The 57,322-nt window shown below is 65.0% G+C and carries 53 protein-coding genes (1 of these 53 cut by a window edge); 31 read left to right on the top strand and 22 right to left on the bottom strand.

What is annotated here, in order from left to right:
- Positions 1-41 precede the first annotated feature (41 nt).
- Genes C7402_RS35760 through C7402_RS35785 form a run of 6 tightly spaced genes read right to left on the bottom strand, consistent with a single transcriptional unit; the run spans position 42 to position 5,694 of the window.
- Positions 42-1,499 (bottom strand): alginate export family protein, encoded by a 1,458-nt coding sequence (locus C7402_RS35760; protein WP_208949061.1) that lies wholly within the window; start codon positions 1,497-1,499, stop codon positions 42-44.
- Between the two features lie 35 nt (positions 1,500-1,534).
- Complete coding sequence (locus tag C7402_RS35765) at positions 1,535-2,230, bottom strand: YoaK family protein (RefSeq protein WP_116613937.1); 696 nt, start codon at positions 2,228-2,230, stop codon at positions 1,535-1,537.
- On the bottom strand, positions 2,227-3,141 hold the full coding sequence (locus tag C7402_RS35770) for a VOC family protein (RefSeq protein ID WP_116613938.1): 915 nt from the start codon (positions 3,139-3,141) through the stop codon (positions 2,227-2,229). Before C7402_RS35770 ends, C7402_RS35765 begins: the two co-directional genes overlap by 4 nt.
- 37 nt (positions 3,142-3,178) lie before the next feature.
- Entirely contained in the window at positions 3,179-3,616 is a 438-nt protein-coding gene (locus C7402_RS35775) for a DoxX family protein (RefSeq protein ID WP_116613939.1), read from the bottom strand.
- A gap of 1 nt (position 3,617) precedes the next feature.
- A complete protein-coding gene (locus C7402_RS35780) occupies positions 3,618-5,507 on the bottom strand; it encodes an amidohydrolase (RefSeq protein ID WP_116613940.1) in 1,890 nt (629 codons plus the stop codon).
- Between the two features lie 19 nt (positions 5,508-5,526).
- Positions 5,527-5,694, bottom strand: coding sequence for a DUF1427 family protein (locus tag C7402_RS35785; RefSeq protein WP_112178348.1), 168 nt, complete (start codon positions 5,692-5,694; stop codon positions 5,527-5,529).
- Between the two features lie 148 nt (positions 5,695-5,842).
- Between C7402_RS35785 and C7402_RS35790 the strand changes: the two genes are divergently transcribed.
- A complete protein-coding gene (locus C7402_RS35790; protein WP_112175568.1) occupies positions 5,843-6,766 on the top strand; it encodes a LysR family transcriptional regulator in 924 nt (307 codons plus the stop codon).
- Positions 6,767-6,829: 63 nt separating this feature from the next.
- On the opposite strand, the gene C7402_RS35795 is transcribed toward C7402_RS35790, so the two are convergent.
- The gene (locus C7402_RS35795) at positions 6,830-7,516 is read right to left on the bottom strand and encodes a hydrolase (RefSeq protein ID WP_116613941.1); all 687 of its coding nucleotides are present in this window, start codon (positions 7,514-7,516) and stop codon (positions 6,830-6,832) included.
- A gap of 349 nt (positions 7,517-7,865) precedes the next feature.
- Between C7402_RS35795 and C7402_RS35800 the strand changes: the two genes are divergently transcribed.
- The gene (locus C7402_RS35800) at positions 7,866-8,141 is read left to right on the top strand and encodes a XapX domain-containing protein (protein WP_112175565.1); all 276 of its coding nucleotides are present in this window, start codon (positions 7,866-7,868) and stop codon (positions 8,139-8,141) included.
- Between the two features lie 60 nt (positions 8,142-8,201).
- Here the strand turns inward: C7402_RS35800 and C7402_RS35805 are convergent, their stop codons facing one another.
- Positions 8,202-9,113 (bottom strand): LysR family transcriptional regulator, encoded by a 912-nt coding sequence (locus tag C7402_RS35805; protein WP_112175563.1) that lies wholly within the window; start codon positions 9,111-9,113, stop codon positions 8,202-8,204.
- 186 nt (positions 9,114-9,299) lie between these two features.
- Between C7402_RS35805 and C7402_RS35810 the strand changes: the two genes are divergently transcribed.
- The 8 genes from C7402_RS35810 (at position 9,300) to C7402_RS35845 (ending at position 16,181) form a co-directional block, all read left to right on the top strand.
- Complete coding sequence (locus tag C7402_RS35810; RefSeq protein ID WP_133254616.1) at positions 9,300-9,965, top strand: DUF4286 family protein; 666 nt, start codon at positions 9,300-9,302, stop codon at positions 9,963-9,965.
- The gene (locus C7402_RS35815; protein ID WP_116613943.1) at positions 9,965-11,296 is read left to right on the top strand and encodes an MFS transporter; all 1,332 of its coding nucleotides are present in this window, start codon (positions 9,965-9,967) and stop codon (positions 11,294-11,296) included. The genes C7402_RS35810 and C7402_RS35815 overlap by 1 nt, the downstream gene beginning before the upstream one ends.
- A 91-nt stretch (positions 11,297-11,387) precedes the next feature.
- Positions 11,388-12,104, top strand: coding sequence for a 5-oxoprolinase subunit PxpB (pxpB, locus tag C7402_RS35820; protein WP_116613944.1), 717 nt, complete (start codon positions 11,388-11,390; stop codon positions 12,102-12,104).
- Positions 12,101-13,081 carry a 5-oxoprolinase subunit C family protein gene (locus tag C7402_RS35825; protein WP_116613945.1) on the top strand — a complete coding sequence of 327 codons (981 nt, stop codon included), beginning with the start codon at positions 12,101-12,103 and terminating at the stop codon, positions 13,079-13,081. Before pxpB ends, C7402_RS35825 begins: the two co-directional genes overlap by 4 nt.
- A gap of 42 nt (positions 13,082-13,123) precedes the next feature.
- Complete coding sequence (locus tag C7402_RS35830) at positions 13,124-13,900, top strand: LamB/YcsF family protein (RefSeq protein ID WP_112175553.1); 777 nt, start codon at positions 13,124-13,126, stop codon at positions 13,898-13,900.
- 10 nt (positions 13,901-13,910) lie between these two features.
- Positions 13,911-14,363, top strand: a complete 453-nt coding sequence (locus tag C7402_RS35835) for an acetyl-CoA carboxylase biotin carboxyl carrier protein (RefSeq protein ID WP_116613946.1) — start codon at positions 13,911-13,913, stop codon at positions 14,361-14,363.
- A 7-nt stretch (positions 14,364-14,370) separates the two neighbouring features.
- Positions 14,371-15,738 carry an acetyl-CoA carboxylase biotin carboxylase subunit gene (gene accC / locus C7402_RS35840; RefSeq protein ID WP_116613947.1) on the top strand — a complete coding sequence of 456 codons (1,368 nt, stop codon included), beginning with the start codon at positions 14,371-14,373 and terminating at the stop codon, positions 15,736-15,738.
- On the top strand, positions 15,735-16,181 hold the full coding sequence (locus C7402_RS35845; protein WP_116613948.1) for an acetyl-CoA carboxylase biotin carboxyl carrier protein: 447 nt from the start codon (positions 15,735-15,737) through the stop codon (positions 16,179-16,181). The genes accC and C7402_RS35845 overlap by 4 nt, the downstream gene beginning before the upstream one ends.
- An 83-nt stretch (positions 16,182-16,264) precedes the next feature.
- On the opposite strand, the gene C7402_RS35850 is transcribed toward C7402_RS35845, so the two are convergent.
- The 4 genes from C7402_RS35850 to C7402_RS35865 form a co-directional block, all read right to left on the bottom strand.
- Positions 16,265-17,569, bottom strand: a complete 1,305-nt coding sequence (locus tag C7402_RS35850) for an MFS family transporter (protein ID WP_116613949.1) — start codon at positions 17,567-17,569, stop codon at positions 16,265-16,267.
- A 100-nt stretch (positions 17,570-17,669) separates the two neighbouring features.
- Positions 17,670-19,148: an aldehyde dehydrogenase gene (locus C7402_RS35855; RefSeq protein ID WP_116614011.1), complete on the bottom strand. Its 1,479-nt coding sequence runs from the start codon at positions 19,146-19,148 to the stop codon at positions 17,670-17,672.
- Between the two features lie 20 nt (positions 19,149-19,168).
- Positions 19,169-19,765: a thiamine pyrophosphate-dependent enzyme gene (locus C7402_RS35860; protein WP_116613950.1), complete on the bottom strand. Its 597-nt coding sequence runs from the start codon at positions 19,763-19,765 to the stop codon at positions 19,169-19,171.
- Positions 19,766-20,302, bottom strand: coding sequence for a phosphonopyruvate decarboxylase (locus C7402_RS35865; RefSeq protein WP_112175541.1), 537 nt, complete (start codon positions 20,300-20,302; stop codon positions 19,766-19,768).
- A 119-nt stretch (positions 20,303-20,421) separates the two neighbouring features.
- On the opposite strand from C7402_RS35865, the gene C7402_RS35870 reads away from it, so the two are divergent.
- Positions 20,422-21,354, top strand: a complete 933-nt coding sequence (locus tag C7402_RS35870) for a LysR family transcriptional regulator (RefSeq protein ID WP_116613951.1) — start codon at positions 20,422-20,424, stop codon at positions 21,352-21,354.
- 28 nt (positions 21,355-21,382) lie between these two features.
- Here the strand turns inward: C7402_RS35870 and C7402_RS35875 are convergent, their stop codons facing one another.
- Positions 21,383-22,285: a LysR family transcriptional regulator gene (locus C7402_RS35875; RefSeq protein WP_116613952.1), complete on the bottom strand. Its 903-nt coding sequence runs from the start codon at positions 22,283-22,285 to the stop codon at positions 21,383-21,385.
- A 194-nt stretch (positions 22,286-22,479) separates the two neighbouring features.
- On the opposite strand from C7402_RS35875, the gene C7402_RS35880 reads away from it, so the two are divergent.
- The 7 genes from C7402_RS35880 (at position 22,480) to yfdE (ending at position 30,887) form a co-directional block, all read left to right on the top strand.
- Positions 22,480-23,805 carry a cation:dicarboxylate symporter family transporter gene (locus C7402_RS35880; RefSeq protein ID WP_116613953.1) on the top strand — a complete coding sequence of 442 codons (1,326 nt, stop codon included), beginning with the start codon at positions 22,480-22,482 and terminating at the stop codon, positions 23,803-23,805.
- 66 nt (positions 23,806-23,871) lie between these two features.
- Positions 23,872-25,161, top strand: a complete 1,290-nt coding sequence (locus tag C7402_RS35885) for an aminotransferase class V-fold PLP-dependent enzyme (protein WP_116613954.1) — start codon at positions 23,872-23,874, stop codon at positions 25,159-25,161.
- A 183-nt stretch (positions 25,162-25,344) separates the two neighbouring features.
- Positions 25,345-25,881: a DUF1269 domain-containing protein gene (locus C7402_RS35890; RefSeq protein WP_116613955.1), complete on the top strand. Its 537-nt coding sequence runs from the start codon at positions 25,345-25,347 to the stop codon at positions 25,879-25,881.
- Positions 25,882-25,920: 39 nt separating this feature from the next.
- Positions 25,921-26,349 carry a carboxypeptidase-like regulatory domain-containing protein gene (locus C7402_RS35895; protein WP_116613956.1) on the top strand — a complete coding sequence of 143 codons (429 nt, stop codon included), beginning with the start codon at positions 25,921-25,923 and terminating at the stop codon, positions 26,347-26,349.
- Between the two features lie 247 nt (positions 26,350-26,596).
- On the top strand, positions 26,597-27,847 hold the full coding sequence (gene frc, locus C7402_RS35900; protein ID WP_116613957.1) for a formyl-CoA transferase: 1,251 nt from the start codon (positions 26,597-26,599) through the stop codon (positions 27,845-27,847).
- Between the two features lie 47 nt (positions 27,848-27,894).
- Positions 27,895-29,607: an oxalyl-CoA decarboxylase gene (gene oxc / locus C7402_RS35905; protein ID WP_116613958.1), complete on the top strand. Its 1,713-nt coding sequence runs from the start codon at positions 27,895-27,897 to the stop codon at positions 29,605-29,607.
- 53 nt (positions 29,608-29,660) lie between these two features.
- Positions 29,661-30,887, top strand: a complete 1,227-nt coding sequence (yfdE, locus tag C7402_RS35910) for a CoA:oxalate CoA-transferase (RefSeq protein WP_116613959.1) — start codon at positions 29,661-29,663, stop codon at positions 30,885-30,887.
- A gap of 60 nt (positions 30,888-30,947) precedes the next feature.
- Here the strand turns inward: yfdE and C7402_RS35915 are convergent, their stop codons facing one another.
- Positions 30,948-31,856 (bottom strand): LysR family transcriptional regulator, encoded by a 909-nt coding sequence (locus tag C7402_RS35915; RefSeq protein WP_112175521.1) that lies wholly within the window; start codon positions 31,854-31,856, stop codon positions 30,948-30,950.
- A gap of 137 nt (positions 31,857-31,993) precedes the next feature.
- Between C7402_RS35915 and C7402_RS35920 the strand changes: the two genes are divergently transcribed.
- From C7402_RS35920 to C7402_RS35945, 6 genes are all read left to right on the top strand, one after another.
- Complete coding sequence (locus C7402_RS35920; RefSeq protein ID WP_116613960.1) at positions 31,994-33,163, top strand: CaiB/BaiF CoA transferase family protein; 1,170 nt, start codon at positions 31,994-31,996, stop codon at positions 33,161-33,163.
- Positions 33,160-33,999, top strand: coding sequence for an HTD2 family dehydratase (locus C7402_RS35925; protein ID WP_112175517.1), 840 nt, complete (start codon positions 33,160-33,162; stop codon positions 33,997-33,999). Before C7402_RS35920 ends, C7402_RS35925 begins: the two co-directional genes overlap by 4 nt.
- 38 nt (positions 34,000-34,037) lie before the next feature.
- Entirely contained in the window at positions 34,038-35,375 is a 1,338-nt protein-coding gene (locus tag C7402_RS35930) for an MFS transporter (RefSeq protein WP_116613961.1), read from the top strand.
- Positions 35,376-35,736: 361 nt separating this feature from the next.
- Complete coding sequence (locus C7402_RS35935) at positions 35,737-37,071, top strand: MFS transporter (protein ID WP_116613962.1); 1,335 nt, start codon at positions 35,737-35,739, stop codon at positions 37,069-37,071.
- A 35-nt stretch (positions 37,072-37,106) separates the two neighbouring features.
- On the top strand, positions 37,107-37,652 hold the full coding sequence (locus C7402_RS35940) for an MOSC domain-containing protein (RefSeq protein WP_224044882.1): 546 nt from the start codon (positions 37,107-37,109) through the stop codon (positions 37,650-37,652).
- Positions 37,649-38,617: a PDR/VanB family oxidoreductase gene (locus tag C7402_RS35945; protein ID WP_116613963.1), complete on the top strand. Its 969-nt coding sequence runs from the start codon at positions 37,649-37,651 to the stop codon at positions 38,615-38,617. The genes C7402_RS35940 and C7402_RS35945 overlap by 4 nt, the downstream gene beginning before the upstream one ends.
- Positions 38,618-38,632: 15 nt before the next feature.
- On the opposite strand, the gene C7402_RS35950 is transcribed toward C7402_RS35945, so the two are convergent.
- The 7 genes from C7402_RS35950 to C7402_RS35980 all read right to left on the bottom strand — a co-directional run bounded on the left by C7402_RS35950 (position 38,633) and on the right by C7402_RS35980 (position 47,470).
- Positions 38,633-39,307 (bottom strand): helix-turn-helix domain-containing protein, encoded by a 675-nt coding sequence (locus C7402_RS35950; protein ID WP_165842075.1) that lies wholly within the window; start codon positions 39,305-39,307, stop codon positions 38,633-38,635.
- 79 nt (positions 39,308-39,386) lie between these two features.
- Positions 39,387-40,169, bottom strand: a complete 783-nt coding sequence (locus tag C7402_RS35955) for an aldolase (RefSeq protein WP_112175505.1) — start codon at positions 40,167-40,169, stop codon at positions 39,387-39,389.
- 126 nt (positions 40,170-40,295) lie between these two features.
- Positions 40,296-41,747, bottom strand: a complete 1,452-nt coding sequence (gene hydA / locus C7402_RS35960) for a dihydropyrimidinase (RefSeq protein WP_112175482.1) — start codon at positions 41,745-41,747, stop codon at positions 40,296-40,298.
- Between the two features lie 40 nt (positions 41,748-41,787).
- Positions 41,788-43,290, bottom strand: coding sequence for an NCS1 family nucleobase:cation symporter-1 (locus tag C7402_RS35965; RefSeq protein ID WP_112175480.1), 1,503 nt, complete (start codon positions 43,288-43,290; stop codon positions 41,788-41,790).
- Between the two features lie 70 nt (positions 43,291-43,360).
- On the bottom strand, positions 43,361-44,638 hold the full coding sequence (preA, locus tag C7402_RS35970) for an NAD-dependent dihydropyrimidine dehydrogenase subunit PreA (RefSeq protein ID WP_112175478.1): 1,278 nt from the start codon (positions 44,636-44,638) through the stop codon (positions 43,361-43,363).
- 57 nt (positions 44,639-44,695) lie between these two features.
- A complete protein-coding gene (locus C7402_RS35975) occupies positions 44,696-46,081 on the bottom strand; it encodes an NAD(P)-dependent oxidoreductase (RefSeq protein ID WP_116613965.1) in 1,386 nt (461 codons plus the stop codon).
- A gap of 123 nt (positions 46,082-46,204) precedes the next feature.
- The gene (locus C7402_RS35980; RefSeq protein ID WP_116613966.1) at positions 46,205-47,470 is read right to left on the bottom strand and encodes a Zn-dependent hydrolase; all 1,266 of its coding nucleotides are present in this window, start codon (positions 47,468-47,470) and stop codon (positions 46,205-46,207) included.
- Between the two features lie 346 nt (positions 47,471-47,816).
- Between C7402_RS35980 and C7402_RS35985 the strand changes: the two genes are divergently transcribed.
- Positions 47,817-48,542, top strand: a complete 726-nt coding sequence (locus tag C7402_RS35985) for a TetR/AcrR family transcriptional regulator (protein WP_116613967.1) — start codon at positions 47,817-47,819, stop codon at positions 48,540-48,542.
- 24 nt (positions 48,543-48,566) lie between these two features.
- On the opposite strand, the gene C7402_RS35990 is transcribed toward C7402_RS35985, so the two are convergent.
- Positions 48,567-49,511 carry a LysR family transcriptional regulator gene (locus C7402_RS35990; RefSeq protein WP_116613968.1) on the bottom strand — a complete coding sequence of 315 codons (945 nt, stop codon included), beginning with the start codon at positions 49,509-49,511 and terminating at the stop codon, positions 48,567-48,569.
- Between the two features lie 417 nt (positions 49,512-49,928).
- Here C7402_RS35990 and C7402_RS35995 point away from each other — a divergent pair, with 417 nt between their 5' ends.
- The 6 genes from C7402_RS35995 to C7402_RS36020 all read left to right on the top strand — a co-directional run.
- Entirely contained in the window at positions 49,929-50,234 is a 306-nt protein-coding gene (locus C7402_RS35995) for a DUF485 domain-containing protein (protein WP_133254617.1), read from the top strand.
- Between the two features lies 1 nt (position 50,235).
- Positions 50,236-51,828, top strand: coding sequence for a sodium:solute symporter family transporter (locus C7402_RS36000; RefSeq protein ID WP_244315015.1), 1,593 nt, complete (start codon positions 50,236-50,238; stop codon positions 51,826-51,828).
- A gap of 36 nt (positions 51,829-51,864) precedes the next feature.
- Entirely contained in the window at positions 51,865-53,304 is a 1,440-nt protein-coding gene (locus C7402_RS36005; protein WP_208949062.1) for a CoA transferase, read from the top strand.
- Between the two features lie 1,062 nt (positions 53,305-54,366).
- On the top strand, positions 54,367-55,605 hold the full coding sequence (locus C7402_RS36010) for a ParA family protein (RefSeq protein ID WP_116613970.1): 1,239 nt from the start codon (positions 54,367-54,369) through the stop codon (positions 55,603-55,605).
- Positions 55,602-56,615: a ParB/RepB/Spo0J family partition protein gene (locus tag C7402_RS36015; protein ID WP_133254618.1), complete on the top strand. Its 1,014-nt coding sequence runs from the start codon at positions 55,602-55,604 to the stop codon at positions 56,613-56,615. Before C7402_RS36010 ends, C7402_RS36015 begins: the two co-directional genes overlap by 4 nt.
- A 302-nt stretch (positions 56,616-56,917) precedes the next feature.
- Positions 56,918-57,322: the beginning of a Replication protein O gene (locus C7402_RS36020; RefSeq protein WP_116613972.1), read on the top strand. Its footprint extends 762 nt past the window's final position; only the first 405 of its 1,167 coding nucleotides appear in the window; it begins with the start codon at positions 56,918-56,920; its stop codon lies beyond the right edge, outside the window.

The raw sequence follows: 57,322 nt of genomic DNA on the forward strand, positions 1-57,322 counted from the left end.
CAGATGCGTGCTCATCACGTTCCCCTTGTCGATACCTTTCATCACCAGCCGAACTTCGCTTCCACGCCGACATAATCGGCGTTGCGCGCGCCGAGTGAGCGCAGCGAATCGCCCACCTCGAAATGCACTGCTTCGAGCGCGAGCGCCACGTTGTCGCTCACCAGCCAGTCGGCGCGCACCTGCGCATACATGCCCGTCCAGCGGTTGCCCTTGCCCGCCGTGCCCGGCACCACCGCCATGCCCTGGCCGTAGACGGCATCCGCCGTCGTGTCGCGCCACTGGAAACCCAGTGCCGTGAGCAGCGTCACCTTGGGCGTGACCTTGAACGTGAGCGAAGGCTTCACGTGAATCAGGTTGCTGTAGCCCGTGTAGCCCGCGAGCGTGAAGTAGTAGCCATTCGGGAAAAGCGGATTGAACGTCTCCACGCGGCCGTCGCCGGGATGCCGGTCGCCCGATGCGCCGTCGACCTGGATCCCCAGGCGCGGCGTGCCCGGCAGCGCCGCGAACGTATAACCGCCCAGCGCGCCGAACGCCCACGCACCCACCGTATCCGCGCCCACGTGGCCGGTCTGCACCATGCCTTCCACGTCCCAGTCGAACTGCGCCTGCTTGCCCGCGTAGCGCGCGTCGAACACGTCGCGCCGCTCGTTGCCGCTCGCATCGAGAAAGCGCGCGTTGTCGCGCTCGTAGCGCGACCAGTACGCCGAGAGGTCGCCCGGCCCCGTGTTCACGCGCTCCACGCGCACGCCGCTGAACGTGAGGTGGCCGTTCGAGACGTCGTCGAACACGGCCGCGTCGCGGTACTGCACGGGCTGCGTGAGGTAGCCGATAAAGCGCCACTTGCCGATCTCGTAGTCGGCCCACAGCGCGTCGAACGCCTGGCGCACGTTCGGGCCGTCGCGCACCGAAACGAAACGCTGCAAGTCGAACGCCATTTCCTGGCGCCCCACGCGCGCCTTGAAGGTGCCGCCGCCCACGCCGTAGACGAACGCCACGAACGCCTGCTCGATGTCGAGCGGGTTCTTGTCCACGGGTGTGACGGAGTCCTTACCGAATGGCCGCGCGTCTTCGAGCTGGAAGAACGCCTGCACGTGCTCGCCGAAGCGCGCGTCGGCGTGGACTTCGGCGCGCTGGATCACCCAGTTGTCGGGCCGCGCGCTGCCAAGGCCGAAGAGCGGCGTGTTGTTGAGTTCGAAGCGCTCGCGCAGGTTCGCGCCGAGCGAGAGATACCAGGTGGGATCGTTCCTCGAAAGCGGGATGTACTTGAGCCCGTCAAACGGCCTGCGCGGCAGGCACGGATTCGCAAGCACGCCCCAGTTTTCCTGCCAGCGGTTGAAGCCGGGCACGGGGCGTTTGACGTCGCACGTGGGCGGGCTTTCCGGCACGTTCGTTGCCGTCTGCGCAAAGGCGGCAGGGGCGCCCATCATCAGCAGCCCGGCGGCAGCCGCGAAGCCCGCGGCCCTCTTCTTTCGACGCCCGCGCGTCGTGCTCGACACCATGTTTTTCCTTGCCTTTCCTGCCGTTCTTGATCGCATCATGCGGGGCCGGCCGTCGCCGCGCGCTCGTGCTCGCCCGTCGTCCACGCCAGCACAGCCAGCGCACACGCGGGCACGAGCAGCGCCCAGAAGCCCACGTAGCGCAGGCCCAGCGCTCCGCCGATCGCCCCCGCCGCAAACGCCGCGATGGCCGGCATCATCTTCGCGAACCGCGCTCGCGCCGCCTCGCGCACGCTCTCCGGCGTGCCCGCATACAGCATGTCCACCACGTCCAGGATCGCCTGCGTGACGTTGCCCGTCATCACCGTGTTCGGCACGGCGGGCCGCACGATCAGCCGCGGATGCGCGTTCTGCACCCCCATCGCGAACGCGCCCAGCACGCCGGCCACCACCACCGGCAGCGTGTCGGGCTGCGCGACCGGCGACGCCCGGACGCCCGCCAGGCAGAAGCCCAGCATCAGCACCGCCTGCACCGCGTGAAGCAGCCGCGCGCCCTGGCGCGCGTGCCGCCCGCTGAGCGAGCGCAGCAGCACGCTGCTGCCCGCCACGCCCGCACCGAACGCCGGGAACACGATCAGCTTGAGGAGCACGCCCTGTCCGTAGCCCGCCACCCCCGCGCCGATCAGCACGAAGTTGCCCGTGACGTGCGCCGTGAAGAGCCCGAACAGCGCCACGAAGCTCAGCGTGTCCACATAGCCCGCCACCGCCGCCAGGATCGTGTCCTCGTGTTTCATTGCGCCGCGCTGGCGTGGATTTCCGCGATGTAGCCGCCCGGGAACTGCACGATCGCCGCGTTGCGTCCGTCCGAGCTGAACGGCGCCACGAGCACCTTCACGCCCGCGGCCTGCGCCTTTTGCAGCGTCTCGTCGAGATTCGCCACCTCGTAACCGGTCGTTTCGTGCCCGAACGGATAGGGCAGGTGGCCGTCCGTCACCAGCACGGTCATCTTGCCGAAGCCCGATTCGATGCGCACACGGCGATACGTCTCGCCCGGCCGGCCGATCTCGATGCCCGGCGCCTTCGCGTCATCGGACACCACCTTGCCGTGCGAGAACTTCACGAAGTCGTGCACCAGCTTGTGCAGGCTTTTCGGCGAAACGTACACGCGGTTCTCGGGCACCGTCTTAAGCGCATCGTAGTGCGGGGCTGCGTTATGCCAGTACAGCTGCATGTTCACGCCGTCCGCCCACGAGATGATCGCGTCGCGCCCCACCGGATCGGGGAAGGTGTCGACGATCACGTCCGCGCCGTGCGCGCGCGCCGCCTTCACCGCCGCGTCCATGTCGGTCACGAGGTAGCCGGTGCGCTCCGAGCCGAAGGGATACGGCACCGGCGTCTTGAAGCCGAACACCGAGATCGTGCCCGAGGGCGTGAACACGAGCTGCGACATCGTCTGGCTCGGCGTGGGCGTGACCTGGAACACGCCCTGCTTCGACTTGCTGCCGCCGAAGGTCGCCACGAAGCTGTCCGTGAAGCGGTCGAAATCTTCCGGGGCAACGTACACGTGCGTCGTGTCGTACTGCGCACCCACCGCCACGGACGGTGTTTCGGACTCCATCACAGGCGGCTTCGCGAACGACGCGGGCGCGGTGACAAGACCGCCCGCCACCATCAGCGCGAGCAGGACAGAACGAAATGCTTTCATCGTCGAATTTCCTTGTTTCATCATTGGTTTGTGCGGATCACTCACGGTCGGCGCCGCGCACATCCTCCAGCAGCGTGGCCAGCACGAGCGCCGCGATCAGCCCGAGGTGCTCGAAAAAACTGTTCAGCGCCATGAAGCGCGCGGCGCCCGTATGGTTCCAGAAGTCGTTGGCGACCAGCATGGCCACGAGCGTGAGCACGCCCAGCGCGCCCGCGCCCAGCCACGTGAAGCGGCGCAGCACCACGCACAGCGAGCCGCCGATCTCCACCACGATCGCGAACGCGGCCCACAGCGCGGGCGGATGCAGCCCGAAATGCGCCTGCTCCGCGACCGCCGCATTGAAGTCCAGCAGCTTGTTCACGCCGCCGATCAGCCATGCCGAAACCAGCGCGACGCGCACGAACGGCGCCACCCACGGCTGCGCGAGCAGCGCGCGAATCCACGCCGGGTTGCCCCGGCCCGTGAGCGCCGCCACCTCAGATCGCCCAGCACGAACAGCCGAACGCGCCCCAGAAGCCCTTCGCATCCGAGGTCGGCAGCGCGCTGCCCCAGGCGCTGCCGTGCGCATGGCCATGCAGGTTGCACGCACTCGCGCACGCGCACAGCGCCGCGGCCGCCGCGCGCTGCAACGGCGCGCCGCTCTGCTGCGTCGCGCCCCAGCCGCCGTAGCCGCCATACTGGCGCACCGGCGACCAGTCGGGCATCGCGGGCGGGATCGGCGCGTCGTGCTCCGAGAACGGGCCCGCGCCCCACACGATCCGGCCGTCCACCACCGTGAGCAGCGCCGTGGTATCCGCGATATCGTCCTCGGCGCAGGCGAAGAAGTCGCGGTCCGGCACCATCAGGTCGGCCAGCTGCCCCACCGCGATACGGCCTTTCTTGCCCTCTTCGTTCGAGAACCATGTGACGTACTCGGTCCACATGCGCAGCGCCGTTTCTCGATCGAGCAGATCGCGCTGCGCATACAGGCGCAGGCCGCCCACCGTCCGGCCGCTCACGAGCCAGGCGAGCGACACCCACGGGTTGTACGACGCCACGCGCGTGGCGTCGGTGCCCGCGGAGACCTTGATGCCCTTCGAGAGCATCTTCGCCACGGGCGGCGTGGCCTCGGCCGCGCGCGCACCATAGCGCTCCACGAAATACTCGCCCTGGTACGCCATGCGGTGCTGCACGGCAATGCCGCCGCCCAGCGCCGCGATGCGGTCCAGCGAGCGATCCGAAACCGTCTCCGCGTGATCGAAGAACCAGTTCAGGCCTTCGAGCGGGATGTCGCGGTTGACCTTCTCGAACACGTCCAGCGCGCGGCTGATCGTTTCATCGTAGGTCGCGTGCAGCCGCCACGGCCAGCGGTTCTGCGCGAGCACGCGCACGACGCCTTCGAGCTCGCCCTCCATCTCCGGCGGCAGCTCCGGGCGCGCCACGCGGAAGTCCTCGAAGTCGGCCGCCGAGAACACCAGCATCTCGCCCGCGCCGTTATGCCGGAAGTAGTCCGAACCATCGTGATACTTCACGCTCTGCGTCCAGTTCACGAAGTCCTCCTTCTCCGCATCGGGCTTCTGCGTGAAGAGGTTGTACGCGATGCGCACCGTCATCTCGCCCGCGTCGTGCAGCTTGCGGATGACCTCGTAGTCGTCCGGATAGTTCTGCGAACCGCCGCCCGCGTCGATGGCGCCCGTCACGCCCAGGCGGTTCAGCTCGCGCATGAAATGGCGCGTGGAGTTGTACTGGTACTCGGCCGGCAGCTTCGGCCCCTTGGCCAGCGTCGCGTAGAGGATCGTCGCGTTCGGATTGGCGAGCAGCAGGCCCGTGGGCGTGCCCGTGGCGTCGCGCAGGATCGTGCCGCCCGGCGGCTCCGGCGTGTCCTTCGTATAGCCCACCACGCGCAGCGCGGCGGCGTTCAGCAGCGCGCGGTCGTACAGGTGCAGGATGAACACGGGCGTGTCGGGCGCGGCCGCGTTGAGTTCCTCGATGGTGGGCAGGCGCTTCTCGGCGAACTGGTGCTCCGTGAAGCCGCCGACCACGCGCACCCATTGCGGTGCGGGCGTGATCGCGACCTGCTGTTTGAGCATCTCCATGGCCACGGCGAGCGAGCGCACGCCGTCCCAGCGCAGCTCCATGTTGTAGTTCAGGCCGCCGCGGATAAGATGCAGGTGATTGTCGATCAGGCCGGGCAGCACGGGGCGGCCCTGCAAGTCGATCACGCGCGTGGCGCGCCCCGCGAGCGGCATGACGTCGGCCTCGCTGCCGACCGCGACGAAGCGGCCGTTGGCGATGGCCACGGCGCTGGCGAGCGGGTTGGTGCGGTCCAGCGTGGTGATGCGTGCGTTATGAAGAATGAGATCGGGTTGGCTGTCGGTTGCGCTCACGGGCGTTTCCTCACGTTGGTTAAAGACCCAGCAGCGGCTTCAGGGCAGGCACGGCCTGCGCGCCGATCACCATGCCCAGCAAGCCAACCAGGGCGATCAGCGGGGGCGCGGGCGAACGGACCTTGATCACGCTGTAGATCACGCCGATGAGCACGCCCGCGCCCAGTGACACCAGATAAGATTCCATGCGGTCGGCCTCGCGGTCGGATTAGAATGCAGGACAGGGCTGCCGGGAATGCGCCCCCGGGGGTTCTGCTTGCAGCGGTTCCTGCATCGGTTGGTTGTCCTGATTGACATCACAGGCGCGCTGGACATTCATCGAATTCACTCTCACCATGCAACCCCTTCCTGATCTTGAAGCCTGGGCCATCTTCGCGCGCGTCGTCGAAACGGGCTCGTTCGCGAAAGCGGCCAACCTGCTCGGCATTTCGCAGCCGACCGTTTCGAAGGCCATCGCACGCCTCGAGCAGCGACTCGGCACCATGCTGTTCTACCGAACCTCGCGCAAGCTCTCGCTCACGCCGACCGGCGAACTGCTGCGCGACCGTGCGATCCGCCTGCTCGCCGACGCCGAGACCATCGAATACGATGCGTCCGCGCAGGCGCTGGAACCGCACGGCATCGTGCGCGTGAACGCGCCGATGTCGTTCGGGCAGCGGCATCTCGCACCGCTGTTGCCGGTCTTTCTCGAACGCTACCCGAAGGTCGACGTGGACCTCGTGCTGACCGATCATCTGGTCGATATCGTCTCGGGCGGCTTCGATGTCGCGATCCGCATTGCGGATCTCACCGATTCCTCGCTGCGCGCGCGCCGCCTTTGCGCCGTGCGCCGACCGCTCGTCGCCGCGCCCGCCTACCTCGACCGGCACGGCAGGCCCACGCATCCGCGCGAACTGGAGCGCTACGCGAGCCTCATCTACACGAACCTGCCGACGCCCGAACTCTGGCGTTTCCGGCAGATCGTTTCAGGCGAGGAATACGCAGTGCCGGTGCGTGGGCGCGTGCGGACGAACAACGCCGACGTGATCCTGCCCGCACTGATCGCAGGCCACGGCCTCGCGCTTCAGCCTGAATTCCTCGTATGGGACGCACTGGAGCGCGGCGAACTGGAGGAGGTCATGTGCGACTGGCGCATCAACGACATCAATGTCAATCTCGTCACGCCGCCTGGCATGCTGCGCGCCGCGCGTGTGACCGTTCTGCTCGACTATCTCGTCGAGCATCTGGCGCACGCGCCTTGGGCATTGTCGGAGGCCTGACGGTGAGAGCCGCCAGCGGCGCTACGCGCGCCGCCGGCGGTGCCAGTCAATACCTCTCCACACTCATTTCGCCGGCACGGCCGCGAGCAATTCATGCGGCACAGCCGTGCGCTGCGGCGTCTTGTGAACCATCGTGTACGCGTAATCCACGCCCATGCCGTACGCGCCCGAATGCTCCTTCGCAATCGCCATCACGGCGTCGTAAGTCTCGCGATGTGCCCAGTCGCGTTGCCATTCGAGCATGACCTGTTGCCAGGTGACCGGCACGACGCCGGCCTGGATCATGCGCTGCATGGAGAAGTCGTGCGCGTCCTTCGAGGTGCCGCCCGAAGCGTCGGCAACCATGTAGATCTCGTAGTCGCCTTCGAGCATCGCGCACAGCGCAAAGGTCGTGTTGCAGACTTCCGTCCACAGGCCGGCAACGACCACCTTCTTGCGGCCGTTCGCGGCGAGCGCGTCGCGCACTTTCTGGTCGTCCCACGAGTTCATCGACGTGCGCTCCAGCAGCTTCTTGCCCGGGAACACATCGAGCAGTTCCGGGTACGTGTAGCCCGAGAAGCTTTCCGTTTCGACCGTCGTGATCGTGGTGGGAATGTCGAACACCTTGGCGGACTTGGCCAGCGCCACCACGTTGTTCTTCAGTACCTGGCGGTCGATCGACTGCACGCCAAAGGCCATTTGCGGCTGCTGATCGATGATGATCAACTGGCTGTTTTGCGGAGTGAGAACTTCAAGCTTCGAATTGCTCATGACGTCAGTGCCCTTTGAACCGGAGAGAGGAGAAGCCGCCTCGCCGGCGCGGCCGGGAGGCGATCGATATGCGTGACGCTGGGAAGCGGCACTATCCAGCTGCAAACATTTGACACGTAAATGCGGCGGATGGACATCCAAGAAATGGAATCGATTCAATTCCAGAATTTGCATGACGGATGAGGCGATTGCGTCTTTTCTAATTGCGCCAAACCCGATACGCTTGCGAGAAATTTTTGGGCGCGGCAATTCGCGTGGCGGTTGCGTGACGATTGCGTAACGATTACGCGCCGCCGATCACCGATTGCCAATTGCCAATTGCCGGCTCACGGCTCAAGAGACTCGCGACATGAAACCATATGTGCTTTCACTGGCTGCCGGACTGCTGGCCGGCGTCATTTACAGCCTGATGGGCGTGCAGTCGCCGGCGCCGCCCATCATTGCGCTGATCGGTCTGCTGGGCATGCTGGCCGGTGAGCAGATTCTTCCTCTCGCGCGCCGCATGCTGGGAGGGCTCAAGCTCAACGCGGCATGGCGTGACGCCAAATGCAGCCAGCACATGTTCGGCTCGCTGCCGGGCGGGAACGCACAGGGCGGCACGACAAAGGAGCCGCACTCGTCGTGAGGCGGCTTCACTCCGGCATGTGAGTGCGCGGGCCCACCATGAAAGGTCCGTGACTGTTGCTTACTCCGGAGCAAACGGCGGCGGCATCGAACGCATGTATCGATTCGCTTCCTCGCAGGCAAGCTCGGCCACGAAACGGATGGCGTCGGACGCCCGGCTCTCGAGATAGCTGACCACCAGCGCCTGCGGCTGCAAAGGCATGTCGAAGTGAATGATCTCCAGCTCTCCGCGGTCCACCTGCTCCTTCACGGGCGGCAGCGGCATCATCGCATTGCCCAGGCCGCATTTGACGAGCCGGACGATCGCCGAAATGGAATTGACGCAATGCACCCGGCCCATCGGCATGCCGGCCCGTTTATACACGTCCTTGAGCACGAGATAAGGCTGCGAGCCCCGGCTCATCGTGGCGACAGGGCCCGAGAGAATCGCCCGCAGATCCGCGCGCGATTCCAGCGGGTCGCCCGGGCGCCCCACCCAGCCCATTGCCATGGGAAGGCAGCTTCTGCTGACCACGCCGTCGCCAATCATCTGATCAGTCTGTAGCGCGATATCGACCTCGCCGTCGCGCAAGCTCCGGTTCAATCGCTCCGTCGATTCGGCGCTCAACTGCACCTCGATGCCGGGGTACGAAGACTGAAGATGCTGCACGAACCCGACCAGCCAGGTGTGGACGATCGTATCGATGACGCCGATGCGCACACCGCCCAGCAGCTTCTGGTCGGTGCGCCCAAGCTGCATGATGTCGCTCTGCAATTCGAGCATGCGCTCGCCATAGCTGATCAGGCGCAGGCCAACCGGGGTCAGGCGCAGATCGCCGGGGTCGCGTATGAATACGCGCGCGCCGATCTCCTCCTCCAGCGCCGCGATGCGGTTCGAAATGGTCGCCTGACTCACATGCAGCCGCTCCGCTGCGGCCCGGAAGCTCCCGAGTTCCACGACCAGCATGAAACTCTCAAGAAATCGCGTATTCATTGCCCTTTATCGTCCGAATCCTGGTTAGGGGTTTTCCCGGCTATCAGCCGGCGCCTGCCCGGCGCGCGCCCCGTCATAGCTTGCCTGAAAAGAAAAATCTATCAAGGCACCGAAGAAAATCCCGTTTGCCCGCCCTTTTTTGAGTTGTGACGATGAGGCGTCCAACAATTCGAGGAAGAGCGAGTGATGAAACCTGAACAACGCGGGATGCTGTTCGTCGCGGCCGATGTGAGTCGCGAAGACGAGGAAGAGTTCAACCTGTGGTATGACCGCGAGCACCTCGAAGACCGCGTGCGGATGGACGGCGTGATCGCCGCGTCGCGCTATGTCGCTATCGACGGCGGCCCCAAATACCTCGCGCTGTACTGGGCTCAATCGTTGCAGGCGTTCGATTCGCCGGCGTATGCGCACGCCTTCGCACACCAGACCCCGTGGTCCGTGAAAGTGCTGCCAAAGATGCTTGCCCCGAAGCGACGCATCGGCGGACTCAGTGCGGAGGTCGGCCGGGGCCATGGCGGTTTCGTTGCCGTGCTGCCCTTGCGTTTGGACGCACAACCCGCGCAATCGAATGACCAACTGAGCGAACAATGCGCAGCGCTGGGCAATCGCCTCTCGCAGCGACCCGATTTTGTCCGCTCCTGCCTTCTCACGCCCAGCGACGCACTGAGCCGCCCGTTGCCGCTGGAGGATCTGGGCACGCGCCGCATGGAACCGATCTTCATTATCGAAGGCAGCACGGCGTCGTTCAGCGAGTCCGCGCTGCAAGAAGCCCTGGCTGAACTGCCCTGCGCGCCCAACGCAGCCGCGCGCTACGCGCTCTCATTGAACCTCGACTCCCGGGAGTGTGCGTAATGGAGCACTCGTCCACCCTGCCTCAGCCACAACCCGTCGAACTGGACAGCAGTGCGAAAAAAACGCCCTCGATGGCCAGGCTCGCCGCGGCAAGCTCGATTGGAACGACGCTCGAATGGTTCGACTTCACGGTCTATAACCTGATGGCCGCGCTCGTCTTCAACGCGCTGTTCTTCCCCTCGTTCGATCCCCTCTCGGGGACCATCCTCGCGTTCTCGACCTACGCGGTGGGCTACCTCTCGCGGCCGTTCGGCGGCGTCGTCTTCGGGCATCTGGGCGACAAGCTCGGGCGGCGCTTCGTGCTCGTCGCCACCCTCGTCATGATGGGCACGGCGACCGGCCTGATGGGCCTGTTGCCCACCTACCAGGCGTGGGGCGTCTGGAGCCCCGTCCTGCTCGTGGCGCTGCGCTTCCTGCAAGGCGCGGCAATCGGCGGCGAATGGGCCGGCGCGGTGCTGCTCTCGATGGAGCACGGCGACCAGCAGCGGCGCGGCCGCAATGCCGCCTGGGCCCAGGTCGGCCCGGCGGGCGGCACCCTGCTTGGCGCAGGCTTCCTCGCGCTGTGCACGGCCACCTTGTCGGCGGACGCCTTCCAGTCGTGGGGCTGGCGCATCCCCTTCCTTTCGAGCGCGGTGCTCGTGGCGTTCGGGCTGTGGCTGCGTCGCGGCGTGGATGAAACGCCGATGTTCAAGCAACTCGAGCAACATCATCACAAGGTCGAAATGCCGGTCAAGGAAGTCTTTGGCGGCCACTGGCGGCGGCTTCTGATCGCGGGGGGCGTGCGCATCGGCTCGGACATCGTCTACGGACTCCTGATCATCTTCACGCTCACCTACGTGACGAGCGTGCTGCACCTTCCCCGCTCGCTCGCCTTGCTCGCGACCATGCTCGGCGCGATGCTGCACGCCGTGTGCGTGCCGCTGTTCGGCGGCCTTTCGGATCGTCTGGGACGTCGCGCCGTTTATGCCGCCGGGGCCGCGCTCTCCATTGTCTGGGCGTTCGCGTACTTCTATCTGATGAACACCCGCCAGCCGGCCGGCGTATGCCTTGCCGTCGTGGTCGGCATGCTGTTCCAGGCCATGATGTACGGCCCTCAGGCCGCATTCGTCACGGAGCAGTTCCCCACCCGCGTCCGCTATGCGGGGGCCTCGCTCGCGGCCACGCTCGGAGGAATCATCGGCGGCGCGTTCGGGCCGCTCGTGTTTGCCAGCCTCTACAAGACGTATCAGTCAACGACCGCGATTTGCCTGTATGTCGCCGCCGGTCTCGCGCTCACCCTGATCTGTCTGCTCTGTGCGAAGGAAACCGCGGGAAAGCCGTTAGCGGAATGATCCCGCGCGTGAGGCTCGGGCGCGTTCTCACACCGCCCGCCTCACGTATTTTCGCTTTGCCTGTTTGCCTGTGAATGACGAGAAATACTGAATGAATGCTCCTGTTGAACTACTGGCGCCCGAGCGCCGCGCCGAAGTCGCGCCGCGTATCCACGCGGCGGGTGCGGGCGCGATCCTGTTCGATCCATCCGATGGGCCGAATGCCCGCTTCGACGCCGTGCTGCAACAACGCCTCATCGCGTTGGCACGGCGAATTCGCGAAGTGTTCGGCAACGATGCGTCGCATGAACTGGTGCCCGGCGTGAACAACCTGCTCTTCGTGTTCGATCCGTTGCGCACGCATCCACGCGAGGCAAGGGATCTGCTGCTTCGTCTGTGGGAAACGGTTGAGCCTTCCCGGCAACCGGCGCGGGAAATCGAAATTCCCGTGGTGTATGGCGGACCGGCCGGAGAGGATCTGATCGAACTGGCGAAGGGCGCGTCTCTCGACGTGACCGAGTACATCCGCCGACACGCCAGCACGGTTTATACCGTGGCCTGCATCGGCTCGATGCCGGGCTTCGCGTATATGACCGGCCTGCCGCCGGAACTGCATGTGCCTCGAAGAAAGGTGCCGAGGATGAAAGTCGCGGCCGGCACGGTGATTGTCGGTGGCGCGCAGGCAGGCGTCATGCCTTGCACCGCGCCCTCGGGATGGCACCTGATCGGCGAGACCGACGTCGAAATGTTCAAGCTCGGACGGCCAGAAGCGTGTTTGCTGGCCCCCGGGGACCGCGTCCAGTTTAGTGTGAAGAGGATCGAGCTGTGATTGAAGTCTTGTCGAGCGGCGCCGCCAATCTGATTCAGGATCTGGGGCGCCGTGGATACCTTGATAACGGGCTGAGCCGTGGCGGCGCCATGGACAGCCTCGCCTTGTCGGTCGCCAACGCGATGGTCGGCAATGACGTGCGCGAAGCCGGGATCGAAGTCAGCATGTTCCCCTTCAAGATTCGGAGCACTGAGGATATCGACTTCGCGGTTGCCGGGGCCGATTGCGTCGTCCGGGTCGAAGACGAAATCGTGGCGCCGTGGTGGAGGCGCGCCGCCAAAGCCGGGCAAACCATCGTCATCGAACGCCCGCGCAGAGGTGCACGCGCGTACCTCGCGGTCGGCGGCGGCATCGACGTCGAGATGATCATGGGTTCCCGATCGACCGACCTGAAAGCGAACTTTGGCGGCGTGCAGGGGCGTGGCCTGAAACGCGGCGACCAGCTAGGAGCGTGCGAGCCGTACGGCAAGCCGCGGCGGCAGGCAGCCGGCCTTGGCGTCGTTCCCAGGGACCTGCCCGCCTTCTGGCAGGCACTCTCCGCCGGAGAAGTCACAGTCCGCGTGCTGGAGGGCGCCGAGTACGCGCTGTTCGATTCGAGCGCACGAACGGCCTTCGCGCAATCCGCCTATGAGGTCACCGCGGACGCCAACCGGGTTGGCTACCGGCTGAGCGGCGCGCCGCTCGGCCTGGCAGCGCCCGTTGAGTTGCTTTCGCACGGCATCGTACCGGGAACCGTACAGGTTCCGCCGTCCGGTCAACCCATCATTCAACTGGCGGAAGCGAATACCTGTGGTGGCTATCCGAAGATCGCGACCGTCATCGAAGCCGATTTGTGGAAGCTCGCCCAGGCGCCGGTTGGATGCCGCATCCGCTTTGAAAGCGTCGATATCGACACCGCCGTTTGCGCCCTGCAAGAACAAGCCGAGGAACTCGGCCGGATTCGCAACGCGCTTGCGCTGATGGCGCACCGCGCCTGACGCGACACCTTTCGAACATAGCCTGCAAGGAAGACACGACACATGACCACGATAAACAACCGCATTGAGGTCGACCTCAATTCCGATATGGGCGAGGGCTTCGGCCCCTACCGGATGGGCGACGACGACGCCATTCTGAAGATCGTCACCTCGGCCAACGTCGCCTGCGGTCTGCATGCGGGCGACCCGGAGATCATGGCCCGCACGTTCGCACTCGCCAAAGAGCGCGGCGTCGCCATCGGCGCGCACCCGGGCTTCCCCGACCTCTGGGGTTTCGGGCGCCGCATCATTCCGTACTCGACCGGGGAAATCGAGCGCTTCGTCGCCTGGCAGATCGGCGCGGCCGAAGCGCTCGCGCGCTACGCCGGGCACCGTATTACCTACGTGAAGGCGCACGGCGCGCTCGGCAACCTCACGCAAACCGATGAGGACGTCGCGAGAGCCATCGCGCGCGCCATCCAGGCCGTCAATCCGTCGCTCATCTGCATGACCTTCTCCGGCGCGGTGATGGAGCGGGTTTGCCGGGAAATGGGACTGGACGTGCGCAGCGAAGTGTTCGCCGACCGCGCGTACGACGAGGAGGGGCACCTCGTGCCCCGCAAGGTGCCCGGCTCGGTGCTGCACGACGCCGACGAAGCCGCCGCGCGCATGTTGCGGATGGTCCGCGAAGGCGCGATCGAAACGATCTCCGGCCGGATGATCAGGGTTCCTATTGATACCATCTGCGTGCACAGCGACACGCCCGGCGCCATCGAGATGGCAGCAAAGGTACGGCGCACGCTCGAAGAAGCGGGCATCGTGGTCAAGGCGTTCAGCTAAGGGCGGCCCGATGAATCAGGAGTTGATTGACGGACTCATCCGTCTGCTGGAGCGCTCGTCGCTTGACGTGATCGAGTACACGAACGGCGACGAACGCATCAAGCTCGTGCGGGGTGGCGGCGAGCGTTTGCCGCCGCACAAGGCCGATTCCGCTGGGGCCATTGCGCGTCCGTCGGCGGCGCAGTCACCGGACTCGCAAGCCGCCAGCCCGGCCGCACAGGCGCAGCACGTCATCCCGTCCGGAATGACCGGAACCTTCTATCGCGCGCCGGGCCCGGACCAACCCGCATTCGCTTCACCGGGCGATCTCATCGAGGAAGGCCGCACGCTCGGCCTCGTGGAAGCGATGAAACTGCTCAACCCCATCGAGGCGGACCGCGCGGGGCGCCTGATCGAGATTCTCGTGAGTGATGGCGCCGCTGTCGCGCACGACACCCCGCTCTTTGTCATTGAACCGATTTAAGGCCGAGATGTTCCATACCGTACTGATTGCCAATCGCGGCGAAATCGCACTGAGAATTCTGCGCGCCTGCAAGGCATTGGGCCTCAAGACCGTGGCGGTGCACTCGGAAGCCGACGCCGACCTTCGGCACGTGCAACTGGCCGACAAGGCGCTGTGCATCGGCCCCGCGCCTTCCGCGAGAAGTTACCTCAACAAGAACGAGTTGCTGATCGCCGCCCGGTTGACGGACGCCGACGCCATCCACCCGGGCTACGGCTTCCTCTCCGAGAACGCGGGCTTCGCGGAGTCGGTCGAAAACGCGGGACTCACGTTCATCGGACCGACGTCGGCTTCTATCCGGCTAATGGGCGACAAGGTCAGCGCCAAACGCGCAATGAAGGACGCGGGCGTGCCTTGCGTGCCGGGCTCCGATGGCCCGCTGCCCGAAGACGCGGACACCGTTGCCAGCATCGCCGATGCGGTCGGCTATCCGCTGATCGTGAAGGCCGCCGGCGGTGGCGGCGGGCGCGGCATGCGGGTCGTGCACAAACCGGCTGATCTCGCAGCGGCCGTTTCCACGACACGCGAGGAAGCCGCGTCGGCATTCGGCAATCCAACCGTCTATATCGAACGATTTCTCGAACACCCTCGGCACGTGGAAATCCAGGTGCTGGCCGACACGCACGGCAACGCCGTCTGGCTCGGCGAACGCGATTGCTCCATGCAGCGCCGCCACCAGAAAGTCATCGAGGAATCCCCCGCGCCCGGCATCGAACGCGCCGCGATCGGCCGCATCGGCACGCTGTGCGCCGAGGCTTGCGTGAGGACGGGTTATCGTGGCGCGGGCACGTTCGAGTTTCTGTACGAGAACGGCGAGTTCTATTTCATCGAAATGAACACCCGGGTTCAGGTCGAACACCCTGTGACCGAACTGGTCACGGGCGTCGATATCGTCGCGGAGCAACTCCGTGTTGCGATGGGACATCCCCTGTCGATCCGCCAGGACGATATCGAATTGAGAGGACACGCCATCGAATGCCGGATCACGGCGGAGCATCCCTGGAAGTTCACGCCTTCGCCCGGCAAGGTCGAATCGTGGATTGCGCCAGGCGGCCCCGGAATTCGCGTGGAATCGCATCTGTACTCTGGCTACACGATTCCGCCGAATTACGATTCGCTGATCGCGAAACTACTCGCCCATGGAAAAACGCGTGACGAAGCCATTGCGCGCATGCGCGTGGCGCTCGATGAAACCGTGATTGCGGGCGTCGATACGTCAATCCCGCTGCATCGGCAACTGATGGTGGAACCGCAATTCGCCAACGGCGGATTTGATATTCACCATCTCGAACGTCTCATCGAGTCGGGCGCACTTTATAGCAAAGTCGAACAATGAATCTCAAAGATATCGAAGGGTTTGTGACGGCCATGGAATCGGCCGGGCTCGCACGATTCGTCTGCACGGTTGGGAGCGAGAAGCTCAAGCTTGTGCGAACGCCTCAGGTGAATGGCCGCGTGGCGGCACAGCCGGAGCGGGTTGACCGTGATGCGCCTGCGATGGAAACGGTATCGATTCGCTCGCCGTATACGGGCTGTTTTCAGCGCGCGCATCCGCTTGATCCGCAAACGGCGGTGGAGGAGGGATCGCCGGTTTTTGCGGGGCAAGTCATCGGGTATGTACGGGTCGAGTCTGTGCTGTTCCCCGTTATTGCACCGATAGACGCGCGCGTGGAACGACTGCTCGTTGCCGATGGAACGCTGGTGGGTTATGGGGAAAAGCTGATCGAGTTGGGCGGCGACTCGATCAAGGCGAACTCAACGTACACGGGAAATACTTGATGCCTCAGGGGTTCTCCACGCTGTGAAGGTTGGGGTCTGCCGGTGCCAACCCGGCAGACCCCGGAGAAGTGCTTGCCGCCCCTTCAATCCCGAAGATACCCGCCCTCCGCAGGCTCGCGCATAAAAAACGCCACAAGCGCCACCACAGCGCAAGCCGCCGTGACGTACCAGAAGAAAACCGTTTCCACGCCAGCCACCTTCAAAGACAACGCCGCATACTCGGCCGACCCGCCAAACAAGGCGTTCGCAATCGCATAGGGCAGCCCGACGCCTAGCGCGCGCACTTCGGGCGGAAACAGTTCCGCCTTGATGAGGCCGCTAATGGCGGTATAAAAGCTCAAGACGGCCAGCGCGATCACAACAAGAAAAAACGCCCAATACGGACTACTGACGTTTCTGAGCGCGTCGAGCATCGGCACGGTACCGAGCATGGCGAGCACGCCAAACAGCAGCATCGAGCGCCTGCGCCCGATTCGATCGGAAAGCGCGCCGACCACGGGCTGCATGAACATGAAGACGATCAGCGCGGCCATCATCAAGCCACTGGCGGTCTTGACGGACATCCCGGCGCTATTGACCAGATACTTCTGCATGTACGCGGTGAAGGTGTAGTAAGCCAGCGAGCCGCCCGCCGTGAAGCCAATCACCGTCACGACCGAGCGCTTGTGAGCCAGCAGCGCCGCAATCGTCCCGGCTTGCGCGCTATGCCGGGTCCGCGCGGTCGTCGTCTCCTCCAGTGAGCGGCGCAGGTACACCGCCACCAACGCGCCAAGCGCACCCAGCGCGAACGGAATGCGCCAGCCCCACGACACCAGGTCCGCATGCGACAGCCACTGTTGCAGCAAGACGACCACGAACAACGCGGCGATCTGCCCCGCGATGATCGTGACGTACTGGAAGGAGGAGAAAAATCCGCGCCGGCCCGCCTGCGCGATTTCGCTCATGTAGGTCGCGCTCGTCCCGTACTCGCCGCCCACGGAAAGACCCTGCACGCAGCGCGCGGCCAGCAGCAGCGCCGGTGCGGCGACGCCGATCTGCGCATAGGTCGGCAGCAGCGCGATGGCCAGCGACCCGCCGCACATCATCAACACCGACATCAGCATCGCCTTTCGACGGCCGCTGCGGTCGGCGATCCGGCCGAACAGCCAGCCGCCCACGGGTCGCATCAGGAAGCCCGCCGCGAACACACCGGCGGTGTTGAGCAATTCCGTCGTCCGGTTGCCCGAAGGAAAGAACGCATGGGCGAAATACAGCGAACAGTACGAGTAGACGAAAAAATCGAACCACTCGACCATGTTGCCCGCCGAAGCGCCGACGATCGCGCGGATCGTGCGGCGCGTAGCGGCGGCGGCTGGCATCGTGTCCGATGCCAGGGTGTTGACTTTCATAGATGTCTCCTGCCATGAATGGGTGCGCCGGCGATCTGACGCCGCCTGGCGCAAGGAAGTCATTACAAGGTACGCAACCCGGTCCTCTTGATCAGGATTGCTATCGAAGCACGAACGGATTGCCCGTCGCAGCGCCCGTATTGATCCAGACGCTCTTGGTTTGCAGGTACTCGTTGATCGCGTCAATGCCGTTCTCGCGCCCGAGGCCCGAGTCCTTGTAGCCCCCGAACGGCGACATGTAGCTCACGGCGCGGTACGTATTCACCCAGACGGTGCCCGACTCGATGCGCTCGGCCATCCTGAACGCGCGGCCGATGTCGCTCGTCCACACGCCCGCGCCAAGGCCGAAGCGCACGTCGTTCGCAATCGCCACGGCCTCGTCTTCCGTGTCGAAGCGGATCACCGACAGCACCGGTCCGAATACTTCCTCCTGCGCGATGCGCATGTCGTTCCTGACGCCAGTAAAAATGGTCGGCTCCACGAACCATCCGTTTGCGCATTCGTCCCGCGATGCAGCCTTGCCCCCGAGCGCGAGCCCGGCGCCTTCGGCCTGGGCAATGCCGATGTAATGGAGCACCTTCTCGTACTGCGGCGGCGTCGTGATGGGGCCGACCTGTGTGCCCGCGTCCATCGGATCGCCCATGCGCGCCGTTTTCGCGAGCGCGACAACGCGTTCGACCACTTCGTCATGCACGCCGGACTGAACGAGCAGGCGCGAGCCCGCGATGCAGGTTTGGCCGGTCGCCGCGAAAATGCCCGAGACGGCGCCATTTACCGCGTCGTCAAGGTTCGCGTCGTCGAACACGATGTTCGGCGACTTGCCGCCCAGTTCGAGGCCCACATGCTTGAAGTCGCGCGCGGCCTGCTCGTTGATGCGCCGCCCCGTCGCGTCCGCGCCGGTGAACGTGATCTTGCGCACCAGCGGGTGCGATACCAGTTCGCTGCCGACCTCGTTGCCAAAGCCGGTCACGACATTCACGACGCCTCGCGGAAAGCCGACTTCGTCAAGCAGCGCGACGAACTCCAGCGTGGATGCCGAGGTGAACTCGGACGGCTTGATGACGACCGTGCAACCCGCCGCGAGCGCGGGCGCGAGCTTCCACGTCAGCAGCATCAGGGGCGAGTTCCACGGCGTGATGATCGCCGTCACACCCAGCGGTTCGCGGCGCGTGTAGTTGAAGTAGCCCTTCTTGTCCAGCGGGACCACGTCCCCCTGGATCTTGTCGGCGAGGCCGCCGTAGTAGCGGTACCACTGCGGCAGATACTGCAACTGCCCGTGCATCTCGGCGTAAAGCTTGCCGTTGTCGCGCACTTCGATTTCAGCGAGCCGCGACGCGTGCTCCGTGATGCGGTCGGCGAGGCGGTACAGCAACTGTCCGCGCGCACTGGGCGTGAGGTCTTTCCACGCGCCCGAAGAGAAAGCGCGATGCGCCGCGCGAACCGCGCGGTCCACATCCGCCGCGTTGCCGCGCGCGATCTGCGCCCACGGCGCGCCCGTAAACGGATTGTCGCTGTTGAACCACTGACCGCTCGCGGAGTCGCACCGCTCGCCATCGATATAGAGTGAATAGCGCTGCATAGCCGTGTCGCCCGCCATCATCAGAACGGTTGGAAGCCGAGGTGCGCCCGGAATCGATTCTTGACGAACACGCCATCGCGCGGCGGCAATGCACGAGGCGGTTCGTCGGCGCGGATATGCACCTGCACGAGCGTCGGCGCTTTTCGCGCGCTCACGTGCTCGACGACTTGTCCGTAATCCGCCTCGTTCCACACCGCGAACGAGTTCGCGATGCCGAAGCCCTTCGACACGGCGACGAGATCGGTGCCGAGGCTGCTATGGCTTTGCTGCATGCCCGTCTCGCCGTAATGACCGTTATCGAGCACGACGATCGAGAGATTCTTCGGCTGCTTCGCGCCGATCGTGCCGAGCGCGCCGATGCCCATCAGCTGCTCCCCGTCGCCCGTGATCACGACAACGGGCTTCTGCGGCTGCGCGATCGCAAGTCCCAGACCCAGCGCGGCAGCTCCGCCCATCGCGCCCCAGAGATAGAAGTTTGCGTCGCGGTCGCCCGCCGCGAATACGTCATACGACGGCGATCCAAGGCCGCTGACGACGAGCGCGTCGGGCACCCCCGCCAGCACCTGGGCGACGAACTGGCGACGCTCGATCGTCGCGATCCTGTTTTGCTCGCTCATTTACTTTCTCTCCCACTTCTTGCGACCGATAAGGCTTTGCGACAGCAGAACCGCGACCTGCTCGCCGGCTTCGAATGCGGCGTCGAAACCCGCGCTGACGATTTCCTCGACGTCTTCAGGACGATCCGCGCGCAGCACGGTAATCCCCATCAATTCGAGCGCCGCCTGGGTCGTCTTGCCCATCGGCCCCTGCCACGGATTGAATTCCGCGTACTCGCCACGCATGGTCACAACGGTAAAGAAGGGGAAATTGCAGCTACGCAGCAGCGAGAACATGTTCACGCAGTTGCCCACCCCGCTGCTCTGCATGAGCAGCGCGGCGCGCTGCCCGCCGAGCCACGCGCCGCTCACGACGGCCACGCCCTCTTCCTCGGTCGTCAGCACGATGTCCTCGATTTCCGGATCCTCCTTTGCGCGAAGAATCACTCGCGAATGCCCGGCGTCCGGCACGTAGGCGATCTGCCGCACGCCCCCGTCCTTCAACACCGAGAAGATGGACTCCTGCCACGCCGGCGCTTGTCCCGTTGCGGTACTCATGTTGCTGTCTCCTTATCAAAGTTCACGAGTGCATAATAGATTGCGATACGAAGCACGATGAAATAGAGTTTTGTGATGGAACAATCACGAAACGGCATGGACCGGCGAGGAGAACGACCGTGGATATCAAGCAGCTACGCGCGCTTCTTGCCGTAGCGGAAACCGGCAGCGTGACGCGCGCGGCCGAAACGTTGCATATCGTGCAGCCGGCCGTTTCGCGGCACCTGAAGCTGCTCGAAGAAGACATCGGCGCGACGCTGTTCGATCGCAGCCGCCAGGGCATGGGTCTGACCGAAGCGGGCGAGATTCTGGTGGAGTACGCGCGGCGCGCGCTGCACGAGCTAGATCGAGCCCGTAGCGAGATTCAGCCCGACGACTCGCAGGTTTCCGGCGTCGCGACGATCGGCCTGTTGCCGAGCACGTCGGCGCTGCTTGCCGGTCCGCTGGTGAGCGCGATCAAGGCGCGCTACCCCGCAATCCGGCTGCGCATTACCGTCGGTTATGCCGGTCACCTCCAGCGGTGGCTGGAAGCCGGCGAAATCGACACCGCGCTGCTCTACAACCTCAAGGCGACGCCAACCATTCACGCCGAAGCGCTGCTCGAAGAGAGCCTGTGCGTCGTCGGGCCGCCTTCCTCCGCGCTCGATCCGGCGCGGCCGGTCACATTCGCCGAACTGGCCGCGCTGCCCGTCGTGCTGACAAGCGCGCCGCACGGCATACGCAGCCTGCTCGAACAGGCCTGCCGCGAGGCCGGAGTCACGCTGGGCGTCGTGGCGGAAACGAATTCGATGGACGTGCAAAAGACGCTGGTGGCCAGCGGCCACGGGTATACGGTGTTGCCCGCCATCGCCGTGGGCGACGATGTCGCGCGCGGCCAATTGCGCACGGCGCCGTTATGCGAACCCGTGCTTCAGCGCAAAATCGTTCTCGCCCTGCCGAACACGCGCCGCATGGCTGTGGCGGTGCGCTGCGCGACCGGCGTTCTGGTGGAGGAAATGAAACTCGCGGTCGAGCGCGGAGCGTGGCCTTCCGCGCGCTGGCTGGCGCAGTGATTTCCGTGCTTTTCGCGGCACGTGAACCTCAAGGATCGAGAAGGTTCGACGTGAAGTCGCAGGATTGCGCCGCCAGCCGCACCACGGCGGCGCTGAGCGAATACTGCTGGTCCGCGCGGTGCATGGCGATGTACCTGACCGGCGGAAGGGCCGGTCGCGTGGGCACCACGACCAGGGCGCCGCGTTCGAGCATGCGTGCAAGGCACGCTTTCGGCAGGTAGCTCACGCCAAGACCGGAAAGCGCAAGCCCGATCTGCGCAATCAGGCTGTTGCTCGCCAGGACCTTCTGCACGGCAACGCCCTGTTCCTCCAGGAAGCGGCTATACACGACGCCGGTGCCCGAGAGTCCGCCTTGCAGGATGAGCGGAAACTTCGTGATCTCCCCGAGCGGAATGGCGCGCTTGCCGGGCGCAAGCGACGCGGCGCACATCCACGCATTCTCGACATGCCCCACGGCCGTGGTCATGAAGGGCTCCACGTCGTGCGTTTGCGGAACGATGATGATGTCGACGGTCGCCGCCGCGAGACGCTCCCGCAGTGTCGCGTTCAGATCGACTTCCGCCTCCACCTTCACACGCGGGTATTCGGTCTCGATCGCGCTAATGAGGCGCGGAAGCCATGTGAGCGCAGTGAGCTCGGTCACGCCGATGCGGATCTGCCGCACCAGCGACTCCTTCGCGCTGATGCGCTCGACGATCTGATCGCGCCGTTCGAGCAAATCCTTCGCGTATTCGAAAAACTCCGCGCCTTTTTCGGTCAGGCGCGCGCTGCGATTCGCACGGTCGAATACGGCGAAGTCGAACGCGCGCTCCAGTTCCTGCACGCGCTTCGAAATGGCCGACTGCGTTGTGTTCAGACGCGCCGCCGCCGCCTCGAAGGAGCCGAGCTGCACGATCCAGTACAACGCTTCCATTTGCTTGAAGGTCAGCATGACGCGAGGTGACTCATGAATTAAAGCGATAGTTTCTCATAGAAAAAAATCGCTTTTTTTGGACTTTTTGACTGCTTATGTTTGCACCATCGTTTGCACCGTCGTTTGCAACAGCGCAACGGGAACGCGAAAGGAAGCACTCCGGCGAGAGTGCTCCACACCCCCTCTCAATCGGGAAAGCCTCTGGAGAACGCATGGAATCCGTCATGGAAACAACTCACGTCGATCCCGCCAGGCGCGCGCCGCGCGTCGGTCTTGCCTGGCAGATCCTGATCGGCCTCATCGTCGGCATCGGGGTCGGAGTCGTGCTCAACCGTTTCCCGCAGTTGCGCGAGGCGGCGATCGGCGGCTTCCTGCAACCGGCGGGCGACATCTTCATTCGTCTGATCAAAATGGTCGTCGTGCCGATCGTCTTCACGAGCATGGTGGCCGGCATCGCCGGGGTCGGCGACGGCCGCTCGCTCGGGCGCATCGGCCTCAAGACGCTCATCTACTTTGAAATCATCACGACGATCGCCATCGTGCTCGGTCTCGTGATCGGCAATGTCCTGCATCCGGGCGCGGGAACGGACCTCTCCCAACTCGCGCATACCGACATCTCGCACCTTCAGCAGACGTCGCAGCAAAGCCAGGGGCATCGCGGCTTCATGGCCCTTCTGCTCGCCATCATCCCCGACAACATCGTCATGGCGATGGGGCGCGGCGACTTGCTGCCCGTGATTTTCTTTTCCGTTCTCTTCGGGCTCGGCTTGCAGTCGGTGCCGGAAGAGTATCGCAAGCCCGTGCTCGCCACCTTCAAGGGCATCGGCGACGCGATGTTCAAGGTGACCGGCATGGTGATGCGCTACGCGCCCTTCGGCGTCTGCGCGCTGATCGCGGTGACGGTCGCGAGCTTCGGCTTCGGCTCGCTGCTGCCGCTCATCAAGCTCGTTGCCGTGACCTATCTCGCCATCGTCGTGTTCGTCGTTGTCGTGCTCGGCATCACGGCACGCGTTTTCGGCTTCAGCGTCTTCACGCTCATGAAGGTGATCAAGGACGAACTCATCATTGCGTTCTCCACCTGTAGTTCCGCGACCGTGCTGCCGCAGTTGATGAAGAAGATGGAGGACTTCGGCGTGCCCAAGAGCATCACGACGTTCGTGGTGCCCACCGGCTACACGTTCAATCTCGACGGCGCATCCATTTATCTCGGCATCGGCACGTTGTTCGTCGCGCAACTCTATGGCGTGCACCTCGGTTTGCAGGAGCAGATCGTCCTTGTGCTCACGATGGTCGTCACCTCCAAGGGCGCGGCGGGCGTGCCGGGCTTCATGTTCGTCATCCTGCTCACGACGCTCGCCAGCGCGGGGCTGCCGCTCGAAGGGCTCGCCTTCATCGCGGGCGTGGACCGGATCATGGACATGGGACGCACCGCCCTGAACGTCGTGGGCAACGCGCTCGCACCGCTCGTCATCGCCAAATGGGAAGGTCAGTACGACGCAGAAAAGGGCAAGGCCTATCTCGCTTCGCTGGACGCCTGAACACCTGAACACTCGAACGCAGCAAATTGAAGCCGCAATCAAGATACACAACGAGGAGCAAGTCTGATGAGCAGCACCCAGGGTCAATTGTTTTCCGAATCGCTCATGGAGCAGATCAAGAGCCGGTTCCACTACGTCGACCATGACATGGACGGCCGCGAACGTCTCTTCTTCGACAACGCGGGCGGCTCGTTCCGGCTCAAGGCCGCCTTGGAGGCCTATGCCCGCGTCGACGCGCTCCCGGACTGTCCGGAGCGCATTCACGAGCGCGCGATATACCTCCAGGACATCCAGGCCCAGGGCGAAGCCGACATTCGCCGCGTGCTCAACGCGCGGGACGGCAGCATCTATCTCTCGCTGACGGCTTCCGCCGCGATGTTCGAGATGGTGCGCGCCGTGATGGAGAACGTGCCCGGCTCCAACGCGGTCACGACCATCCTGGAGCATCCCTCGTCGTTCGACGCCATGAAGCTCTACTGCGAGCGCACGGGCAAGACGCTGCGCGTCGCGCCGAGCAACGCCGCGACGGGCGGTGTGGATGTCGACGCCATCGTCTCGCTCATCGACGACGACACGGCGCTGCTGAGTGTGATGTACGCGTCCAACATCTCCGGCGCGAAACTCGACATCGCCGCCATTGTCGAGCGCGCACGCGCGCGCAAGCCCGATATCTTCATCATCGTCGATGCGGTCCAGCACGCGCCGCACGCGCTGATCGATCTGCAAGCGACGCCGGTGGACGGCATCAACTTCGCGCCGTACAAATTCTTCGGTTGCCGCGGTTCTGGCGTTACCTGGTTGTCCGATCGATTGGCCGTGCTGCCCCATCATCGGCTCGATGCCAAGGAAAAAGGCGCGTGGGAGCTTGGCAGCCCCGCGCCTGCGCAATTCGCCGTGGTGAGCGCGATGGTCGATTATGTCGCCTGGATCGGCTCGCATTTCAGCGACGCCGCCGACCGGCGCGAGGTATTCGCGCAAGGCATGCAGCGCATCGAAGCGCACGAACGGGCGCTGCTTGCCGCATTGCTCGACGGCGTCGGGACGCAACGCGGTCTGCGCAAGATTGAAGGCATACGCGTGTTCTGGGATCACGACGATCTGACACAGCGCGATCTGATCGCGGGCATCGGCTTCGACGGCCTCGATCCGACCGCGGCGGTACGCGAGTATGAAAAGCGCGGCGTCATCGTCTACGAGCGAATCGGCACCAGCCTCTACTCCGGCCGTATGCTGAAATCCTTCAACCTGGAAGGCGCGGTACGCGTTTCCCCGTTGCACTGCCACACCCCGAACGACATCGCGAAGTTCCTCGCGGTGACGGAAGCCATTGCAAACGCGAACCGGCTTTCCCGATAAGCCGTCGCAGCACTTCCTGCAAGCGCCCGTCGTCCATCGCGTGACGCGGGCGCTCATTCATTCCACGACAGCGTGCGATTCTGAAAATACCGCCATGCCACTCCGGTAACACTAGTGTCGGCCAGCGCGCGCAATTGTCTGCGACGTTCGGCAATGTGTCATCACTTTGACAAAGGCTACGCTATGAACCAGGAAATCGAGCATGCCGTGCTATCGGTGTTCACGGACCACAACGACGCGGACGACGCGATCAGAAAACTGGCCGCGTCGGGCTTCGACATGGAGAAGCTATCGGTCATCGGCAAGGGCTACCACTCGGAGGAACACGCGGTCGGCTTTTATTCGACCGGCGATCGCATCCGGACATGGGGGACGACCGGCGCCGTCTGGGGGGGAATATGGGGGCTGCTGGTCGGTCCCGCGCTCTTTCTCGTGCCGGGCGTCGGTGTCGTCGCGATGGCGGGGCCCTTCGTGGCGACGCTGCTCACCGCGATCGAGGGCGCGCTGATCGGCGGCGGCATCTCGGCAGTCGGCGCCGCGCTCGCCCAGTTGGGTCTGCCGAAGGATCAGGCCATCAAGTATGAGAGCGCATTGAAGGCGGACGGCTTCCTGTTGATCGTCCACGGCACGCAGGACGATATCGCGCAGGCGCACTCAATACTCGGCAACGTCGCGCCACCCGCAAGCGAAGCTTCCGTGCCCGCGCAATCGGCAACCTGAACCCACTTTTTTGTGCCCTCATTCTGCTGGAGATTCATCATGAGCAGGACTACCAGGTTCTATCGTTCCATCACGGCCGCCGGCCTGTTCGCGCTGGCTGCCTCAATGCACGTCGCGTCGGCTCAAACCACTGCGGGCTTGGCCGCCGTGCAAAGCCAGAACCATGTGGAATACGTGACGGGCGGCATCGGGCACGATCAGGCGCTCGCCCTGCGCGATGCGGGACACACCTGGCCGCTCTCGCTGGGCTTTTTCGGCCCCCAAGGTGATTATCTCGCCAACGTGCATGTCGAGATCACCGCGGCGAATGCGCAGAAGCGGCTTCAGGTGGAAGCCACCGGCCCGTATATGCTGGTCAAGCTGCAACCCGGCGCGTATCACGTTACCGCCCGCTACGAAGGCAACACCCAGCAAAAGGACATCACGATCCCGCAAGGCAAGAACGAGGCGGTTTCATTCAGATTCTGAGTTCGATGCGTGGTGTTCGGGTCAACTCGCCGGGGCGCGTCCAATGACGCGCCCCGGCGCACTTTGGCGCCGCCTCACGCGAGCGTAATCGCTCGTGCGATTCCTAAAAATGCGCTTCCCGTGCAATTGCCGCCGGCTCCGTTTGCGCAGAATGGTCACACAGAAGCGGTTCGTGACCCATCGAGCCATCCGCGCGACATGTCCCATGTCGATCCAGCCGGATGCTCAACGTGAAAGGAGTAACAGGATGAGCCTCCCTCTCAGCGGCATCAAGGTGATCGACTTCACCGGCGTACAGTCCGGCCCCGCCTGCACGCAGATGATGGCGTGGTATGGCGCGGACGTCATCAAGGTCGAGCGGCCCGGCGTTGGGGACGTCACGCGCAACCAGTTGCGCGATATCCCCGATCTCGACGCCCTTTACTTCACGATGCTCAACAGCAACAAGCGTTCGCTGGAACTCAACACCAAGACGCCGGAAGGCAAGGCGATCATGGAGCAGTTGATCCGCGAGGCCGACGTGCTGGTCGAGAACTTCCATCCGGGCGCGATGGATCATATGGGCTTTACCTGGGAGCATCTTCAGGCGCTGAATCCGCGGCTCATCTTCGGCTCGGTCAAAGGCTTCAACGACGCCTCGCCCTATGTGCACGTCAAGGCCTACGAGAACGTCGCGCAATGCGCGGGCGGCGCCGCGTCCACCACGGGCTTCTGGGACGGCCCGCCCACCGTGAGCGCCGCCGCGCTTGGCGACAGCAACACCGGCATGCATCTGCTCATCGGCCTGCTCACCGCGCTGGTGGGCCGCGAAAAGACCGGCAAGGGCCAACGCGTGACGGTTTCGATGCAGGACAGCGTGCTGAACCTGTGCCGCGTGAAGCTGCGCGATCAGCAGCGGCTCGAACGCCTCGGCTACCTGGAGGAATATCCGCAGTACCCGAACGGCACGTTCTCCGACGCCGTGCCGCGCGGCGGCAATGCCGGGGGCGGCGGGCAGCCGGGTTGGGTGCTCAAGTGCAAGGGCTGGGAAAGCGATCCCAACGCGTACCTCTACTTCACGATCCAGGAACAGAACTGGCCGAACACCTGCGACGCGATCGGCAAGCCCGAGTGGAAAGACGACCCGGCCTACGCCACCGCTCAGGCGCGCCAGCCACGCCTTTTCGACATCTTCGCGGCGATCGAAACCAGGCTCGCGGACAAGACCAAGTTCGAAGCCGTGGACTATCTCAGCCAGTTCGACGTTCCCTGCGCGCCGGTGCTCAACATGAAGGAAATCGCCAACGACCGCTCGTTGCGCGAAAGCGGCACGGTCGTGGAAGTGGCGCAGAAAAAGCGCGGGACCTATCTCACGATCGGCAGCCCCGTGAAATTTTCGGACTTCACGCCGCAGATCCAGGGCGCACCCCTCCTTGGTGAGCATAACGAAGAAATACTCTCGGGTCTCGGCTATAGCGCGGAGCAGATCGCCCATCTGCGCGAAGCGAAAGTCATTTAAGCCCGCGCGCAGCCGTGCATTCCGTTCACGCATACGAGGCCACACTCATGTCCGAACCGCAAATCAAGCCCGCCGCCACGGATGGTTTTCATCTCGTCGTCAAGGCGCTGCTCGCCAACCGCATCGACACGATCTACGGCGTGGCGGGCATTCCCATCACCGATCTGGCACGTCTCGCGCAGGCCGAGGGCATTCGCTATATCGGGTTTCGTCACGAGCAATCGGCGGGCAACGCGGCCGCGATCTCGGGTTATCTGCGCCAGTGGCCAGGCGTGTGCCTCACGGTGTCCGCTCCCGGCTTTCTGAACGGGCTGGTGGCGCTGGCCAACGCCACCACGAACGGCTTTCCGATGATCCAGATTAGCGGTTCGAGCGACCGCGCGATCATCGATCTGCAACAGGGCGACTACGAGGAACTGGATCAGTTGAACGCGGCGCGTCCCTATGCGAAGGCGGCCTTCCGCGTGAACCGCGCCGAGGACGTGGGCGTGGGCGTGGCCCGCGCCATTCGCGCCACGCTTTCCGGCCGCCCCGGCGGGGTCTACCTCGACATCACAGCGGCCGCGCTCGCCTCGACCACCGACGAAGCGACCGCGCAACAGTCGCTGATCGAAGTCGTCGATCCGGCGCCCGCCCGCGCGCCCTCGGCGCAGTCGGTCGAGCGCGCGCTAACGCTGCTTGCCGGTGCGCAGCGCCCGCTCGTCATCCTCGGCAAGGGCGCGGCCTACTCGCGCGCGGAAGGCGCGATCCGCGGCTTCATCGAGCAAACCGGCGTGCCGTTCCTGCCGATGTCGATGGCCAAGGGCATTCTCGAAGACGATCATCCGCTGTGCGCGGCGGCGGCGCGCTCCTTCGTGCTCGCGCAAGCCGACGTGGTCATGCTGGTGGGCGCGCGGCTGAACTGGTTGCTCGGCCACGGCCGCAGCCCGCAGTGGTCCGCCCAGGCGAAGTTCATCCAGATCGACATCGAGCCCACGGAATTCGACAGCAACCGGGCGATTGCCGCGCCCATTGCCGGGGACATCGCGTCGTCGATGCAGGCCCTGCTCGCAGGCTTGCCGGCGCGCCCCGTGCATGTGCCGCCGGCCTGGATCGAGCTCGTCTCGTCTCATCGTCAGCATAACGAAGCACACATGGCCGACCTCCTCCGCGCGAATCCCGTGCCGATGAATTTTCATTGCGCGCTCGCGGCCGTGCGCGACGCGCTCGCGCAGCGGCCCGACGTGTATGTCGTCAACGAAGGCGCGAATACGCTCGACGTCGCGCGCAATCTCATCGGCATGAAAGCGCCGCGCCTGCGCCTCGATGCGGGCACGTGGGGCGTGATGGGCGTCGGCATGGGCTATTCGATCGGCGCGGCGGTGACGAGCGGCAAGCCCGTCGTGGCGATCGAGGGTGACAGCGCGTTCGGCTTCAGCGGCATGGAGATCGAAACGATCTGCCGCTACCGTCTGCCGGTCGTGATCGTCATCCTGAACAACGGCGGGATCTATCGCGGCGACGACATCAATCGCGGGCCGGGCACCGATCCGGGCGCGACCACGCTCATGGCCAGCGCGCGGTACGACCGCATGATCGAGGCGTTCGGCGGAGTCGGCTATCACGTCGAGCGGCCCGAGGCACTGAAGGCCGCCCTCGAAGCGGCGCTCGCAGCCGGCACGCCCGCGTTGATCAACTGCGTGATCGATCCGCACGCCGGCACGGAGAGCGGCCACCTCAAGAACCTCAACCCGAAGAGCGCGCTCACGGGCGCGAACTGAAGGCCGGCGATACAAGACACAAGGCACACGACTCAACGCGGACGCATCGCACCATGGAAACAACGACGACTCACGCACGGATTGCCGGGCCATTCTCGGACCTTCTGGTGATCGACCTCACACACGTGCTCAACGGCCCGTTCGGCACCAACCTGCTCGCCGATCTCGGCGCGCGCGTGATCAAGATCGAGCGGCCAGGACACGGCGACGACACGCGGCTGTACGGCCCGTTCGTCGGCGACCAGTCGCTCTACTTCAGCTTTTTGAACCGGGGCAAGGAAAGCATCGTGCTCGACCTCAAGGCGGAGCCGGACCGCCTCGTGTTTCTCGACATGGTGCGCCAGGCCGACGTGCTCGCGGAGAACTTCCGCCCCGGCACGATGGAGCGGCTCGGCTTTTCCTATGACGCGCTTTCGGCCATCAATCCGCGCCTCGTCTACGCGTCGTCGTCCGGGTTCGGCCAGACGGGCCCGATGGCCGCGTGGCCCGCCTACGACACGATCGTGCAGGGCATGAGCGGCATACTGGAGGCGACCGGCTTCCCGGACGGTCCGCCCACGCGCGTCGGCACGTCGCTCTCCGACCTGTGTGGCGGCGTCTATCTTTTCTGCGGCATCGCCAGCGCGCTCTACGACCGGCAGAAAACGGGCAAAGGCGCGCAAGTGGACATCGCCATGTTCGACGCGACCATCGCGTTTCTCGAACACGGCCTCATGTCCTACGTGGCCACGGGGGTCGCACCGGCGCGCATCGGCAACCGGCATCCGTATATGGCGCCGTTCGACGTGTTCGACACCCAGGACCGCCCGCTCGTGATCTGCTGCGGCAACGATGAGTTGTTCCAGCAACTCTGCGCCGCCATCGGTCGCGAACCGCTCGCGGGCGACGCACGCTTCGCGACCAATCGTGATCGCATGGACCATGTCGCCGACTTGAAGCACGAACTCGAAGCGACACTGAAAACGCGCGACGCCGAGCACTGGCTGCGCGTCATCCACGGCGCCGGGGTGCCGGTCGGGCCGCTGCTCGATGTCGCCCAGGCCGCGCAGCTTCCTCAAACGCAGGCGCGCAACATGATCATCGAAGCCGGCGGTGTCGCCATGGCGGGCAATCCCGTGAAGATCAGCGGCTACCCCGACCCGCGGGTGCGTCCCGCCGCGCCGAAACTCGACGAGCATGGCGCAGCGCTGCGGCAGGAGTTCGGCGGCTATGCCGGGGCGCACCGGACAACGGAGCAGGCAACGCCGCCCGCTTCCCCTCTGGAAACGAAGGTTTGGTGATCGATACGATCGGCGGGCGAAAGGGGCAAGCGCGTGCCCGCCGTGGGCCTGTGCCCTTCCTCAATCGCCTGCCGTGCCGCCCGCGTGCGGCTGCGTCAACGCTTCGAGCAAGCGGTCGCGGAAGGGATTGAGCACCGGCGGCCGGCGCAGGATGCACACGCGCAGGTCGCGCCGCGCCCACGGCTCCGCGAGCTTGAGGACGACGACATTGCCCGCCGCGCCGCCATCCACGGCCGAGCGCGCGACGATGCCGATGCCCGCCCCCGAGGCGACGAGCTTGACGATCGCGCCATAGCCGGAAACCTGCACGCGCAAATCCAGCCGCCCGCCCAGCGCGCTCGCATGATTCATGAGGAAGGTATGCAGCGCCGCACCCGTGCGCAGGCTGATAAACGGCCGCCCGAGACATTCGGCAAAGGTGATGGACTCGCGCTGCGCGATATCGCTGTTGCATGCGGTCACCACCACGAGTTCGTCCTCGCGGTACGCGTGAAAATCCAGTTCGGGATGCTCGGCCTCCAGCGCCACCACGCCGAGGTCCGCACGCCCGGAAGCCACGGCCGCCACGATGTCGTGACTGAGCCGTTCTTCGAGCGAAATGCGAACGTTCGGATAGTCGGCGAAGAAGCGCGCGAGGTCGTCGGGCAAATAGGAGCTGATCGCGTTGTTGTTCGCGAACAGCGTGACGTGACCGACCAGACCGTTCGAATACGGCAATAGATCGGCGTTCATCTGCTCGAGTTGCGCGATGCACCGCCGGGCGTGCTCCATCACGATGCGCCCGGCCGGCGTGGGCGCCACGCCGCGCGCGAGGCGCACCAGCAAGGCCGCGCCCACCACGTCTTCCAGCCCCTTGATTCGCAGGCTAACCGAAGACGGCGCGAGATGGCAGCGCTCGGCGCCGCGGGTCACGCTACCCTCCTCCGCGACCGCGAGAAATACCTCCAGATCCGTCAGTTCATAGCGCATCGCGTGCTCCTTTCGAGCCGCGATTGTGACGCGAGCATTCGGATTTGACAAACGCTTCGTTTGAATTATCTCGATGTATCTATTCGTTCGAAGCCGTGATACTCGCTGCGACCCGCCGGTATTCACGGAGATGTTTCATGACTCACCCGACTTCACCCGACCACGCGCTGCCGCTTGCCGGCATCACCGTCGTCGCCATCGAACAGGCGCTCGCGGCGCCGCTTTGCACCTGCCGGCTCGCCGACATGGGCGCGCGCGTCATCAAGATCGAGCGCCCCGAGGGGGACTTCGCCCGCGGCTACGACGCCGCCGCGAACGGCAGCTCCTCCTATTTCCTGTGGACCAATCGCGGCAAGGAATCGGTCGTGCTCGACTTCAAGCAGCCCGACGACGCCGCGCTGCTCCACCGCCTCATCGCCAGCGCCGATGTCTTCGTGCAAAACCTCGCGCCCGGCGCCCTCACGCGCGCAGGCTTCGACAGCGCAACGCTACGCGAGCGCCATCCACGGCTCATCACCTGCGACATCACCGGCTATGGCACGGGCAGCGAAACGAGCAAGCTCAAGGCCTACGACTTTCTCGTTCAGTGCGAAAGCGGCCTCGTCAGCGTGAGCGGCGCGCCGGACCATCCGGGCCGCATTGGCGTGTCGATCTGCGACATCGGCGCGGGCATGAACGCGACCATCGCCGTGCTCTCGGCGCTGGCGCTGCGCTCGCGCACCGGCGCAGGCTCGGGCGTCTCGGTCTCGCTCTTCGACGGCGCGGCCGACTGGATGAGCGTGCCCTACGTGCACGAACGCTACGGCAACGGCGCGCCCGCGCCGCAAGGCCTGAAGCATCCTTCGATCGCCCCGTACGGCGCGTATCGCACGCGCGACGCACGCGATATCGTCATCAGCATCCAGAACGATCGCGAATGGGCCAAATTCTGCGCCGTGTTTCTCGGCGACGCCGATATCGCGAACGACGCCCGCTTCCAGACCAACAACGCGCGCGTGCAGAACCGCGAAGCGCTCGACACGCTGATCGGCGCCGCGTTCGCCGCGCGGCCGCTCGTCGAAGCGTTGTCGCTCCTCGGCGACGCCAGCATCGCCTACGGCCAGCTACGCGCGGTCGCCGACATGGCCGTGCATCCCGCACTGCGCACCTGGCCGATGGCCACCGGCGGCGAGCCACTCCAGATGATCGCGCCCCCGGTGCGCGCGCCGTGGGACGCCCAGCGTTTCGAGGCCGCGCCGAAGCTTGGCGAGCACACGGCGCGCATTCGCGCCGAGTTCGCGGGCGTGGCAGAGGAGGCCAGCGCATGAGCCAGGTCGATATTGCCACGCTGCGCGAATGGGTCGGCAAAACGGTGGTCGACGAAGACGTGCTCTCGGTGCGTCACGCGCATCTCATGGCCGCGACGATCGGGCAGGACGCGAGCGCGCTCACCGCGGGCTCGCCATTGCCGCCGTTGTGGCACTGGCTGTACTTCCTCGAAGGCCTTCCCCCAGAGCGCCTTGGCCGCGACGGGCATCCGCAGCGCGGCGGCTTCCTGCCGCCCGTGCCGCTGCCCAACCGGATGTGGGCGGGCGGGCGCGTGCGCTTCATCGAAGCGTTGCCGCTCGGCGGCGCGGTGCAAAAGCGTTCGACGATTCTCGCGGTGGAGCACAAGCAGGGCCGCTCGGGCGAACTCGTATTCGTCACCGTGCAACATGAAATCCTGCACGACGGGGTAGTGGCCGTGTCGGAAGAGCACGACATCGTCTACAAGGAGGCCTCGAAGGGCGGCCCGCCGCGCCAGGAAGTGCGACGCGAGCGCGGCGAGCATCGCGAGCCGTTCGTCGCTACCTCGACCACGCTGTTCCGCTATTCGGCGCTGACCTTCAACGGGCATCGCATCCACTACGACCAGGACTACTGCCGCGAAGTGGAGGGTTATCCGAACCTCGTCATTCACGGCCCGCTGAACGCCACGCTCCTCGCCGGTCTCGGCCAGCGCCTGGCCGGCAAGCCGCTCAGGACGTTCGACTATCGCGGCGTGCAGCCGGCGACCCTCGGCAACGCGCTCACGCTCAACGCCACGCGCGCCGGCGACCGGCTGGAACTCTGGACCGCGTTACCCGACGAGCGCGTATCCATGCAGGCGAGCGCCACCTGCTGACACCGCCCCCGCTACAACAACATCAAGGAGACACCCGCATGACCGGCAGAACCGCCTTCACGGCAGTCGACCAGCCCGTGCCGTCGCACGAAGTCACGCCCGCCGCGCGCCGCATCGAACGGCGCGCGGCGCTCGCCAGCGTGATCGGCACCACCATCGAGTGGTACGACTTCTTCATCTACGGCACGGCGGCCGCGCTCGTGTTCCCGAAGCTGTTCTTCGCGCATGGATCGTCAGGAGGACTACTGGCTTCGTTCGCGACGATCTTCGTCGGCTTCCTTTCGCGGCCGCTCGGCGCGGCCCTGTTCGGCCACATGGGCGACCGGGTCGGGCGCAAGTCCACGCTGATCGCCACGCTGCTGCTCATGGGCGTGGCGACATTCCTGGTCGGCTGCCTGCCCAACAGCCAGACGATCGGTGCCTGGGCGCCGTGGCTGCTCGCGCTGCTGCGCTTCCTGCAAGGCATCGGCGTGGGCGGCGAATGGGGCGGCGCGGTGCTGCTTTCGATGGAGTCGCACCACGGCCCTCGCCGCGGCTTCATGGCGAGCCTGCCGCATATCGGCGTGCCGCTCGGGCTGGTCGTCTCGGTGCTGGTGTGGAGCGCGTGCGCGAGCGCCACGGGCGACCATCTGCTCGACTTCGGCTGGCGCATTCCGTTCTGGATCAGCGGCGTGCTGCTCGTGATCGGTCTCGTGATCCGCTTCGGCGTGCCCGAAACGCGCGATTTCGTCGAAGCGAACCGCGCGCTGGAAACGCGCACGGAGCGCCGCCAGACGCCGCTTGCCGAAGCCCTGCGCACCCAGTGGCGCGCGATCCTGCTGTGCGCGCTGATCCGCCCCGGCGAGCAGGTGGCGTTCTACATGCTCACCACGTTCGTCGTGCTGTACGGCGCGCAGGATCTCGGCCTCGGGCGCGAGTTCGTCCTCAACGCCGTGCTGATCGCGGCCGTGGTGGCCTGCTTCGCGCTGCCGTTCTTCGGCCACGTTTCCGATCGCGTCGGCCGCCGCCGCACCTTCCTCACCGCTTGCGTGTGCATGACCCTCTTCGCGTTCCCGTACTTCTTCATGCTGGAGACGCGGTCGCATCTCATGGTGATCGCGGCGATGATCGTGCTCATGGTCATCCACGCCGCGATCTACGGAACCGAGGCCGCTTACATCGCCGAATCGTTCCCGCCGCATATCCGCTACACGGGGGCGTCGCTAGGTTATCAGGGTGCCTCGATCATCGCGGGCGGCCCCGCTCCGCTGATCTCGCTGTGGCTCTATCAGACGTTTCACAGCGGCTATGCCGTCGCCGCGTTCCTCGCCGCGATGTCTTTCGTAAGCGCCTGCGCTTCGTTCTTCCTCGGTCGGCCGGCGCGCAAGACGCGTTGACCGGCGTGACGCGGCGGGCCTGAGGGCACTTGAGGGCACCTGCGCGCGCCCGCCGCCATCCCTTGCCTTATCTCGCGGCACGCGTCACCAGACAAGTGCACCGATGCACGAAAACCGCCGCGCCTGACTTCCCCTGGCGCGCCGCGCCGCCGCGCGAGCGCGCTTGCCAAACCGCGTCGCCACGCCTTCGCCGCGCCATCTTCAACGCCTCCCCAAGCCCCCAAAAGCCTGTAGCCACGCGCCTGCGCGGCATCCCGAGGCCGTCTCCCGCGCGCCAATATATCGCCCCGGATACATCGAGTGGCATGGTCGTTGCTCCACTTTAGGAGAAAAACTTCCACCATCGTCACAAGGAGCGATCATGACCGAAGCGGTTGTCAAGGACACGGCGGGCGTGTCCAGGCTGGATTCAACGAGGCGGCTAAACGCCGAACGCAAGCGCGTGCTGATCGCGAGCGTGATCGGCTCCGTCTTCGAGTGGTATGACTTCGTCGTCTACGGCATCGCCTCGGCGCTCGTGTTCAACAAGCTGTTCTTTCCCGTGGTTGACCCGGTGGTCGGCACCATCGCCTCGTTCGGCACCTACGCCGTGGGCTATGTCGCGCGCCCGCTTGGCGGCGCGATATTCGGACACTTCGGCGACCGGCTGGGCCGCAAGGCCATGCTTTCGCTCACGCTGCTCATCATGGGCGTCGGCACGTTCCTGATCGGCTGCCTGCCCACGTATGCGCAGATCGGCCTGTGGGCGCCCGCGCTGCTGATCGCGCTGCGCTTCATGCAAGGGCTCGGCATCGGCGGCGAGTGGGCCGGCTCCATCCTGATGGCCGTGGAGCACGCGCCGCCGAACCGGCGCGGCCTGTTCGGCAGCCTCGTGCAACTCGGCTACCCGATCGGCGTGCTCGTTTCGACGAGCGTGTTCTCGGTGATGGCCCGGCTGCCGCAAGAGGACTTCCTGAGCTGGGGCTGGCGCTTGCCTTTCCTCGTGAGCATCCTGTTCGCGGCCGCGGGCGTGCTGATTCGCATGCGCGTGGCGGAAAGCCCGGTGTTCGAGCGCGCCGCGCAGCCCGAGAAACTCGCGAAGGTGCCGCTCATCGAGATCCTCACGCGCTACCGCAGGACTTTCCTGCTCGCGGTCGGCCTGAAGATCTCCGAAATCGCCTGGGTGAGCGTGGCGACGATCGTCACTATCAGCTACGTGACCATTCATCTCGGACTGCCAAAGAGCGTCATTCTGAACGGGCTGCTCTGGGCCGCCGCGCTGGAGCTGTTGACGATCCCGCTGTTCGGCCACCTTTCCGACCGGTTCGGACGACGAACGATGTTCCTGACCGGCTGCACCTTCTCCATCCTGTTCGCGTTTCCCCTGTTTCATCTGCTCGATACGCGCGACCCCGTCATCATCGCCATGACCATCGCCGTGGCGGTGAGTCTCGGCCAGGGCATCATGTTCGGCCCTGAAGCCGCATGGATGTCGGAACTCTTTCACACGCGCCTGCGCTATAGCGGCGCCTCACTCGGCTTTCAGCTGGGCGGCGCGATCTCCGGCGGCCTCACGCCGCTCGCGGCCGCGCTGCTCATGAACTGGGCAGGCGGCGCGACGTGGCCGGTGTCGTGCCTGCTGATCGGCACCGCGTGCATCACCCTGTTCGCGGCGTGGCTTGCGCCCGAAACAGCGCACGCACCGCTGCGCACGTGACGCGCGCCATCCCCATGAGCGATATGAACGACACCATGAACGCCTCACCCCACTCCATGCCGACCGAACACGCCGACGCCTGGCGCGGCCGCGTCGAGGCGCTGCATCTTTGCCCGCGCGCCTTCCTGCCGATGCGCGCCTTCGAGCGGATCGAACTGCTTGCGGGCAAGGGCATCGTCGGCGACCGCTATATGAACGAGAGCGGCTTCTACTCGCACAAGCCCGAGGAGGGGCGGCAGGTCACGCTGTTCGAGGCCGAAGCGCTGGAGGCGATCTGGCGCGACCACGGCATCCGTTTCGGCCCCGAGGAGCATCGCCGCAACGTGACCGTGCGCGGCGTGCCGCTGAACACGCTCGTGGGCCAGCGCTTCTGGCTCGGCGAGACGCTACTCGAAGCGACGCGTCTGTCCGTGCCCTGCCGCCATATCGAGGAGGTCACGGGCAAGCCGGTGTTCGACGCGATGGTGGGCCGCTCCGGGCTGAACTGCCGGATTCTCAAGGGCGGCTTCGTGCGGCTCGGCGATCCGGTCGAGGCCGGGAGTGCCCGCGCAACCGCATACGAGACGGAGCGCGCGTCATGAAACCGATCCGCACGGTCAAGACGGTGGTGCGCGAGATCGCCCCGGCGGGCGACGGCATCGCGCTCGTCCATCTCGCCGATCCCGACGACTGGGAACTGCCCGCCTTCGAAGCGGGCAGTCATATCGATCTGCATTTGCCGAACGGGCTCGTGCGCAGTTATTCACTGTGCGGGTCGCCCGCCGAGCGGCGGCGCTATCTCGTCGCGATCAAGCGCGAGGAGGCGGGGCGCGGCGGCTCGATCGCCGCGCACGCGCTGCGGCGCGGCGACGTGGTGCCGGTCTCGCTGCCGCGCGGCACGTTCAGGCTCGCCACGCGGGCGCGCGAGCACGTGTTCATCGCGGGCGGCATCGGCGTGACGCCGTTCGTCGCCATGGCCGGGCAACTGGCGCGCGACCCGGGTGCGAACGATGCGGAGCGCGAAGACTTCACGCTGCACGTCCTGCACCGTGGCGCGCCGCCGCTCGCGGCACTGTGCGAGGCGCAACTGCCGCCCGCGACCGTGGTGTATCACCGCTCCGGCGAAGGCCGCCCGCGCGCCGATCTCGCGGCGCTGATCGGCCCGTATCGTCAAGGACGTCATGTCTATTGCTGCGGCCCCGACGCGCTGATGCAAGCCGTCGAGGCACTCACGCGCGAGTGGCCCGCCGATCATGTGCACATCGAGCATTTCGTGCCGCCCGCGCGCCCGGTCGATCCGGACGCGAAGCCGTATCGGGCCGAACTCGCGCTCTCGCGGCAAACCATCGACGTGCAGCCGCACGAAAGCCTGCTGCACGCGTTGCGCGCGCATGGCGTGGAGGTGGATGCGGCATGCGAGGGCGGCATTTGCGGCGCGTGCCGCGTGCGCTGGAGCGGCGGCGAGCCGGTCCACCACGATCGCGTGCTGACCGACGCGCAGCGCGCCCACGAAGTCATTGTGTGCGTGAGCGGCTGTGCGTCGGAGCGCCTCGTGCTGGAGCTTTAGGAAGCGCGCCGCGGGTCAGCCGCGCACGGGGCTGATGACGATGAGGTACTTGCAGGCCGTGCGCCCTTCGTTCTCGAAACGGTGCGGCACGTCGGCGCGGTAGTACATGGCGTCCGACGCGTTGAGCACCGCGCGCGTCGCGCCGACCGTCACGACGAGCGAACCCGACAGCACGTAGATGTACTCCTCCACCGGCATGGTGTGCGCGACGAGCGGGCCGGTGTCGGACTTCGGCGGCATTTCCGCCATGACGAAGTCGAGCCCGCGCCCCGGCAGGATCGGCGAGAGCACGCGGCGCGAAAAACCCGTTTCCGCGTCGACGAGCACGACCTGCTGATCGGCGCGCATGAGCACGACGTCCTGCGGCGGCGTTTCCTGGCCGAGCAGGCGCGCCACGGTCGTATCGAGCGCGTCGACGAGTTTCGAGAGGATCGACGTGGAGGGCGACGACTGGCCCCGCTCGATCTTGGAGATCATCGCGCGGCTCACGCTCGATGCGCTCGCCAGCTCGTCGAGCGACATGCCCTTGAGCTTGCGCTGGCGCCGCAGTTCGCCGCCGAGCGCGCCCGCTGCCGATGACGCCGGTGCTTCGTCTGCGTCAGCCGACTGAGCCGACTGAGCCGACTGAGCCGTCTGCTCGCGAGGTTCGGTGGGTTCAGTCGCGTGGCGCGCGACCGTCTTCGCTTTCATCACCATCTGGTCCGCATTCGTTTCGATGGCGTGATTTTATAGCGAGACGAATGCGCTGCGGTCGCCGCCGTTCAGCGCATCAGCCGAGGCAGTCCGCGTGCGCGCGCAAGGCGCGGCGCGCGTAGTAGGCGAACGTCACGCGGTCGCGCTTGTCGGTGGACACCCAGTCGTGCGCCTCGTTGGCGAGCGCGGGCGGCAGCGGCTTGATCGTGCCGGCGGCCATCGCAAGCAGTTGCAGCCGCGCCGCTTTTTCCATCAGCAGCGCGAGCATGCACGCCTCTTCCACCGACTTGCCGACCACCAGTTGACCGTGATGCGCGAGCAGGATCGCACGCTTGTCGCCGAGCGCCGCCGAGATGATCTCGCCCTCTTCGTTGCCGACCGGCACGCCGGGCCACTTTTCGAGGAAAGCGCAGTCGTCGTAGAGCGGGCTCGTGTCCATGTGCGACACGTTCATGGGCACTTCGAGCATCGACAGCGCCGAGACGTGCGGCGGATGCGTGTGGATGATGCAGTTGATCTCGGGGCGGGCGCGGTAGATCCACGTGTGAAAGCGGTTCGCCGGATTCGGGATGCCTTCGCCCGCGACCACTTCGAGGTCCTCGTTCACTTCGATCAGGTTGGACGGCGTGATCTCGTCGAAGCCGTGCCCGAGGCGCTGCGTGTAGTACGTGCTGCCGTTGCCCGAGCGCCCTGTGATCTGCCCCGCGAGCCCCGAATCGTGGCCGCCGTCGAACAGGATGCGGCACGTGAGCGCCAGTTTCTCCGGCAGGCTCCACGCGCCGTCGCTGACACCGGCTTCCAGACGACGCTCCGCGAGCGCCACGAGTTCCTGCTTCGACATGTCGAGCGTGCTGGCCATGCTATCCCTCCAAGGATTTCGCATAAAGTGGAATTTGCTCTACTTTATGAGAATTTGTGGGGGAAGTAAAGCGCGCCTGGTCGTCCAACCCAGGCGCGCGCTCGACTTCGCTCCTCATGTTACAAACTACGCATCCCCCTCCCGATGCACGGGCTGCGTCTCCTTGAGGCTCTTCGCGAGCCGCGACGCTTGCAGGTATCCGGGATTCGCCGGCCGCTTCAGATAACGCCCGGCGCCGCGCCGCGCGCGCAGGTCGCCGTCCGCCCACACAAGTTCGCCTTGCGAGACCGTGTGCGTGGGCACACCGCGCACGGTCATGCCCTCGAACACGTTGAAGTCGACGTTCTGGTGATGCGTCTTCACCGAGATCGTGCGTGTGGCCTGCGGGTCCCACACGACGAGATCGGCGTCGGCACCCACGGCCACCGTGCCCTTGCGCGGGTAGAGGTTGAAGATCTGCGCGGCATTGGTCGACGTCACGCGCACGAATTCGTTCGGCGTGAGGCGCCCCGTGTTCACGCCCTGGTCCCACAATACCGCCATGCGATCCTCCACGCCGCCGCATCCGTTCGGAATCCTTGTGAAATCTTGCCGCCCCATGGCCTTCTGCGATGCGCAGAACACACAGTGATCGGTTGCCGTGGTGTGCAGCAAACCGCCTTGCAGGCCGCGCCAAAGCGCGTCGCGATGCTCCTTCGTGCGAAACGGCGGGCTCATCACATGCGCGGCGGCGCGTGTCCAGTCGGGATCGCGATACACCGCCTCGTCAATCACGAGATGCCCGGCCAGCACTTCGCCGAACACGCGCTGACCTTCGGCACGCGCGCGTGCAATCGCTTCGAGCGCGTCTTTCGCCGAAACGTGCACGATATACACCGGCACGCCCAGCACCTGCGCAATGCGAATCGCGCGGTTCGCCGCTTCCCCTTCGACTTCGGGCGGCCGCGACAGCGGGTGCGCCTCCGGTCCCGTGAAGCCGCGCGCGAGCAACTGGCGTTGCAACTGGAACACCAGCTCGCCGTTCTCCGCATGCACGGTGGGCAGCGCGCCCAGTTCGAGCGAACGCGCGAAACTGTTCACGAGTATCTCGTCGTCGGCCATGATGGCGTTCTTGTACGCCATGAAGTGCTTGAAGCTCGACACGCCGTGGTCGTTCACGAGCAGGCCCATGTCGCGATGCACGCTATCGTCCCACCAGGTCACCGCCACGTGAAAGCCGTAATCGGCGGCGGCCTTTTCGGCCCAGCCGCGCCACTCGCGAAAAGCGTCCATGAGCGGCTGCTTCGGGTTCGGTATCACGAAGTCGATGATCGACGTCGTGCCGCCGGCGAGCCCGGCCGCCGTGCCCGTGTAGAAGTCGTCGCTCGCGGTCGTGCCCATGAACGGCAGTTCCATGTGCGTGTGCGGGTCGATGCCGCCCGGCATCACGTACTGTCCGCCCGCGTCGACCACGGTCGCGCCCGCGGGCGCGTCGAGGCTCTCGCCCACGGCCTGGATCACGCCGTTTTCGCAAAGCACGTCCGCGCGCCAGCTTTTGTCCGCGTTGACGATGGTGCCGCCTCGAATCAGGATCGCCATGATGCTCTGTCTCCTTGGGTTGAATCGGCGTGGAAACGGCTCACGCGCTCGCAACGCTCGGGCGGCGGCTCTTGCCGAGCTTCATCAGCACGCCGTAGACGAGCGAGGCGATCGCGAGCCCCACGAACCACGCATAGGTGTAAATGCTTTTGAACGCGTCGGGCACAGAGGGAAACGCGTCCGGAAACGCGATGTTCAGAAAGCCCGGCAGGTTCGGCAACACGCCTGCGGCCAGCGCGATCACGGCCGCGAGATTCCAGCCGTTCGTGTAGGCGTATTCGCCGTTCTCCTCGAATAACTGGGCCGTGTCGAGGCGCGTGCCGCGCACGAGGAAGTAATCGACCATGAGGATGCCCGCCACGGGCCCGAGCAGTGCCGAATAACCGACGAGCCAGGTGAAGATGTAGCCCTGCGTGGTCGCGAGAATCTTCCACGGCATCATCACGATGGCGATACCCGCGGTGATCAACCCGCCTGCCTTGTACGAAATGCCCTTGGGCCAGAGACTCGAAAAGTCGTAGGCCGGGCCGACGAGATTCGCGGCGAGATTGCAGCACATCGTGTCGAGCGTGAGGATGATGAGCGCGATGCCCACGCCGACGCCTTCCATGCGGCTCGTGAGGTCGATGGGGTCCCAGATCGCCTTGCCGTAGATGACCACCGTGGCCGAGGTCACGACCACGGAAACCACCGAGAGCAACGCCATCGGAATGGGCAGACCGATGGCCTGGCCCACGAACTGGTCCTTTTGCGTTTTCGCGAAGCGCGTGAAGTCGGGAATGTTCAGCGCGAGGGTGGCCCAGAAGCCCACCATGGCGGTGAGGCTCGGCCAGAACGTCGCCCAGAACAGGCCCGCCTTCTTGCCGCCCGCCGCGAACTGCGAGGGTTGCGAAAGCATCGAACCCACGCCGCCCGCTTTCGAGCAGGCCCACCACACGAGCACCACGCACATCACGACCTTGATGGGCGCGGACCAGCTTTCGAGCCAGCGGATCGAGTCGGTGCCGTGCAGGATGAAATAGAGTTGCAGCACCCAGAAAAGCAGGAAGCACGCGCCCTGGCCGATCGAGATGCCGAGAAAGGGCAGCGCGTCGCCCACCAGCGCATTGTGCGTAAGGATATTGACGAGCGTATAGATGGCGCTGCCGCCAAGCCACGACTGGATGCCGTACCAGCCGCACGCCACGATCGCGCGCAGCATGGCCGGCAGCTTCGCGCCGCGCGTGCCGAACGACGAGCGCACCAGCACGGCATAGGGAATGCCGTATTTCGTGCCCGCATGCCCGATAAGCAGCATCGGCACGAGCACGATGAGATTGCCGAGCAGCACCGTGAGCACCGCCTGCCACGGCGACATGCCCTGTTCCGTGAGGCCGGCGGCGAGCATGTACGAGGCGATGTTCATCACCATGCCCACCCACAATGCCGCGAAGTGATACCAGCGCCAGGTGCGCTGCGCGACGCCCGTGGGCGCGAGGTCGTCGTTGTATAGCTCGCTTTCGGCCCGGCGCGCGCTGGCGTCGCCGGCTAGGGGCTGGCTCATGGTGCAGGTTCTCCGTGTCTTGTCGTGGGTTTTGTATGGCTCGTTCGGCTTGCGGTATCGCTTTGGTGTTTCAGGCCGCCTTGGGGTCGGCCACGCGCGCGGGGTTGTTCGGGTGCGTGGTCCAGTTCGCGTAGCGGCCCGAGTCCACGCGTTCCATCGTGATGCATTGATCGACCGGGCACACATGCATGCATAAATTGCACCCGACGCAGTTCGCATCGACCACCTCGAAGTGGCGCTTGCCGTCGCGCGTGGCGGTGATGGCCTGATGCGAGGTGTCCTCGCACGCGATGTGGCAAAGCCCGCATTGAATGCAGCGGTCCTGATCGATGCGCGCCTTGATGTCGTAGTTGAGGTTCAGGTATTGCCAGTCGGTGACATTGGGCACGGCGCGGCCGCGAATGGCGTCGAGGTTGGCGTAGCCCTTGTCGTCCATCCAGTTCGACAGGCCGTCGATCATGTCGTTGACGATTCGGAATCCGTAATGCATCGCGGCGGTGCAAACCTGTACGCTTCCCGCGCCCAGCACGATGAATTCGGCGGCGTCGCGCCAGTCGGAAATGCCGCCGATGCCGGAGATCGGCAAGCCATGGGTTTGCGGGTCGCGCGCAATCTCCGCGACCATGTGCAGCGCAATGGGTTTCGCGGCGGGGCCGCAGTAGCCGCCGTGTGTGCCTTTGCCGTCGACGGTGGGCAGCGGCGCCATCACGTCGAGATCGACGCCCACGATCGAGTTGATCGTGTTGATGAGGGAGACACCGTCCGCGCCGCCCTTGAGCGCCGCGCGTGCGCCGTGGCGGATGTCCGTCACGTTGGGCGTGAGCTTCACGAGGCAAGGCAGGCGCGTGCCCTCCTTCACCCAGCGCGTGACCATTTCGATGTACTCGGGCACCTGCCCCACGGCCGCGCCCATGCCGCGCTCGCTCATGCCGTGCGGGCAGCCGAAGTTCAGCTCCACCGCATCGGCGCCGGTATCCTCCACCTGCGACAGGATCCATTTCCAGTCGTGCTCGGTGCAGGGCACCATCAGCGAGACGATGAGCGCCCGGTCGGGCCAGTCGCGCTTGACCTGGGCGATTTCCTTGAGGTTCACGTCGAGCGGCCGGTCGGTGATCAGCTCGATGTTGTTCAGGCCCGCGATGCGCTGGCCGCGCCACGTGGTCGCGCCATAGCGCGAACTCACGTTCACCACGTGCGGGTCGAGCCCGAGGGTCTTCCAGACCACACCGCCCCAGCCCGCCTCGAACGCGCGGTTGACGTTATAGGCTTTGTCGGTGGGCGGCGCGGAGGCGAGCCAGAACGGATTCGGCGATTCGATACCGGCAATCTTGCAGCGCAGGTCGGCCATGATGCGACTCCTTCGTTTTATCTGGATTCGATGGGCTCTTCGGGTGGCGCGTTTGGCTCACGCCGCTCTCGCGGACTGGCTCGCGAGGTAGCGGTCGATCGCGCGCGCGGCAAGCTTGCCGTCCTGTACGGCCTGCACGGTGAGGTCGGCCGCGCCGTGGCCCGCACAATCGCCGCCCGCGAAAACGCCCGCGAGGGACGTCGCGCCGTGCGCGTCCACGGCAATGCGCACGCCGCGCTCGTCGAGCTGCAAACCGTCGAGCCCTTCGGGCAAGAGCGTCTGGCCGATCGCCTTCAACACGACGTCGGCTTCCACGCGTACGATCTCGCCGGTGCCGCGCAATGCCCCGTTCGCATCGAGCGCGGTGCGCTCGAACTCCACGGTCTGGACATGCGTGCCACCCGTGATGCGCAGCGGCTTCATCCACTCGACGAGCGTGACGCCCTGCGTGCGCGCGAATTCCTGCTCGGCCCACGTGGCGCTCATTTGCGCCGCACCGCGCCGATACGCGAGCGTCACCTGTTCGGCGCCCAGCTTGCGGCTTTGCACCGCTGCGTCGATTGCGGTATTGCCGCCGCCGATCACCACGACCTTGCGGCCCACGGGCAGCGTGGAAAGATCGTCGGCATCGCGCAGGCGCGCAATGAAATCGACGGCATCGAGCACGCCGTCGAGCGACTCGCCTTCGATGGACAGCGCGTGTGTGCCTCCGAGGCCCACGCCGATGAACACGGCGTCATACGCCGCGCGCAGCTCGGTGAGCGTGACGTCGCGGCCAAGGCGTTGCCCCTGGCGCAACTCGATCCCGCCGATGGAGAGCAGCCACTGCACCTCGCGTTGCGCGTAGTCGTCCACGGTCTTGTACGCCGCGATCCCGTATTCGTTGAGGCCGCCCGGCTTCTCGCGCGCATCGAACACGCTCACGCTATGCCCGGCGAGCGCGAGCGTATGCGCGCAGGCGAGACCGGCCGGGCCCGCCCCGACCACGGCGACGCGGCGGCCCGTTTCGCTTGCGCGCCTGAAAAGCGCCGGGGCGCCTGCCGCTTCGCGCGCCATCTGGAAGTCGGTGGCATGGCGTTGCAGCGCGCCGATCTGAACCGGTTCGCCATCCTGATGATTTCTCACGCACGCGCCTTCGCAAAGAATCTCGGTCGGGCACACGCGCGCGCACATGCCGCCCAGCGGATTCGCGCTCAGGATATCGCGCGCCGCGCCCTTGAGGTTGCCGTTGCCGATCTTGCGAATGAAGCCCGGAATGTCGATGCCGGTCGGGCAGGCCGCAACGCACGGCGCGTCGTAACAGTAATGGCAGCGGTCTGAGGCAATCACGGCTGCATTGGCGGACAGCGGTGGCGCGACGTCGGCGAAGTTGCAGCCTAGCTGTTCGGCGGTGAGGCGGCCTGCGGCGATGCCGTCGGCGGCATTCGAGGTGGACTGGGACATCCGGATGCTCCTTGCGAGGCAAAACACGGGTCCGCCGGCAGCGCGTGAAAGGCGCAGCCGGTACGTGGGGAAAGCGGGAAATTCAGCGCGGCTCTCAGGCCGCTTGCTTCAGCGTCAACCTGTTCAGCCGGGTTCGCTCGCGCGTTCGAGCATGGCGTGCAGCAGCACGTTCGCGCCCGCCTCGATCCATTCGATCGTCGCGTCCTCCACCTCGTTGTGGCTGATGCCGTCGATGCACGGCACGAACACCATCGAGGTCGGCGCGACCGTCGCGAGATAGCAGGCGTCGTGGCCCGCGCCCGAAACGATGTCGCGATTCGAGTAGCCGAACCGCTCGGCCGCCGCACGCACGGACTTCACGCAGGCCTCGTCGAACGGAACCGGCGCGTAATAAAAGATCTGCTCGACCTGGGCTTCCAGCTTGCCTTGCTCCGCGATCTTCACAATGCCTTCGCGCAGTTCGGCGTCCATCTTTGCGAGCACGTCATCGAGCGGATGGCGGAAGTCGACGGTGAAGAACACGCGGCCCGGAATCACGTTGCGCGAGTTCGGGTGCACCTGCATCATGCCGACCGTCGCGCAGGCAAGCGGCGCGTGGCGCAGGCCGATTTCATTCACGAGCTGCACCACGCGCGAGGCGCCCAGCAGCGCGTCGCGGCGGCGCGGCATGGGCGTGGGGCCCGCATGCGCTTCCTGGCCCGTCAGCACGACCTCGTACCAGCGCTGGCCCTGGGCGTCGGTCACGACGCCGATGGTCCTGTCTTCGGTTTCGAGAATCGGCCCCTGCTCGATATGCAGTTCGAACGCCGCGTGAATCGGGCGGCCGCCACACGGCAGGTCGCCCGCGTAGCCGATGCGCTGGAGTTCCTCGCCGATGGTCTTGCCTTCGATGTCCTTGCGCGACAGCCCGTAGTCGAGCGTGAACACGCCCGCGAACACGCCCGAGGCCACCATCGCGGGCGCGAAGCGCGAGCCTTCCTCGTTAGTCCAGATCACGGTTTCAACGGGGCGCTCGGTTTCGATGCCGTGGTCGTTGAGCGAGCGGATCACTTCGAGCCCGCCCAGCACGCCGTAGATGCCGTCGAAGCGGCCGCCCGTGGGCTGCGAGTCGGCGTGCGAGCCGGTCATCACGGGCGGCAGGTCGTTGTTGCGCCCCGCGCGGCGCATGAACACGTTACCCATCTGATCGACGCTCACCGTGCAGCCCGCCTCCTTCGCCCATTGCACGATGAGATCTCGCCCCTGTTTGTCGAGGTCGGTGAGCGCGAGGCGGCACACGCCGCCCTTGGGTGTCGCGCCGATCTTCGCCATCTCCATCAGGCTGTCCCACAAGCGCTGGCCGTTCACGTGGATCGCGGTTGTCAGCGCGGCTTCGCTCACTGCGTTCATACGTACTCTCCTGTGCATGTTCGTCAACCGTGCACTCATGCCACTGTTCGGGGCGCGAGGAACCAGGGCGGTGCACGCTTCGATGGCGCTTCGCGGGTCGCGAAACCCCGCTCTTCGAATCCTGTCCGATTGGACAGGTTGTAGGCGATAAACTTCGCGAATTCAATGCGGTATTACCAGCGAGAAGCGTGCCACCGATGTTGCAGTGCGCGAAAAAGGGCCGCGTGCGTCCACGCGTTTTCCCCAAGGCTCGCGAATGCACGAGACGCTTACATCGTGACTACAATGAACCCGGCATGCACGCGGACCACCGCGCCGCGCCTCTTTTCTTCAGAACGGACCGAATGTGATGCGCGACGACGAAACGACCACGCGAACCACAGCCATTGCGCCGCGCGCCGCCGGGCAGGTGCGGGAAAGGCAGGAAGCCGCTGACGCGGCGCACAATCCGCAGCGGCGCAAGGCCTCGATTCGCGCATCGAACGAAGCGCATCTGCTCGCCTGCGCCGAGGCCGTATTCGCCGAGCGCGGTTTCGAAGGCGCGAGCACCGCGCTGATCGCGGAGCGCGCGGGCTTGCCGAAGGCCAATCTGCACTACTACTTCCCAACCAAGCTGGCGCTGTACTGGCGCGTGCTCGACGATCTGTTCGAGGAATGGAACGCCGCTGCCGACACGTTCGATGCGAGCGACGATCCGGTCGAAGCGATTGGCGGCTACGTGCGAGCGAAGATGGCGCTTTCGCGGCGCAGGCCGCTCGGCTCGAAGGTGTGGGCCAATGAGATCATCAGCGGCGCGACGCACATGCAGGACATTCTGCTGGAGCGTGTGAAGCCGTGGATGGAAACGCGCGTGAAGCTGATCGACCAATGGATCGCCCAGGGCCTGCTCGCGAGCGTCGATCCGCAAGCGCTGCTCTTCATGATCTGGGCGACCACGCAGCACTATGCCGATTTCGAGGCGCAGATTCGCGCTCTCTCGGGCAAGCGCGCGCTATCGGCGAAAGCCTTCGAGGCGACGACGGAGGAAGTCGTGCGCATGATCCTGCGTGCGAGCGGCGCGCGCTCGCCGTGAAAACGCTCGGCCGGTTGCGGGCGGCTAGCGCGCGGAGACTTCGCGCGGCACCTCACCGGCGCGAGGCTGCGCCTCGGCCGCCGTCCCGAAGTGTTCGCGCAGTGTGTCGATGAAACACTTCAGCGCGAGCGACAAAAATACGTCGCGGCGGCGCACGAGCAGCGTTTCGGCCACACCCTCGTCGTCCGGCAGCGCATGAATGGCGATCTTGCCCGCCTCGGCCATTGGCGCGACAACCGACCTCGGCAGCAGACTGATCGCGAGGCCCGCGCGAACGCAACCTAGCAGCCCGTCGAGCGTGCCCAGTTCCATGCGCTTGATGCTGGTCACGCCTCTGCGAATCAAGAGGCGTTCGAGGCGCTCGCGATACGCACAGCCGTGACGGAGGATGGCGATCTTCAGTTCGCCGCGCGACTCGGCCCATGGGTAGCGGTGATCATGCTGGGCGTGCCGGACCCAGGGCGCGGTCACCACGACCAGTTCCTCGGTCACGAGGCCTTCCGATACCAGATCGACGTGATCGACCGGTGCGCACACCAGCGCGCCTTCGATTCGCCGCTCAAGCACGTCCTCGATCAAGGACTGCGACGTCCCCGTCGAGAGCGAAATGTCGACTCGTGGATACTCCAGCGCATAGTCGACGAGCGCGTCCGGCAAGCGGGCGGCGGCGGTCGACTCCATCGAGCCGATGCGCAGGATGCCGCCCGGCGTCGATTCGCTGACAATGGCGCGGCGCGCCTCGACCATCATGTGATCGATCTGGCTGGCGTAGGGAAGCAGTTGCGATCCCGCGGGCGTGAGCGACACGCCTCGACCATGACGATGGAATAGCGGTACGCCGAGTTCTTCCTCCAGACGGCGAATCCGTTGGGTGACATTGGACTGCACGGTATCCAGAAACAACGCCGCCTTGGTGATGCTTCCCGTGCGCGCCACCGCCGCGAAATAAGTCAGATCTCCCGAATCCATGCAATCCGCCCTCCCCAGATGTTCGATTCCAGACAACACGCGTTCAGCGTTTTGACCGAATGACGTCGCGCTGAACACGCGTGGAAGCGGGCAATGTTCATGCCATGGCTACCGGGTGGTTTGAAACCGGAAAATGCACCGCGACGTCACTTCACCGCCCGCGATTGACGCATCACCCACAGCGGCAGTTCGACTGTGGTGCACAAGTCACGCCTGTGTCGTGCATTGAATTGCCGCACGAAAGCGGATTCAGGCGTGCTGTTTGCCCAGATACGCCGTAAAAAAGCGGCGAGCCATCATTCAATCGAATGGCTTCTATCTCCACGAGTGAACGCGCGGGTCAGTGGCATACCCCCTGCGTCGCCTCCGGCGTGTTTCCGCACTTCCTCCTCCTGGCCGCACCGGCCGGGAGCGTGTTTGAACCCACTACCCGAGACACTCGCCAAGCGCACACCCACTATGGATACAGCAGGCATCCCCCTCTGCGCGTCGTCATCCGACCGCGACGAACACACCGGCCTCGGCATCACCTTGACCGTCATTCAGGTCGCCGTGTTTTTCACGTTTATTTCGCTATGCACGTTTCATCCCGCACTGCTGGAAAAAGACGTTTTCGACATCGGCATTCCGCTTTCCTTTCTGAGCGGACTGGCGGTCATCGCATGCGGAATCGTATTGACCGCCGTGTACGTCGGCGTTGCCAACAGTGGCGCAGGAGAGTGAAGTGAAAGCCCTTTGTTTATTGCTTATTCTGCCGGGCCTCGCCTCGAATGCAATGGCTGCCGGCATGCATGCACAGGCCACGAGCGGCATCGCCATCGCGCTCTTTCTGGGCATTATCGCCATCACACTCGGCATTACGTGGTGGGCCGCCAGGCGCACCCGTACCGCAAGCGACTATTACACCGCGGGTGGGCAGATCACCGGCCTTCAGAACGGTCTCGCCATCGCCGGCGACGCGATGTCCGCCGGCGCGCTGCTCGGGCTGACCGCGCTCGTGTTCTCCAAGGGCTTCGACGGTCTCGTGTACGCCGTGGGCTACACCACAGGACTGCCTATCGTCGTGTTCCTGATGGCAAGCCGCATGCGCAAACTGGGGCGATATACGTTTATCGACGTCGTCGGTGCGCGTTTGAACGGCCCTTCGATACGTGTGTTTTCCGCGTGCGCTTCACTGATTATCGTGCTGTTCTACCTCGTCGCTCAAATGGTCGGCGCAGGGCAACTGATCGAAATCCTGTTCGGCATCGACTATCTATATGCAGTGCTGCTGGTCGGCGCGCTCATGATCCTGTATGTCACCTTCGGCGGCATGATGGCGACTACGTGGGTGCAGATCATCAAGGCCGTACTGATGATTTCCGGCTGCGCACTGCTCTGCGTGCTCGTGCTGAAACAAACCGGCTTCAGCTATGGCGCGCTGCTTGCGGATTCCACCGCGGTGCACAAGGCGGGTCACGGCATTCTCGCCCCGGCCTCGTTCTCGAAGAGTCCGCTTTCGGCGTTTTCGCTGGGTATCGCGCTCATGCTCGGCACGGCCGGCCTGCCGCACGTGTTGATGCGCTTCTTCACCGTTCCCGACGCGAAGGCCGCGCGCAGCTCGGTGCTGTGGGCCACCATCCTGATGAACAGCTTCTACGCCATGATTTTCATCATCGGGTTTGGTGCGCTCTATTTGCTGCGCAAGCATCCGCAGTTCCTCGACGCGCACGGCGGCCTGATCGGCGGCGGCAACACGGCCGCACTGCATCTGGCCTATGTGCTGGGCGGCGACACGCTGTTCGGCTTTCTCGCGGCCGTGGCCTTCGCGACGATACTCGCAGTCGTCTCCGGGCTCACCTTGTCGGGCGCGACCGCCATCAGCCACGACATTTACGGCGCCCTGACACGACACCGTCGCGACCCCGAAAAAGCGGAGAAGACGGAAATGACCGTGATGAAGGTTGCGGTCGTCCTGATCGGCGCGATCGCCGTCGCCCTGAGCCTGGCATTCAGGACGCAAAACATCGCGTACATGATCAGCCTGGCGTTCTCGATTTCGTGCTCGTCCACGTTCCCGGTGCTCATCCTCGCGATCTACTGGAAGCGCTTCACGACACTCGGCGCGCTGTGCGGCGGCGGCGCGGGACTCGTCGCATCGTTGCTGCTGACGATCCTGGGCCCGTCGATCTGGGTTGCCGTGCTCGGCTTTCCGGCTCCCGCGGTGCCGATCGACCCGCCCGCCATCATCACCGTGCCGCTCGCGTTCGCGGTCGGCATCGTCGTCTCGCTGCTCGAGCGCAGCCCGGCGCGCGTACCCGCCGGCGAACTCTCCTAACTCCACCCGAATCCCTCTCGTCACAAGGCAGACAGCATGAACACACTACACAGGAACGGCGCCTACGCCGAACTCATGGCCATCCGCGGCGGCACGCCGCCTGGCGCCGACGAGGTCCATATCGCCGGTTCGGACCCGCTCTACGCGTCGCCATTCCGGATCGGCGAAACGTCGGCAGGCGTGCTTGCGGCGCGCGGCGTCGCGGCGAACGATCTCTGGGAGCTGCGCACGGGGCGCAGACAGGCAATCAGCATTGACGTGCGCGCAGCGGCGGCAACCTCGCGCTACGGCGGCGACATGACATTGCGGCGCGATGAACACGGCGAGTACCGGCCGATTCCCTATTCCGACGCGATGAAGCACATGGTCTCGCTCACGCAGCCATGGCAGGCGCGCGACGGCCGCTGGGTGTTGCCCCATACCAATCTGGCGCACCTTGAACGGCGGGTGCTCGACGTGCTCGACAGCCAAAGCACGGTCGAGTCGGTCCGTGCCGGCGTGGCGCGCTGGGATTCGGACGCACTTGAAGACGCCATCGCCGCCGCGCAAGCCTGCGCGGGCAAGGTTCGCACACCTGAGGAATGGCTGGCGCATCCACACGGTGCGTATCTGGCAAGCCGGCCCGTGGTCGAGATCACCAAGCTCGCCGAGGGCGAACCGGAACCCCTGCCGCCCGGCGAGCGTCCCGCGTCCGGCATCCGCGTGCTCGACCACACGCGCATTCTCGCGGGGCCGACCGCCGGGCTGGGGATGGCCGAGCATGGCGCGGACGTGCTGATGGTCACCGCTTCGCAGCTGCCACAGGTCCCTTCGTTTGTGCGCGACACGAGTCACGGCAAGCGCAGTTGCTTCCTCGACATGGGCCGCGCGGAGGAAGCCGCGCGCTTGCGCGAACTCGTCAAAGACGCCGACGTCGTGATCGACGGCTATCGCCCGGACCGGCTCGCCGCACACGGCTTTGGCGTGGGCGAACTGGTCAGGCTGCGCCCCGGCCTGATTCACGTGTCCGTGAACTGCTTCGGTTCCGGCGGCCCCTTCGCGGATCGCGCCGGCTGGGATCAGATCGCTCAGGCAGTTACCGGCATGTGCGTGACGCAAGGGCTCGCGACCGGCGCGGGTAGACCGCAACTCACGCCCGTGTTCACCTGCGACTTCCTCACCGGCTTCCTCGCCACGTTCGGCGCGTTGATCGCGCTCGCGCGGCGCGCCCGCGAAGGCGGCACCTATCGTGTGCAGGTGTCGCTTTGTCAGTCCGCCATGCTGCTGCAACGTCAGGGTCTGCTGGATGACTTCGCCAATGCGCCCGGCGGCCTGACTCCGGCAGAGTTCGAAGCGCTCGCGGTCCGCAGCGACGGCACCGTGTACGGCGACCTGAATACGCTCGGGCCGGTCTTGCGCATGTCGGAAACACCGTGCACGTGGTTCGGGACGACTCCTGAACTGGGCAGCGGCGAGCCGGTGTGGTTGCCGCGTTGAGGGCGAGTGCGGCGATGACGGCCGGGCTTGCCTGTCGCGGGTTCGGCCGGATCCGAATTGCGCCATAGTTCGCCGAGCACCTTCATTGACCATTTAGTCACAATCTATGGCTCGTGCGAATGCCTGGCGCGACTTTCTTTCGCGCGGCGTGGGTAGACCTGCCCGCGCGTGTCGTCGATGACCTGAAGACGATGGTTTGCACCAAGTCTCGCCAGCTACCCGGGCGGCACCACAGTCGATGCGTGGAGATTGCCTGTCTGAACTACGGCGGTTGACGCCGGCGCGTCACCCATCAGGTTGCGCGTGGCGCCGCTTCGCTGCCCGGCAGCCCTTCTCTTCTTGATGACTGCCCTCGCCTCGGGCCGGCGTTCCAGCTTGATAATGACTTGCTACATGTAATGCACTACACATTACGTAGCAAAAATCACATTGAGCTTGTGAATTAGGGAAATGACTGCAAGCACGGCGCGCCCATGTTGATCGCCCGGCTTCATCCGGCGCCGAATACGCCTGGCGCGTGAAACAATGGGGCGCGATTCACGCTAACCCATTGATTATATTTCCATTCAGCAATTCGCTGATTTGTCGCCGATTGTTTCACAACGTCTGATCCCCGGACGAGCGATTAGACGCTCAAACGGGCGATCGGCCGAATGATCGGCCAAATGTTCCAAAACCAACGAATCGTAGACACGGGACCCCAGTCGGCCCTGCGTCATGCTGGCGCGCGGCCAAGCGGCCGTTTCCACCGCCATCCAAACGCGCTGCAACCGCGCCGTTTCATCGCTGACGCCCCAATCTGCCACTGAAAATCCGTCCGCAGCGGCCATCCGGATCTCAAAAACTGACGCGCTACTGAACCAGTTTCGAGGTTTTTCCGGCAACCCCAGGAGCGAAGCGGGTTTCAAGATGGTGACAGACCGAAAAGTTAACTTGCACAGCCCGAGGTTAACCTCTATTCTTCTGTGAAATTCAACACGCAGTAGCTCATTTTCGATTTCTTTGTTGAAACGAATACTCGGAAGCGAAACTCGCACCGGGAGGCTAATTGGGAGCTAACCAATGAATACCGTCGCACGCCCGCGCGCTACAAAGGGACCGGCATCGCAGATGTCCATCCAGCTGAAGAGCGCACCGAAGCGCCGACCGCTTTCCGACATCAAGGAAATTGCAGTCAACGCGAGCGGCATGCTGATCGACGTGCGCGAAAGCATGCTGGCGCCGCATCCGCGTAAGCATCCCCCTGTTTTTACCACAACGCAAGTCGCTGAACTATGTCATCTCGACAGGCAGCGAATGCACTACCTTTCGCGCACCGAACCGGACCTCCCGCAGGGTACGCTGCGCCACAGCCGCAGCCGCGAATTCACGTTGCAGGAAACACGCGTCTGGATCGACCGCGTCGCCCCGTACGTCAAGCGCCCGGAAGGCGTGCTCGGCAAGAAGATCGCCATCGGTAACTTCAAGGGCGGCGTGAGTAAAACCACGACCGCAATGACGCTCGCCCAGGGCCTCTCGCTGTTTGGGCGCAAGGTTCTGCTGGTCGACCTCGATCCGCAGGCATCGCTCACGGCACTCAACGGCATCCTGGCCGACAGCGAAGTGACGGACGAACAAACCGTCCTCCCGCTGATCTACGGGGATCAGACCGATCTGGAGTACGCCGTTCAGGGCACGTACTGGGACGGCATCCACCTGATTCCGGCAAGCGCCGCGCTCTTCGGCGCGGAGTTTTTTCTGCCGTTCAAGCAGTCGAAGGATCAGTCTTTCCAGTTCTGGAACGTGTTGAACAAGGGCCTCGATCCGCTGCTCGAGTACTACGACGTCGTCATCATCGACACACCCCCTGCCCTGTCGTACCTGACCATCAATGCCTTCATGGCGGCGGACGGACTCATCGTCCCCACGCCGCCGAGCGCGCTGGATTACGCGTCGTCAACGCAATTCTGGAACCTTTTTGCCGACCTGTCCGAAAGCATGCAACAGGTTGCACCGGCGCTCCAGAAGAGTTTCGACTTCATCCACGTGTTGCTGGCCAAGGTCGATCAAAGTCAGGCGGCCACGCCCATCGTCCGGGACTGGATCAACAAGACCTACGAAGGTTTGGTTTTGCCGATCGAGATTCCGACAACGGCCGTCACCCAGAGTGCGGCGGCGGAGTTTGGCACCGTGTACGACATCTCGCGCTACCAGGGAAGCCTGAAGACGTATCAGCGCGCGCGTGAGGCATACGACCGATTTTCAGAGATTGTGGACCAGCAACTGGTATCGCTCTGGCAAGCAGAACAGGAGGGTGAATGAGCATTAGAGACCGATTGGCGGCCAAGTCCTCGGCCGTAGGCGCCGCGCCGCGGCCCCAGCGACCGGACAACGAAGTGCCGGGCCGCCCGAAGACCGCCCCCGGCCAACTCATGGCTTCGCTGCCGATCCTTGCCGACAAGGACAAGGAGCTGCAACAGGCGCTGGATCGAATCAAGGAACTGGAATCCGCGGGGACGAGCGGCGCGCAAGAAGTCGAAATCGCTACGCTTGTCGAGATACCAGGGCGTCGCCGCATTTTGTCTGAACAGGAATTCGTCGAACTCCGCGACAACCTCGCCTCCAACCCGCTTACCCACCCCATCGTCTATCGCCCGCTAGGGGACGGCCGGAACGAGATCGTTTCCGGCAATAACCGCGTGGCGATCTACAGGGATCAATTGCATCGCGCGAAGATCTGGGGCGTGCCGTTCACCGGCGAGCCGGCCCAAATCGAGTTGGCCGCGCTGTTCTCCAATCTGCTGGCACCTTCGCTGCCGGATTTCGAGAAATACCGGCAATTTCTCCGGATTCAGGAACACCAAGGGCTATCGCAGGCGGAGATCATCCGCCTTTCTGGTTTGGCGCAGAGCCATGTCGCGCGCATTCTGTCGTTCGACAATCTGCCCGCCGAAGCGAAAGATCTGCTCGCCACCAACCCCCATCGACTCGGCGGAACTGCGGCAGCGAAGTTCGCCGCGCTGACGCAGCAAGGTCGCGGAGCTGAGGTGACGAATGCCATCAAGGCCTTGATTGAGTCGACGGAGATCACGCAGGAAAGAGCGCTCGAACTTGCCGCGCCCGCCAAGCCAAAGACCGCCGCACCCGCTGCGGAAGCGATCATGGTCGGCAAGCGCAAGCTTTGCGACGTATCGGTGAGAAGCGGCGTGATTGGCGTTCGCTTTGCCGGGAAAGATGGGGGCGAGAAAGCCGCTCAGTGGAGCGAGAAGATCTCCGCCTTCATTCGATCGGAGCTGGAGAAAGAACAAGGCTCATCCAACTTGGATGAGTAATGAAATCAATGACTTAGCAGAACAAGGCATCCGGGTTCGGCTCAACATCCAACTTGGATATCCTTGAAAATCAATGACTTAAGTTTCTGAGCTTCTGCCGAGAGTCGATATGAACTAACGGAACCCTGAAAAAACAAAAGCCCTCGGCTGGAACCGAGGGCTTTTGCAACGGGCTTGGCTGGAACCTCGCTCGTTACACTCACCGGCTGGAACCGGCAAGGGCTTAACGCTAAACCCGAGTGTAGCGGATCGCGACAGACAGTCAAGCGCTGACCAACCATTTTTTGGTTTGGCCGCTAAAAATGTCTATCGCGCAACGTTACGTTGCTGGCGAGGGTGACGCTCACCCCGACGCAACGCACCTTTTAGTATCCGCACCGGACTCGCAGGCGCTTGTTGAGTTCAGTTGCGACGCAACCAATCTGCCTTGGGTCATTTTCCGGGCAGCATTCCGTGCCGCTCATATCGAAGGCCTTCCGCAACGTGCTCGCGCACTCCTGTCCGCGCTGGCGCGTACCGTAGATGCTCAGCGTCCCTTTGCGGCTGTCTTCGCTCGTCGCGAGCTTTTGACCGGACGCGCGATGCAATCAATGCGCACGCTCTACCGTAGCCTGGATGATCTGGAAGCCGCGGGTCTAATCGATCGGCGCGCGCAGTCCCGCTACGTTGAGGCGGGCCTCTTCGGTCGCGCGTACCTGCATCTGACC

Source organism: Paraburkholderia unamae (assembly GCF_003096875.1).
GTDB lineage: Bacteria > Pseudomonadota > Gammaproteobacteria > Burkholderiales > Burkholderiaceae > Paraburkholderia > Paraburkholderia unamae.

What these genes read in the sequence shown, in the direction of transcription:
- C7402_RS35880 (WP_116613953.1), top strand. Translation starts at nt 22,480, where the DNA reads ATGGAATCCGTCATGGAAACAACTCACGTCGATCCCGCCAGGCGCGCG.
- C7402_RS35955 (WP_112175505.1), bottom strand. Translation starts at nt 40,169, where the DNA reads ATGGCCAGCACGCTCGACATGTCGAAGCAGGAACTCGTGGCGCTCGCG.
- yfdE (WP_116613959.1), top strand. Translation starts at nt 29,661, where the DNA reads ATGGAAACAACGACGACTCACGCACGGATTGCCGGGCCATTCTCGGAC.
- C7402_RS35795 (WP_116613941.1), bottom strand. Translation starts at nt 7,516, where the DNA reads ATGAGCAATTCGAAGCTTGAAGTTCTCACTCCGCAAAACAGCCAGTTG.
- C7402_RS35850 (WP_116613949.1), bottom strand. Translation starts at nt 17,569, where the DNA reads ATGAAAGTCAACACCCTGGCATCGGACACGATGCCAGCCGCCGCCGCT.
- C7402_RS35785 (WP_112178348.1), bottom strand. Translation starts at nt 5,694, where the DNA reads ATGGAATCTTATCTGGTGTCACTGGGCGCGGGCGTGCTCATCGGCGTG.
- C7402_RS36005 (WP_208949062.1), top strand. Translation starts at nt 51,865, where the DNA reads ATGAACACACTACACAGGAACGGCGCCTACGCCGAACTCATGGCCATC.
- accC (WP_116613947.1), top strand. Translation starts at nt 14,371, where the DNA reads ATGTTCCATACCGTACTGATTGCCAATCGCGGCGAAATCGCACTGAGA.
- C7402_RS35925 (WP_112175517.1), top strand. Translation starts at nt 33,160, where the DNA reads ATGAGCCAGGTCGATATTGCCACGCTGCGCGAATGGGTCGGCAAAACG.
- C7402_RS35770 (WP_116613938.1), bottom strand. Translation starts at nt 3,141, where the DNA reads ATGAAAGCATTTCGTTCTGTCCTGCTCGCGCTGATGGTGGCGGGCGGT.
- C7402_RS35915 (WP_112175521.1), bottom strand. Translation starts at nt 31,856, where the DNA reads ATGCGCTATGAACTGACGGATCTGGAGGTATTTCTCGCGGTCGCGGAG.
- C7402_RS35895 (WP_116613956.1), top strand. Translation starts at nt 25,921, where the DNA reads ATGAGCAGGACTACCAGGTTCTATCGTTCCATCACGGCCGCCGGCCTG.
- C7402_RS35800 (WP_112175565.1), top strand. Translation starts at nt 7,866, where the DNA reads ATGAAACCATATGTGCTTTCACTGGCTGCCGGACTGCTGGCCGGCGTC.
- C7402_RS35875 (WP_116613952.1), bottom strand. Translation starts at nt 22,285, where the DNA reads ATGCTGACCTTCAAGCAAATGGAAGCGTTGTACTGGATCGTGCAGCTC.
- oxc (WP_116613958.1), top strand. Translation starts at nt 27,895, where the DNA reads ATGTCCGAACCGCAAATCAAGCCCGCCGCCACGGATGGTTTTCATCTC.
- C7402_RS35830 (WP_112175553.1), top strand. Translation starts at nt 13,124, where the DNA reads ATGACCACGATAAACAACCGCATTGAGGTCGACCTCAATTCCGATATG.
- C7402_RS35950 (WP_165842075.1), bottom strand. Translation starts at nt 39,307, where the DNA reads ATGAAAGCGAAGACGGTCGCGCGCCACGCGACTGAACCCACCGAACCT.
- C7402_RS35945 (WP_116613963.1), top strand. Translation starts at nt 37,649, where the DNA reads ATGAAACCGATCCGCACGGTCAAGACGGTGGTGCGCGAGATCGCCCCG.
- preA (WP_112175478.1), bottom strand. Translation starts at nt 44,638, where the DNA reads ATGGCCGACCTGCGCTGCAAGATTGCCGGTATCGAATCGCCGAATCCG.
- C7402_RS35765 (WP_116613937.1), bottom strand. Translation starts at nt 2,230, where the DNA reads ATGAAACACGAGGACACGATCCTGGCGGCGGTGGCGGGCTATGTGGAC.
- C7402_RS35805 (WP_112175563.1), bottom strand. Translation starts at nt 9,113, where the DNA reads ATGAATACGCGATTTCTTGAGAGTTTCATGCTGGTCGTGGAACTCGGG.
- C7402_RS35990 (WP_116613968.1), bottom strand. Translation starts at nt 49,511, where the DNA reads ATGGATTCGGGAGATCTGACTTATTTCGCGGCGGTGGCGCGCACGGGA.
- C7402_RS35845 (WP_116613948.1), top strand. Translation starts at nt 15,735, where the DNA reads ATGAATCTCAAAGATATCGAAGGGTTTGTGACGGCCATGGAATCGGCC.
- C7402_RS35865 (WP_112175541.1), bottom strand. Translation starts at nt 20,302, where the DNA reads ATGAGTACCGCAACGGGACAAGCGCCGGCGTGGCAGGAGTCCATCTTC.
- C7402_RS35940 (WP_224044882.1), top strand. Translation starts at nt 37,107, where the DNA reads ATGAACGCCTCACCCCACTCCATGCCGACCGAACACGCCGACGCCTGG.
- C7402_RS35835 (WP_116613946.1), top strand. Translation starts at nt 13,911, where the DNA reads ATGAATCAGGAGTTGATTGACGGACTCATCCGTCTGCTGGAGCGCTCG.
- C7402_RS35890 (WP_116613955.1), top strand. Translation starts at nt 25,345, where the DNA reads ATGAACCAGGAAATCGAGCATGCCGTGCTATCGGTGTTCACGGACCAC.
- pxpB (WP_116613944.1), top strand. Translation starts at nt 11,388, where the DNA reads ATGAATGCTCCTGTTGAACTACTGGCGCCCGAGCGCCGCGCCGAAGTC.
- C7402_RS36010 (WP_116613970.1), top strand. Translation starts at nt 54,367, where the DNA reads ATGAATACCGTCGCACGCCCGCGCGCTACAAAGGGACCGGCATCGCAG.
- C7402_RS35930 (WP_116613961.1), top strand. Translation starts at nt 34,038, where the DNA reads ATGACCGGCAGAACCGCCTTCACGGCAGTCGACCAGCCCGTGCCGTCG.
- C7402_RS35935 (WP_116613962.1), top strand. Translation starts at nt 35,737, where the DNA reads ATGACCGAAGCGGTTGTCAAGGACACGGCGGGCGTGTCCAGGCTGGAT.
- C7402_RS35975 (WP_116613965.1), bottom strand. Translation starts at nt 46,081, where the DNA reads ATGTCCCAGTCCACCTCGAATGCCGCCGACGGCATCGCCGCAGGCCGC.
- C7402_RS35885 (WP_116613954.1), top strand. Translation starts at nt 23,872, where the DNA reads ATGAGCAGCACCCAGGGTCAATTGTTTTCCGAATCGCTCATGGAGCAG.
- C7402_RS35790 (WP_112175568.1), top strand. Translation starts at nt 5,843, where the DNA reads ATGCAACCCCTTCCTGATCTTGAAGCCTGGGCCATCTTCGCGCGCGTC.
- frc (WP_116613957.1), top strand. Translation starts at nt 26,597, where the DNA reads ATGAGCCTCCCTCTCAGCGGCATCAAGGTGATCGACTTCACCGGCGTA.
- C7402_RS35815 (WP_116613943.1), top strand. Translation starts at nt 9,965, where the DNA reads ATGGAGCACTCGTCCACCCTGCCTCAGCCACAACCCGTCGAACTGGAC.
- C7402_RS35760 (WP_208949061.1), bottom strand. Translation starts at nt 1,499, where the DNA reads ATGGTGTCGAGCACGACGCGCGGGCGTCGAAAGAAGAGGGCCGCGGGC.
- C7402_RS35980 (WP_116613966.1), bottom strand. Translation starts at nt 47,470, where the DNA reads ATGAACGCAGTGAGCGAAGCCGCGCTGACAACCGCGATCCACGTGAAC.
- C7402_RS35920 (WP_116613960.1), top strand. Translation starts at nt 31,994, where the DNA reads ATGACTCACCCGACTTCACCCGACCACGCGCTGCCGCTTGCCGGCATC.
- C7402_RS35855 (WP_116614011.1), bottom strand. Translation starts at nt 19,148, where the DNA reads ATGCAGCGCTATTCACTCTATATCGATGGCGAGCGGTGCGACTCCGCG.
- C7402_RS35860 (WP_116613950.1), bottom strand. Translation starts at nt 19,765, where the DNA reads ATGAGCGAGCAAAACAGGATCGCGACGATCGAGCGTCGCCAGTTCGTC.
- C7402_RS35810 (WP_133254616.1), top strand. Translation starts at nt 9,300, where the DNA reads ATGAAACCTGAACAACGCGGGATGCTGTTCGTCGCGGCCGATGTGAGT.
- C7402_RS35965 (WP_112175480.1), bottom strand. Translation starts at nt 43,290, where the DNA reads ATGAGCCAGCCCCTAGCCGGCGACGCCAGCGCGCGCCGGGCCGAAAGC.
- hydA (WP_112175482.1), bottom strand. Translation starts at nt 41,747, where the DNA reads ATGGCGATCCTGATTCGAGGCGGCACCATCGTCAACGCGGACAAAAGC.
- C7402_RS36015 (WP_133254618.1), top strand. Translation starts at nt 55,602, where the DNA reads ATGAGCATTAGAGACCGATTGGCGGCCAAGTCCTCGGCCGTAGGCGCC.